Genomic DNA, 57079 nt, shown 5'->3' on the forward strand with positions numbered 1-57079 from the left:
GCCCGCCCGCCAGCTTCCTTGCTGATTAATTTGTTTTTGGTTGGCTGAGGGGCAAAAATTGTCTGGTTTGCCACGACGCATCCTCCATAAATTTGAAGTTGTTGTTTCTTGGATGTGTTATTGCAGAGAGTGTGCCAATCTTCTTTCTTGTATTTTAATAAATTTTAAGTTATTGATAATTATAATAAATAAAATAATAAATATTTTTGCGAGATACAATGAATAGAATTTTTACATGTAAAATATATCTAAATGGATATGAAAGTATTAAAAAAGATATGTGATCTATATGTGGTTTTTATTGAAAGATCACATAGGAGAAAAAATTATGATGATGCAACGATTTTTGAAAGTTGACCTGTTTCATTTAAGCTAAATTGATCAAAATCATGGGCTAAATAGAAATTGCCTTGATAAAATTCACGAACTTCCTCAGTAATCGCTTGTTGTCCAAGACTATCCTGATGTCTTGGACTAAAGTGCGTCACGATTAGATTGCTTAGGCCTTGTTGCTGAGCGAATTCTGCAACCATTTTTGCTGAACTATGCATTGGGCCTGAACCGACTTTATCTAAAGCGGCTTGCGTGTAGGTGCTTTCGTGAATCAAAAGTTGAGCATCTTCGCAAGCCTGTGCCAATAATTCAGGACGGTCATTATCGCCGCCGACGATGGCATGTGCGCGTTGTATCTGTAACTGGGTAAAATCGGCTGCTTTTAAAGTTTGTCCATTAAATTGAATGTCCAGACCTTGTTGTAAATCGCCCCAAGCTTTGCCTTTTGGTACGCCGAGTTGAATTAAAGCCTGCGTATCTAATTTTTTTTGAGTGTATTGCACAATCATACTAAATGCGAAACTGGGTACACGATGACTGAGTGGGTGAGCTTGAATTGAAAGATTATCCGTCAGTTGCTGTATCTGGGTCGCGTCATTGACATCAATAAAGTGGAGTGGGTAAGGTAAATGTAAATCGGTCAGTTGTGCAGTTATTTCAATCCATTGCTGAATTTCTTTGGGTGCAATAATGGTTAAAGGGGCAGTTCGTGCATTCATGCCTGCACTTGCCAATAAACCGATGAGCCCATAACAATGATCGCCATGGACATGAGTAATACAGATCGCAACTAAGTTCTGTAATGAAAGCTTAGCCTGTTGAATACGATGCTGTGTACCTTCACCTGCATCAACCAATATCCAGTCTTTATTCTTGCTGTTACGAACCACCAAAGCAGAAACGTTGCGTGTGAGTGTAGGCACACCAGAAGATGTACCTAAAAAAGTAAAATGAAGCATATTGTTGGAATTTTTCACTGAAATACGTATTGTATATTATAGGCCTTTATAAAATATTATAAAAATTATGGCATTTGAAATGAGTATAATTAACGGTTGTTACTATCTACACTCTATATTTTGATTTACATGAAATCGTGAACATAATATTTTGTATTACCCATCCACAAATGTAGGATTACTGCGTAAAAACTCTCTTTAACTTACTGAGCCCTAAGATAAATATAAGATTTAATAGATATGAATAAGATAACTCAATTTTTTGCAATTTTTGCTCTCGTCCTCTACTTAAGTTCGATATTTCTGCCATTTACAGACGACTTTTTAGGGGGGACTATGTTTTTGGCAGCAATGCTCACACAATTTACAATTGTTTATATACCTGTAACTTTTCCTGTTTGGGCAAATGTTACCTTTATTTATGCACTGTTGGTATTAAAAAAAGATAAATCAAAAGCTTTAGGTCTTTCAGTTGGTACGATGGTACTTATGATTTTTGGGGTGTTTTTTGGATTTTATGGTGAAGGGGTAGGTTGGGGGGCAGTAACATGGTTTTTATCTGGAATGATGCTATTGGCAGGTACATTAATTCAGAATTATGGCTATAAAAACTTAATAACGTTTTCTGCTCTAAGTTTATTTGTGTTGATTATATATTCAGCATATGCCTTGGGTGAAGAACAGAAGAAGTATGCAACATCAAATTTATGGCATGATATTTCAAATGGTGTTTTATTATCAAATAATGTAAGTCAGAATAACAGAAGTAAAAAAGAAGTTCCTCCATTAAATAAAGTGGAATCTAATAATTATAATCGAGTGAATTTTGGTGATAAGAGGGTAGTTAAAAAATACAATTTTACTATTTCTGAAAATGATCTCATTGAGATAGATGATTATGATGTGAATTATCATTTGAAAAAGGATAATGGGAATTTAAAATATTGGCAGGATTCATGTAAATTAATAGGTGAAAAAGTATTGCCTTTTCAAAAGCCATTATTTTATTTAAAAGATGGATACTATTGGAGGCAATATTCTTATCATTATTCAATAGATAGTCAATTCTCAGTAGGTGTTAAGAGTGATAAAAAACCTAATTATATTTACTCGATCAAAAATGAAGATCGAAAATATTCTCATATTTCTTTGAAAAGTATGAAAGATAATTCTGTTTTATATGAGCAAAAGTTGTTGTCAAATGAAACAGTTTTGAAATGTCAATATGAACCAGCAGCTTATGCAAATGAAATAAATTCTATTTTTTTATCAATGTCAAAAAGTTTGGACGATGATGATCATCTACATCTAAAATTTGAAGATGAGCAATGGAAAACAGATATCTTGAGTCAAAGTTGTGATTTTCAGACTTTAACCCAAGACAATGTATATCAATGGGAGGATAAAAGAATAGACTTTCAAGAACTTGATTTAGTTCATTTGAAAACATTATGTTCTGATCATTATTTGGCATTTATTCATTTAACTAAAGATGATTATTATTATAAAGAGTTAGGTTTATCTAGTAGAGTGCAGTTAAAAATATTCAGGAAAAATGATTTTACTCCTCTAGGTTGTAGTCATTTTTTATTTGATATTGGTCGTGATTTATTGAAAGGTTATTACGAAGGAAAAGTTCATATTAAAAATGTACATGTACATCCCATACCTTATAATTGTGCTATAGCAAAGATTGAGTTGGATAATGGAATGGTTTTTAATCAAGATGAGAGATATTGAAAATGAATAAAAAAACCATCGTTATCGGCTTTGTGGGTTCCACCTTAGATCAAGGAAAACGTCCTGAACGTTGGCAGCGTTGGCGTCCAACGCTGAGTCTACTCATGCATGAAGATTTCATCGTGGATGAGCTAGTTTTATTGCATGATCGACAACACCGTAACTTGGTCGATTTTATTCGAGAAGATGCAGCCGAAGTTTCTCCTCAAACCACAGTTTCAGGATATAAAATTAGTATCCGTGACCCTTGGGATTTTGCTGAAGTCTATGGTGCGCTCTATGACTTTGTAAAAACGTACCCATTTGATACTGAAAAAAATAACTATCTTTTGCATATCACGACAGGTACACATGTTGGTCAAATCTGCTGGTATCTTCTGGTTGATTCCAATTATTTACCTGCCAAGCTGATTCAAAGTGCGCCAAATCAACAAAAAACACCAGAAGGTGAATATCGCATCATTGATCTGGATTTGTCTCGCTATGATGTTCTCAAGCAGCGTTTTGAAGATGAACAACAACAAAACTGGCAACAGCTGAAAGCCAATATTTCAACGTATAACCATGAATTCAATCAACTCATTACCGAGGTTGAGTTGGTGGCAACACGCTCGAGTGCTCCGATTTTGATTATGGGAGCAACAGGGGTTGGAAAATCACACTTAGCTAAACAAATCTTTCAATTAAAGAAAGATAAGTTTCATTTGAATGGCCCCTTTATTGATATCAACTGTGCGACCTTACGTGGTGACAGTGCCATGTCGAGTTTGTTTGGTCATATCAAAGGAGCATTTACAGGTGCAGCGGCTTCGCGGACAGGTCTATTAAAAAGTGCCGATCAGGGTATTTTGTTTTTGGATGAAATTGGGGAGCTTGGGCTTGATGAGCAAGCGATGCTGCTCAAGGCGCTTGAGGATAAATCCTTTTTTCCTGTCGGAAGTGACAAAGAGGTTCAGGCAGATTTCCAACTGATTGCAGGGACAAATCGAGATCTAAGAACTGAAGTGCAGGCAGGTCGTTTCCGAGAGGATTTATGGGCGCGATTGAATACATGGACTTTCTTTTTACCCAATCTTAAAGATCGAATTGAAGATATTGCTCCGAATATTGAATTTGAGTTGCAACGCTTCGCGGCAAATCAGCAACGCCAATTACGCTTTCAACGTGATGCACTCGATGTGTATTTGAAATTTGCCAAGTCTAAAGAAGCATCATGGCAAGGCAATTTTCGTGATTTAACTGCTAGTGTGACGCGGTTAGCGACATTATCCAGTGGTGAGCTGATCCGTTCAGAAACAGTCGAAAAAGAGATTCAGCGTTTAAAGCAGTTGTGGTCGATTCAAACCACACAAAGTGAATTTAAGGAAAAGGATGTTTTACTCAAGTATTTAGATCAAGCGCAGTTGAGCGAGATCGATGAGTTTGATCAGATTCAACTGCGTGGGGTGCTGCAAGTCTGTGAAAATGCCAAGTCGATGGCGGATGCTGGGCGTCAATTGTTTGCAGCTTCACGCCAACAGCGTAATACCACCAATGACAGTGACCGAGTCAAAAAGTATTTGGCTCGGTTTGGCTTAAGTTGGGGGGATTTTCAGTAATCATTCAACTGGATGATCTTTCTTTATTTGGGGTTGGTTAGGTAGAAATTCTAAGTTCCAGAGCTTTTCGGCATGCCGGCCAATCCACCAGAATGACACAGCTAACAAGATAAAGAAAATGGCTTTGTGCATGCCATTCCAAAAGAACTCAAAATACTTGGTGTAGAGGTTAATAAATAAGAAGGTGATACCAAAACCACGTGAGGTGGCATCATCGTGTTTTAAACCATAGACAATCGCGATGATGGCAATAAACGCGAATAGAACACCCCAATGCAACAGCTCATATTGTTTAACGCTATACCAACTACTTAAGTCTCCATAATTGCCAAAGATTGAGAGAATCCATAAGGCAATAAATAGATACAGAAGGCCCATGACATAAGTTGAATGTGCAAAGTCTTTAAAATGCGTATAGCGTTTAAACAGCAAACTTAATCCAATCAGTGCGCCGCCAAACAAGACAAAGCGTAAAGGAAAGTTCATGCCAAGATAATAAGCACCCCAGCCAGACATATAGCCTGTTTCCGTCCCAAACCATGAGCCGAGCGAAAGCAGCGAGAACACCCAGATCAGTTTAGAGGGGAACCAGAAGGCAAGTGCTGCATAAATGATGGTGGAAAGTAGGAACAATAAAGAGAAATGTCCACTACCAGTATCAATCGCTTGTCCGAAATAAGCCACAGAGGCTGCTGTGGAAAGAACACCAGCAAAAATAATGGCTTCATTGCTAAATTGATGCAGCGGTTTAGTTTTGCGTCGTCTGTAAGCAAAGCCATAAAAGGCTGCTGCAACCACAGCAAAAATCAAACAAGGAATAATTTTTGAATCAATAAAGATTTTTTCAATCAATTCCATCAAGAATTTATCGGCGGTAATTGCAGCAATGGCAATTACGGCACAAATCATTGAAATCCAGAATGAGTATTTTGCTAAACGTTCCCACTCAAAAGGTCGAATCGAAAAACTTTGATTTAAATCATTGGCAACATCGGGCGTAATCGTGCCTTGTTGTTGCCATTGCTCAATGGTTTGCTTTAAAAAAAGTCCCTGTTTTTTATTTAATTTCATTATGAAAGAACCCGAATGTCTGTACATCTATACTGATATAACAGACATTGGATTCAAAACACGTATATTTTTCTTAGTAATTTGTTGTTAAGTCTACAGTTTTAAAAAGCGAGCAATGACTTGTCTGAGCTGTTTTAAATAACCTGTAAAGAAATGATTGGCGCCTGGCAAAATCGTGATCGGATGCTTTTGTGGTTTTGCCCACGCAATCATATCTGAGAGTAAGGTAATATCATCTTGCTCACCATGAACAAAGAGAATGTCGCCGTCAATTGCAGGGGTTTTATAATGACGTAAATCAACCACCGAGCCTGTAGGTAAGCCACATAACACCAACTGTTTAGGACGTAATTCATCGCTGAGTTGTGCTTGGCATTTTGCCAGTACATGTGAACCAAAGCTAAAACCACCTGCATAGAAGGTTAAACCTGCATGCTTCTCACGGGCATATTCAATCACAGCCATAATGTCATCAGTCTCGCCGTGCCCTTGGTCATGTGCGCCTTCACTACCAGCTAAGCCACGGAAGCTAGGGCGGTAAACCACGCACCCCATCTCATTAAAAATCTGAGCCAGTAAAACAGGGACTTTATGATGCGGTGTGCCACCTTGTAAAGGATGTGGATGGCAGACGACAGCAAAACCTGTTATTTCACCTTGGGGTTGATCAACAAACATTTCGATTTGACCAACAGGACCTTGGATGAATAATTGCTCAGACATAAGATACGCAATGGATAATGGAAGAATCCACTATTTTACCGATAAAACTGAACGAGAACACGAATTGGCATTAAAAATTATCAACTGTTATAGTTTCACCAAGATAAATTTATTTTTGATTGATTATGCTTGCTTTAATTTCTCCTGCTAAAACACTTGATTACACCACAGCATTACCTACAGATACGCATACTCAGCCACGTTTATTGGCGCAATCTCAACAGTTGATTGATGTGTGTCGTAAACTTTCGGCAACTGAAATCGCATCCTTGATGACAGTAAGCGAGAAAATCGCCAATTTAAATGTAGAGCGTTTTCGTGACTGGAATGCTGATTTTGATTTTTCCAATGCACGTCAAGCCTTGTTTGCATTTAAAGGCGATGTGTATACCGGTTTAGATGCTTATCACTTAAAAGACCAAGATGTTGATTTTGCCCAACAGCATTTACGCATGTTGTCTGGTTTATACGGTTTATTACGTCCGTTGGATTTGATGATGCCATACCGTTTGGAAATGGGTACTAAACTAAAGAATACGCGTGGTCATAATCTATATGAATTCTGGGGTAGTATTATCACCGATCAAATTAACCAAGATTTAGCTGAAATTGATGCGAAAGTATTAGTAAATTTGGCTTCTGACGAATATTATAAATCTGTGAATGAAAAGAACATTCAGGCAGAAATTATTAAACCTGTATTCTTGGATCAGAAGAACGGAAAATATAAAGTCATTAGTTTCTATGCGAAAAAAGCGCGTGGATTGATGGCGAGATACTTGATTGAAAATAAATTAAGCCAAGTAGAACAATTAAAAGCATTTGATAGTGAAGGGTATTACTTTGATGCTGAAAGTTCATCGAATAAAGAATTGGTCTTTAAGCGAGATGAACAGCACGCAGCTTAGTTTTGCCCTAGGCAGGGTGGGATGTTAACCAAAGAATATTTATTAAAACACGCAATATCGTCTGATCAAGTTCAAGTTAAAGGACATTTGACTGAACCTCGGAGTTATGGGGTATATGCACTGCCTTTAGATCGAGATGGTACTCGACGTTTTCGTTTTGGCAATCATCCCGTACGTCAGCAGGAACTGAAACATGAGTTTGGTTCCTGCACTTTGTATCAGCTTTTTCTTGAGCGCAAAGATGCTGAATCATTGGCAAAGTGGCTGAATAAAGAAATCCAATGAGGCTTAGCAATGCCGCAATATTTAACTTCATTAGAAAAATCGTGGTTTGAGCTGCATCAGTATTATCATTTTTCTGAACCGCAGAAAGTTTTTAATAAGTTGATTGCTGCCTACAGTGAAAGGCAGCGAGCTTATCATACGCTGCAGCATTTGTATGAATGTTTGGTTTTGTTTGAATCGATTCGAGTTAATTTAAATGATGCACATGCAGTTGCATTGGCGCTCTGGTTTCATGATGCGGTTTATGATCCGCAATCAAAAGATAATGAGTTAAAAAGTGCTGAATTATTTGAGCAGTATTTGATTCAAGATCTATCAATTGATATCGTTCAAAAGATAAAGCGATGGATTCTTGCCACACAAAAGCATGAAGCAACGAATGAACTAGACTTACAGTTTTTACTGGATATTGATTTGGCGATTCTAGCTGCTTCACCAAAGCGATTCGAGGAATACGAGCAACAGATTCAAAAAGAGTATGCGTGGGTTGATCTTGATGTTTATTTGATTAAAAGAAAACAAGTTCTAGCGCATTTTTATCAGACAGAAACGCTGTATCAAACGGAATATTTTCAACAGAATTTCGAGCAAAGGGCGAAAGGGAATTTGAGGGGAATATTAGATGGAAAATAGTTTAAACATTCCTAAGTTCCCTAACACTAATGCTAGGGTAGCATTAGCAAAGCGGTTGAACTTACCTTATCACGATAATATGCAAGATTGGGAATATGAAGTTGCTGACGCAGTTCACATAGATGATTTTTTGAATGCTTACGATCTAAACGATATTACAGAAGATGAGCGATTTCTGTTGATTGAAATGCTTTTTCAGTCTTTTGAAGAAGTGAATGATTTAGAGAAAGACTTTCGTTGGCATCGGACACTATCTCTTGTTGAAAATAATCTTGATTTGCACACCCAAACAGTTCTTTATTGGGCAAATGGCGTAGAGCCATTTGAGGATAATTGGAGAATAACGCCTTTTATTAGAAAGCTGAGAGATCAATATCATTTGAAAGAATAAAACTCCATTACGGATAAGATTTTATCCCTTTATGATGATACTTTTTCCCTTGATAGAATAAATAAGATGAGTAATTATCATCTATCATTAGTTTTATTGAATAGTCACATAATTTATAAAACAGTGTATGCTCAAGATCAGTTTCAATAGGCCATATTACACCTTTACCAAGAATATCCATAATATCATTCTTATAAATATCTAGATCCTCTTTGTTTTCCCACCACATTATAATTTCGGTAAGCGTTTCAAAAGGAGTTTCCCAAAAGAACTCTTCAGCGCCATATTCGAGCTGAACGGGAATGATTTCATATGTTGGTTCTAAAATAAAATCTGTCATAAACCATCTCTTTTCTTAATTTTATTGTAGCTGTATTCGTCTATAATTTTATGATAACGCTTATTTAAAAATAATTTGTATGAGTGTAATGGGCAAACTATGTTCGCCCAAAACATGCTGAGTTTATTTACTTAAAGAAATAACCAGTTTCTGGTGAGCTGGCATTCGCCATACGCTTACGTGGCATACGACCTGCTAAAAATGCTTCACGACCTGCTTCAACCGCTTTCTTCATTGCAGAAGCCATTAAAATTGGATTTTGCGCAGCCGCAATCGCTGTATTCATTAATACGCCGTCGCAACCCAATTCCATTGCAATGGCAGCATCACTGGCTGTACCGACACCTGCATCTACTAAAACAGGGACTTTGGCATTTTCTTTGATGATTGAAATAGTATGTGGGTTCAAAATACCGAGACCAGAACCAATTAGGCTACCTAAAGGCATGATGGCAACACAACCCATACTTTCAAGTTCTTGAGCAACAATAGGGTCATCTGAGGTGTAGACCATGATTTCAAAGCCATCATCAATCAAGGTTTGCGCTGCTTTAAGCGTTGCAGTGACATTTGGGTATAAAGTTTTTTCATCACCAAGGACTTCTAACTTCACCAAATTGTGACCATCAAGCAGTTCACGGGCTAGCATACAAGTCCGAATCGCGCTATCTGCATCAAAGCAACCTGCGGTATTTGGCAGAATTGTGTATTTCTCAGGTGGAATCACAGAAAGCAGATTTGGTTGATCGGCATGTTGACCAATATTTACACGACGAATTGCAACAGTGACAATTTCTGCACCACTTGCTTGAATGGCTAAATCGGTTTCATTTAAATCTTTGTATTTACCAGTTCCAACCAATAAACGTGATTGAAACGTCCGTGAACCAATAATTAAAGGGGAATCTTGCATGGGTTTACTCCATTTTTAGCCGATTAGCCGCCACCAACAGCTTGAATAATTTCAATACGATCTTCAGGAGCAATTGTCGTTTGCTCAAGTCTACTTTTCGGAATAATCTGTTGGTTCTTCTCTACAGCGAAGCGTTTGCCTTCAAGTTCTAAGCTTTGAATCAATTGCTGTAGGTTTTCGCAAGGCGTGTCTGTTGACTCGCCATTTAAATAGATGTGCATGATCAATCCTTATTTCGCATGCTTGATTGCATGCCATGCGAGTAACAGCCAGCCCGCTATCATAAACGCACCGCCAATCGGTGTAATCGCACCTAAAATGCGAGGTAGGCCGAGTGCCATAATGTATAACGAACCGCAGAAAAAGATGATACCAATTTGGATCAAAATAAAAGGAATTTTTATTGGGAATGTTGCTGTGGTTTTATGCAGGACGCCTAAGATAAGCAATCCAATCGCATGATAGAAAAAGTATTGAGTTGCTGTACCCCACCAAGCGAGTTGTTCTAGGGTTGCAAAAGATTTGAGTCCATGAGCACCAAAAGCACCCAACATAACTGCAAGCGCAAGATTAAGCGCCGAGATAGCTATCCACATAATGATAATGGAACTGGAAATTTGATGAACAAAGTTAACATATTCGGGTGCTTAAACAAAGCCAGATAAAACAAAAGGGCATTAAAGCCCTTGTGTTTAATTCGATTTTAGCTTGCTGACATGGCAGTTTTGATTTTTTCCATTGCATTCTTTTCAAGCTGTCGAATACGTTCTGCTGAAACGTTATATTCTGCGGCCAATTCATGCAAAGTCGATTTATCATCATCTAACCAGCGGCGTTGCAAGATATTACGAGATCGATCATCAAGCTGTTCCATTGCCTCGTGTAAGGCAGAACTACTTTGCTCTTCATAATCTTCTTCTTCAATCAGCCGAGCTGGGTCGTAGCGATTATCTTCAAGATAAAGTGCAGGAGCTGTATGTGGGGTATCGTCATCATCATCACCTTGAGCTTCAAAAGCAGCATCATAAGCGGTTAGGCGACCTTCCATTTCGAGCACTTGCTCTGGTGTGACATTCAAATCATTGGCAATTGATTTCGCTTCTTCCAATGTGAGTCGTTTGCTTGATTTTTTAAGACTACGTAAGTTAAAGAATAATTTACGTTGTGCTTTGGTCGTTGCGATTTTGACAATACGCCAGTTACGAATCACATATTCATGTATTTCGGCTTTAATCCAGTGCACTGCAAAAGAAACTAAGCGAACACCCATATTTGGATCGAAGCGTTTGACCGCTTTCATTAATCCAAGGTTACCTTCTTGAATAAGATCGCCTTGTGGCAATCCGTAACCTGCATAGCTACGTGCAATATGTACGACAAAACGTAGGTGTGACATTACCAATAGTTTGGCAGCATCAAGATCTTGGTCATAATAATAACGCTCAGCAAGTTCTTTTTCTTGCTCGGCCGTTAGAATTGGAATTTGATTGACAGTACTGATATATGCACCAAGATTTACACCTGGCGCAGACAATGACAGGGGCATCAATTGATTGCTGCTGTCAGTAGTCATGGAGTCTCCTTATAGGATGGTATTTAAGTCAACAATTTCATCTTAATGCGAATGTTCTTCATCACTAAGGAAATTTGAGTATAAAAATGTAAAGTTATCTAGTTTATCGTTAGCTAGAGTTTATCAAAGAATTACATAGATTCAATTAAATAGTGAAACTCATTCTCTGAAATTTTTTGTGTCTGGCATTGAAGTTGCTGGATTTGGCAATATCGTGTTACATCAATTTCACTATGTGGATCAGATGATTTTAATAAATACTGTTTAAATCCTTCAGCTTTTTTTAGAGCACGTTTCAACATCAATAGAGGCATTGGACAAGGCTGCCCAAGTGCATCAATCACTTCAGGAGAGGTGGATATTTGGGTCATAAAGTTTTAACAAATGGAGTTCGATATGATTTTAACAAATTTATATGTTGATTACAGAGGATTTACTATGAATTATTCGGGAAGTTATATTAATTTGTTTTTCTTTTTTGAGCTTTTAATCTTAAAAATGGTTATGAATGCTTTTAAACCTAATAACTAGCTCAATAGCTTTGAATGCAAATTAATCGCCTTGATTTTCTTTTCTGATTAATTTTATCTAAAATTGTTTCTCGTTTTATGGCAATAAAGCAGTGCATTTTTACACTAAAAAAAGCACTTAAAAACTGCTAAATTATTGAAAAAAACAGATAGAAACATTGGAAATAACTCAAAATAAATCTATTAATTATCATGAACCCATGTTAAGCTCGATGCGTTTTAGGATGTATGCTATACGATAAGATCGTTAAAAAAACCTATAACAAATGGATGTAACCGGAAATTGTTGATAGTTTTACAGAATGATTACAAGCTTTGAAATTATAAAAATTTTAAAACCTTGTTGGCTCTGCTGTTTGCAACACCGGAAGGTCCTTATCTTTCAATATCTGAGGATTGACTTATGACAGCTCGTGAACAAGGCGTAGTAAAGTGGTTTAATGACACTAAAGGCTTTGGTTTTATTCAACGTAATGGTGGTGATGACGTATTTGTTCATTTCCGCGCAATTATGGGTGACGGTCACCGTTCTTTACGTGACGGCCAACGCGTTGAATTCAGCGTAGTTCAAGGACAAAAAGGTTTCCAAGCTGAAAACGTTCAGCCTTTAGACTAATTTGTTGCTTTAACGCAATATAAAAACGCCCCAATGTTATTTGGGGCGTTTTTGTTTATAATGGCCACTTTCTTTTGATCATTGATGGTTCGAGAGCATATATGACATCTGGTTTTGAAACCTTAAATTTACATCCGCAGTTGAAGAAAGCAATTGATGCTTTGGGTTTTACACAAATGACCCCAATTCAACAAAAGGTTTTGAAATATACATTAGCAGGGCATGATGCCATTGGTCGAGCGCAAACTGGTACAGGTAAAACAGCAGCCTTTTTGATTAGTGTGATCAATGATCTATTAAATAATCCGCTACAAGAACAACGTTTTCGTGGTGAACCACGTGCGCTGATTCTGGCTCCTACACGTGAGTTAGCACTACAGATTGAGAGTGATGCACAAGCTTTAACAAAATTTTCAAACTTACATCTTGTCACTCTACTTGGTGGTGTGGATTTTGATAAGCAAAAGAAAATGTTAGATAGTAATTTTGTTGATATTATCGTTGCAACGCCTGGTCGTTTAATTGATTTTGTCGAGCAAAAAGAAGTTTGGTTGGATAAGATCGAATTCCTTGTGATTGATGAAGCCGATCGTTTATTAGATATGGGTTTTATTCCATCGGTAAAACGGATTGTGCGTTATTCACCCTTCAAAGAACAACGTCAAACTTTAATGTTTTCTGCAACTTTTAGCTATGATGTACTTAATCTTGCTCGTCAGTGGCTATTTGAACCTGTAACGGTTGAGATTGAGCCTGAGCAAAAGACCAATAATGATGTGGAGCAGCGTATTTATGTGGTTGCGAAACAAGATAAGTATAAATTATTGCAAGAAATTTTGCGTGATGAACCAATTGATAAAGTTATGATTTTCGCAAATCGTCGAGATCAGGTTCGTCGTTTATATGATCATTTAAAGCGTGATGGTTATAAAGTCGGTATGTTGTCTGGTGAAATCGCTCAGGATAAACGCTTGAAGATGCTCGACCAGTTCAAACAAGGTAAGCATAATATTATGATCGCAACAGACGTTGCTGGTCGTGGTATTCACGTTGACGGCGTATCGCATGTGGTGAATTTTACTTTACCAGAGCAGTCTGATGATTATGTACATCGCATTGGTCGTACAGGTCGTGCTGGTGCTCAAGGTGTTAGTATTAGTTTCTTATCGGAAGATGATGCTTTCTATTTACCAGAAATTGAAAAAGCAATTGGTAAAAAGTTACCTTTAACGCGTTTAGATGGATATTGTTAAGCCTAAACAAGATTTTCTGAGATTCAGATAAAATAAAAAAAGACTAAATTTTTTCTTAATTTAGTCTTTTTTTATTTTGAAAGGCTTTCATTTGCTAAATTACACAAAAGATTCATGATTTTTTCGGAAATCCAGTGATTAGTTGCTGAATTGAAGTAAATCAACATGTAGAATATGCCGCATTACCTGGGAGGATATTATGGCACTCATCTCAATGCGCCAGCTCTTGGATCACGCTGCAGAACATAACTACGGCGTACCAGCGTTTAACGTAAACAATTTAGAACAAATGCGTGCAATTATGCTCGCTGCTGATGCAACGAATTCACCTGTTATTGTGCAAGCTTCGGCAGGTGCACGTAAATATGCAGGTGCACCTTTCTTACGTCATTTGATTTTGGCAGCTATTGAAGAATGGCCACATATTCCTGTGGTAATGCACCAAGATCACGGGACGAGCCCTGATGTTTGTCAACGTTCAATTCAATTGGGCTTTAGCTCAGTGATGATGGATGGTTCATTGGGTGCTGATGGTAAGACTCCGACATCATATGACTATAATGTTGATGTTACTCGTCGTGTTGTCGCAATGGCGCATGCGTGTGGTGTTTCAGTTGAAGGTGAGATTGGTTGCTTAGGTAGCCTTGAAACTGGTATGGCTGGTGAAGAAGATGGTGTTGGTGCTGAAGGTGTGCTGGATCATTCTCAATTACTCACTTCTGTTGAAGAAGCAACTCAATTTGTCGCTGATACGAATGTAGATGCTTTGGCAATTGCTGTTGGTACTTCACATGGTGCGTATAAGTTTACTCGTCCACCTACAGGCGATATCTTGGCAATTGATCGTATTAAAGAAATTCATGCTGCGTTACCAAATACGCATCTTGTAATGCATGGTTCAAGCTCTGTACCACAAGAGTGGTTGGCTGTGATTAACCAGTATGGTGGTGATATTAAGGAAACTTACGGTGTTCCTGTTGAGCAGCTCGTGGAAGCAATCAAACATGGCGTACGTAAGATTAATATTGATACCGATTTACGTTTGGCATCTACAGGTGCGATGCGTCGTATGATGGCTGAAAAACCAAGCGAATTTGACCCGCGTAAATTCTTTGGTGAAACAGTTGAAGCGATGAAGCAAATCTGTGTAGATCGTTATAATTCATTCGGCACATCAGGTAATGCAGATAAGATCCGCCCAATTTCTTTAGAGAAAATGGTTGATCGTTACAAATAATTGATTTGTAATCTAAAATAGCGGCAATTGCCGCTATTTTTATTTTGAATATATTTAAAATAAAACTGCCGGCGATCGCCGGCAGTTTTAACTTGGATTATTTCGGTGCTTTCGTGTCTAGATTTGCATCCTTAATTTCAACATAAGCATTAGCCCGAAGTTCACGCATCCAACCATCTACTTCAGTATCAAACAAACGCTCACCTAAAATTTGACGAGCCATACGTTCTTGCACTTCTTTGGTCATATCTTGTTGGCGAGTATCAGTCACTTGTAAAATGTGCCAACCAAATTGACTCTGGAAAGGCTTACTGATTTGCCCAACTGGTGTTTCTTTCATGACTTGTTCAAACTCAGGCACCATAACACCAGGACTTACCCATCCTAAACTGCCACCATCACGTGCTGAACCAGTATCATTTGAATAGGTTGCAGCGAGGGTTGCAAAATCTTCGCCTGCCTTTGCACGGTTATAAAGACTATCAATCATTTGTTTCGCACGATCTAAGCTGACAACTTCAGATGGTTGAATCAAAATATGTCGAGTTTTATATTGTGAAACAAGTGCTTTTTGATCATTTTGTTTGCGTTCTAAAAGTTTTAAAACATGAACGCCATCGCGGACATTGATCAGTTCTGTGGTCTGACCAGTTTGTAATGGTGTTATACGTGCTGCAAGTTCAGTAGGAATATCTGATAGTGCTCTGAATCCCATATCAGCACCATCAACCTTGATTGCACTGGTTGCAAGCTTGGCACTAATCGCTTTAGGATCATCACTAGTCGCAAGTGCTTGTTTGACTTCTTGTGCAACTTTTTTAACTTCTTCGCTATTTTCACCAGAAATACGCATGTGAATCACATGGACTTGTGTGCCAAGTGCAGCTTGTCCTTCTGGTGAATTTAAAAAGTTTTCAACATCATGATCACTGATTTTAATACGAGACATGACTTGTTGTTGGCGTAAACGACCAATTGCTAAATCTTCAGCAATCCTATTACGTAAATTTTCATAAGTATCTGGTGCAATCGCATCCAATTTTTGTTGGAATGCTTCTAGTGTATTAGCACCTGATTGATTTGCAATTTTTAAGACAGCAGCATTTAAACTTTTTTCATCAGCTTTGATGCCAAAACGTTTGACCTGTTCTAATTGGGCCTGACGGATAATGAGCTGATCAAGCACTTGCATTTGTAAATATTGTTGGGGCGGCACAGTTTTATTTTGTGCTTTTAACTGATGTTCTGTTTCTGCAATCCCTTGTTCTAAATCACTTTTAAGAATGACACTACTATCAACTATTGCAACAACCTCATCCGTAGGTTGCGCAAAGCTTTGGATTGATGAAGAAATGAGTGTAGCGAGAACAGTCGCTTTAAAGATATGTTGGAAAGATTTTATCTTCATTAACGTTGTGTCCAAGATTGATTAATTTTGTTGAAACCTAAAACTCTATTTTCAAGAAGAGAGGCGAGCTTATTGTTGAGTGCACCTAAACCCTTAAGTGTTACCTCAGCCATAACAGCACGTTTTCTATGAACATCTGGTGAGTTTGGATCATCTAAATCATTGTAGTAAGATCTGCCATAAACTGAAATTGCCCAGCAGCAAGATTCATAATTCACACCAAGTAAGTATTCTCGCATTAAACTATTATCTAAGTCATATTGAGCGTGACCCATAATACGCCAATTATCTTTTATTGGTTGTATAAACGATGCAACAGCTTGGTCGTATGAACTTTGACGATCTGGAATATTGTTACGATAGAAATAACCTACATTGTATAAGTTGCCTTTTTCTCCAGCATAGTAGGCTTGGAAATCACGTTGAGCATTGTCGCCATTTGACATCCATGCAGAATTTGCAGCTATGGTAAAGTTTTGATTCAATTGACTTGAAACACTTACAATTGGACCAGTACGGCGCTGTGTATCGAACTCATCTGGTTGTTGATTTAATGTTACACGTCGATCACTAAAATAATAGCTTTGCCCAATACTTGCTTTAACACGTTCTAAACCCTCTGTATCTAATAGACTATAAGTTACACCTAATGACAAGAAGTTATTGTCATCTAAGCGGTCGTGTCCATAGAATCGATACGGGTTGAAAAGTTGATCGTAATTAATTGATGCTGTGGTGGAATCAAAGTTAGGATGATCATCTTGTTTTTTATAAGGAGAATAGGCATAAAACGCACGAGGTGAAATACTCTGCAAATATTTACCTTCTTTTTCAAAAGTAACGCCTGTAGCAAAACTAAATTGTGGTACGGTAACAGATTTTTCTAAATCATCCGATATAGAAAGACCGCGACCTTCTTTAGAATCTTGATCATAAAAAGTATTAATGCTTCTGACAGATATTTCTGGAATAGCATAAAACCAAGATGGGGTCAGGTAGTTATAGCGAACGGCAAATTGGTTATAAATACGTGTACCACTTGACTCTAACGCAGAGCCATCAGTGATTGATTTCTTAAAATAAGCAGTGTCATTATTAAACTCATATTGAAAGCCTTGAGGATTCCCGCCTACATAATTTAATAAAAACTGTGGAAGTCGTGCATAAGGCTTGTCTGCATCTTTGATACTTTGATCTAGCGTTTGAAAGTCTTCAACCTTTAATTGAGCCTTAAGTCCAGGAATACCATTGCGATAATTAAGTTCCCATGCGCGACGTAAGTTAAGATCTGTTCGCGTGTTTGGGTTGTTATTGAAGTCTGCGAAGTAATCTTTATCGGAAGCGTAGTTGTACTCTAAGTTGGTTGACCATTGGTTATTGATTTTCCAATCATGAAGAAAATGCAAATCACTTCGATCTTTATCTTCGTAATGGTTGTCGTTTGGTAAATATCCACCCCAAATGCGTCCAGAACCAAAATTTTCAGTCATATAACGGAATTCGGCATCTAATTTTGCGCCGCGTTTGCTCATATAACTTGGTGTGAGTGTAAGATCATAATTTGGTGCAAGATTAAGGTATACAGGTGCCGTCAGTTGAACGCCCCCTTCGTTACTATAACCAAAATTTGGACTTAATAAACCAGTGGTACGACGGTCATCAATTGGAAAGTTGAAATATGGCACGGCTAAAACAGGCACGTCTTTTACATACAGTTTTGTTCCGCGAGTTACGCCACGACCAGTTGCTTGGTCAAGTTCAATTTGTTTAGCTTGGATTTTCCAAGCCGGTTTTTGTTCAGGAGGGCAAGCGGTATAACTTGCATCTTTCAATACAACTAAATTTTCATTCTGTCGTTTAATCTGGCTTGCATGTCCGTGGGCATGTTGCTGTTCAGAAATATAAAAACTATTGTTCAAATCACCTGTTTGGGTTTTTAAATTATAATTTATTGCGTCACTTTGAGTAAGTAGGCCTGATTGAGCAAGCTGTACTCGACCTTGAGCGGAGGCGTGCGTCTGGGTTGAATCAATTGTAACTTGATCTGCACGAATTGTGCGACCTTCTTGATCAATCACGACATTGCCTTGTAGAACAGAATCGCCAGTTGGGTTGTAATGTCCATAATCAGCGGTAATCACGGATGTCGTTGTGTTGGAATTGCTTGCCTTTGTTTCGGGATTAATTGGTGTGACCCATGTTCCCTGACAAAAAGAAGAGCTTAAATAACGATTGTCTCGTAATTGTGCTTCTGGTGCAGATTTGTCGACATAATATTGCTGAAAAAATTTTTCACCAGGATAACTGTCTTGATCTTGGTTTTTTTGGATAGTGGCTTTCAGCTGTTTATTGTCAAGCGTAGAGACAGCATCAGCTGGAGCTGCGAAACCTGATTGGATCGAGCCGCCACACAAGAGTGTCAAAATAGCTGTTGCTAAAGGATTAAATTTAAACTGATGTTTCATTGTCTCATTAACCAGTACGCTAATTCACAATTAATTATTGTCGCATCATAGAGAAAAAGTTGATAAGTGGCTACACTTAAGCTTTCAAAATCTCAGCTAGTTTTAGATTTTATTGCAAATGAATACACAACGTGAACAATTGATACAAACTTGGCTCCAAGCCACTCTCCAATCTGATCAATTCGAGATCAATTATTTGGCTGGAGATGCAAGCTTTCGCCGTTATGCGCGAATTAAGTTACAAAACAAAACATATATGCTGATGGATGCACCGCCTGAAAAAGAAGATTGTGTACCATTTGTAAGTATTGATGAGTTTTTTGACAAAAATGGTGTGCGTGTTCCGCATATCGTTGCTAAAGACCTGACTTTGGGGTTGTTACTATTGGAAGATTTTGGTGATGTTGTACTTTCAACGTTACTAACAGATGAAACTGTTGACCAATACTATGCACAAAGCTTTGAACAGCTGATTGAATTACAACAAATCGACGGTCTTGAACAACTACCCGCATACTCTTATGAAAAATTAATGACAGAGATGCGTTTGCTGACAGAGTGGATGTTGCCTTCATTAGATATTCAGCCTACAGAGCAGCAGTTAGAAACAATTGAACAAGCTTTTGACTTTTTAGCTGTTGAGGCGACGCATCAGCCACAAGTGATTGTGCATCGTGATTTTCATAGTCGTAACTTGATGAAAATAGAAAATGAGCAAGCATTAGGAGTGATCGACTTCCAAGATGCCGTCATTGGTGCAGATACCTATGATCTGATCTCGATTACACGTGATGCTTATGTACAGTGGAATGCTGAGCGTGTCTACGAATGGTTTGAGGTGTTCTATAACTTATTACCAGCTGTAGCGAAAGAAAACCGTAGTTTCGAGCAATTCAAGCGAGATGCAGATTTGATGGCGATTCAACGCCATCTCAAAATTTTAGGTATCTTTGTTCGTCTGTTTGAGCGTGATGGTAAATCAGGTTACTTAAAAGATTTACCACGAGTAATGTGGTATTTGCTTGAAGAAAGCCAAGGTTACGATGAATTGAATGACTTTATGCAGTTTATTCGTGATGTGGTCATGCCTAAATTTATTGCGAAATATGGCGATTATGAGGTTGCAGCATAATGAAAGCGATGATTCTTGCTGCAGGGCTAGGGAATCGCATGCGTCCTCTAACCTTACATACACCAAAACCTTTACTTGAAGTGGGTGGTAAACCACTAATTGTTTGGCATATTGAAAAGTTGCAAAAGATTGGTGTTACAGAGATTGTCATTAATACCGCTTGGTTGGGTGAAAAACTGGCAACTACTTTAGGGGATGGCTCTAAATTCGGTGTGACGATTTTGTGGTCTCATGAAGGAGAAGGGCTTGAAACCGCAGGTGGTATTATCAATGCTTTACCATTACTGGGTGTTGAACCTTTTATTTTGGTGAATGGTGATGTTTGGACCACGATGGATTTTTCGTCATTGTTAAATGTCCATTTGGGAGATAAGCAAGCACACTTAGTATTGGTTGAAAATCCACCGCAGCACCAGAAAGGTGATTTTATCTTGTCTAATGATTTGGCTTATACTTTTGAGCAGGAACAAATAGGTGAAGCCTTAACTTATAGTGGTCTTGCAGTATTAGCCCCGCAGATGTTTAATGGTTTGGAAAATGGTAAAAGACCTCTAGCGCCATTGTTAAAGCAAGCGATGCAACAACAACAAGTGTCAGCTGAAAAATTACAAGGGATTTGGGTGGATGTTGGCACACCTGAACGTTTGGAGCAGCTAGATCAACAAATTAAGCAAGATAAGTTTTCGTAATATCTTATTGTCTTATTTACCTTAAATTTGTCTAAGGAAAGACAAAAAACTGAATAGATTGTGCAGTTTATCATGTTTGAAAATGTTTAACTGCATAATCGTTCAACAAGTCCTACTGTGCCTTGCATCAGAAATCGGTATACTGCACGGCAAGTTTATCGAGATGTCGCACTGTTATGCATCCTTTTTTTCAAGAATTAAAGCAAGGTAGTCAAGCGTTAGGTTTAAACCTAAGTGAGGAAGCGCTAACACTCTTATTGAAATATCAAGATGCTCTCGTGCTATGGAATAAAGCATATAACCTGACAGCGATTCGTGACCCGAAAGAAATGCTCGTTAAACATTTATTAGATAGCTTAAGTATTTTAAATGATTTGCCACAAGGACGTTTATTAGATGTTGGCACGGGTGGTGGAATGCCGGGCATGATCATTGCATTGTGTCAGCCAGAGCGTTCGTGTGTATTGCTAGATTCAAATGGAAAAAAAATTCGTTTTCTTAAGCAATTTATTGCCGATTTAAAATTGGATAATGTAATTGCAGTTCAAACACGTGTAGAAAATGAAGACAGTATTGATGAACTAGGTCAATTCGATGTGATTACTAGTCGTGCATTTGCGTCATTAACTGATTTTGTTGATGCAGCACAACCTTATATGCATAAGCAAAGTATTATTGCTGCAATGAAAGGTTTGATTCCTGCTGATGAAATGGAACAAATGAAAGATCAGTATTCATGCAAAGTAATAGAGCTGCGCGTACCACGATTAGATGAACAACGTCATTTACTTTTACTTCAACGAATTCAATAAAAAATATTAAGGGTAATCATGGCTCAAATTATTGCGATTGCAAACCAAAAAGGTGGCGTGGGAAAAACCACAACAGCCGTTAATCTTGCCGCTTCTTTGGCGATTTTGAAGAAACGTGTCTTATTGGTTGATATGGATTCTCAAGGTAATGCCACCATGGGATCTGGTGTTCAGAAGAATGATCTTCTGTATTCAATTACGGATGTTTTACTTGGAGAGGTGCCAATTGAAACAGCAATTCAGAAAGCTGAGGTTGGTTATAAAGTTTTAGGTGCAAATCGTGAACTTGCTGGCGTTGAGCTAGCAATTGCCGAGCAAGAAGGGCGAGAGTTTATTCTCAAAAATGCGTTACAAGAAGTAGATTCAGCATTTGATTATATTATTGTAGATTGTGCACCAAGCCTAAGTTTGATTACTGTGAATGCTTTGGCTGCGGTCAATGGTGTAATTATTCCGATGCAGTGTGAATATTATGCTTTGGAAGGTTTGGCAGATTTGACACAAACAATTGATCGTATACAAAAAGCCCTGAATCCAAACTTGGAAATTGTAGGGGTGTTACGTACGATGTATGATGCTCGTAATGCTTTAACCCGTGATGTGTCTGCTGAGTTAGAGCAATATTTTGGTAAAAAGTTATACGAAACGGTGATCCCTCGGAATATTCGCTTGGCTGAAGCGCCAGCACATGGCTTACCAGTGATTTATTTCGAAAAAAGCTCAAAAGGTGCAGTTGCATATTTGAATTTAGCTGCAGAAATATTGAAGAAAAGTAAAGTGAAAAAAGGAAGTGCTGTATGAGCATCAAAAAACGCGGATTGGCTAAAGGTCGTGGTTTAGATGCACTATTGGGTTCAATTCAAAAAGAGAAATTGCAACTTGAAGCACAGGCTTTGGATCATGGTCAACTCAAGCAAATTGATGTCAATTTACTGAAACGTGGCGAATATCAGCCACGCCGTTTTATTCAGGAACAAGATTTACAAGAACTTGCTTCATCGATTGAGAAGCATGGCGTAATGCAACCGATTGTGATTCGTCCAGTGGATGATGAACAACACCCCTACGAAATTATTGCGGGTGAGCGTCGTTGGCGTGCTGCCCAATTAGCAGGTTTGACTGAAATTCCGGCAATTGTACGTGACTTAAATGACCAAGTCGCAATTGCATTGGCGTTAATTGAAAACATTCAGCGACAAGATCTCAATCCAATTGATCAAGCTGTAGCTTTACAGCGTTTCCATGATGAATTTGGTTTAAGTCATCAAGAAATCGCGGATACAGTAGGTAAGGCTCGTACTACGGTGAGTAACTTATTGCGGTTATTAAGTTTGGCTGATCCAATTAAAGACTTAATGCAACAAGGTCAACTTGATATGGGACATGCTCGCGCCATTCTGACCCTAAAAGCAAAAGAGCAAATGGATGTTGCTAAAATCGTAATTGAAAAAGCATTGTCAGTGCGTCAGACTGAACAGTTAGTACGTGAGTGGAGTGAACCAAAGCCTGAAAAGGAAAAGGTGCAGGTTTCTCCTGATATTGAACAATTGACTCAGAAACTATCGGAACGTTTTGGAGCAAATGTGAAAATTGACCATAACCAAAAAGGTAAAGGAAAAATGGTCATTCATTATCACTCATTGGATGAGTTGGATGGGATTTTAAATATTTGTTTACCTAACTAATATTTAAGGTGCGTCCTTTTATATTTTAAATATTATTGGGGAATAATATGTGGGAACTTGTGAAAGCGGGTGGTTGGTTAATGCTACCGCTTATTCTCTCATCAATTTTTACGGTTGCTATTACAATTGAGCGATATATTCGCTTAAGACGGTCACAAGTTTTACCTCAAGCATTACTGGTTCAAGGCTCAAATGTAGACAATGTTATTTCACATTTAGAGCAAGATGACGTTGTAAAAAGTCCGTTAGGTCGTATTTTAAAAGCTGGTTATGACCATCAAGATCAAGGTGAGCAGTTTGCACGTGCACAAATGGAAGCAACAGCTTCCCAAGAAATTAGCTATCTAGAAAAAAATATTAACTTTTTAGGTACATTGAGCGCGATTGCACCCTTGCTTGGTTTGTTAGGAACAGTACTTGGTATTATTGAATCGTTTTTAGTGATTGATATCGGTTCTGCTGGAAATGCAAGTATGATGATGCCTGGTATCTCTAAAGCATTGATTACGACAGCTGTAGGTATGCTGATTGCGATTCCGGCAATGATTGCTTATCGTTATTTTCAACGTGTGGTACATGAATATATTGCTGAGTTAGAACAACAATCAACATTATTTCATGCTGCACTTTTCTACAAAAAAGTACCTCATGTGCAAGAACATCGCCGTGCAAGCTGAGCATAGGTGACATTATGAAATTTAAACGCTCTCAAGTTGAAGATATTCATATCAATTTGACGCCAATGATTGACTGTATGTTATTCATATTGGTGTTTTTATTGTTATCTACGACATTTAGTCAACAAAGCCGTATAAATCTTACTTTACCAGATGCTCAAGGTGTCCCACCTAAACAATTCGATCACAAAATTGAAATCATGGTAGACTCCACAGGACATTATTCTGTGAATGGTCAAGCATTATCTACTAAAGATAGTGCCGATCTGAGTACTGCGATTAAACAGGCTGCACAGGATCGTCGTGATTTTATGTTTATTATTGCAGCTGATGCAAAAGCAAAACATGAAGATGTGATTCGTGTAATGGATGTGGCAGGTCAACTCGGCTTTGTTAACGTGAATATTAGCACTAAAGTTCCAACTAGAGGTTTTACTGAGTGAATCAAGATTTTAAGGTTTATGTACGCCTATTGGGTTATTTAAAATCTTATTGGGGTGTTGCCTTATTTATATTACTTGGTTTTGGAATCAACGCAGCTACAGAAGTCTCCGTTGCTAAGTTGCTCAAATATATTATTGATGCAATCCAAAATGGTAGTCGTGCAAATTTAGATTGGTTCCCTGCCTTAATTGTCTTACTTATGTTTTTCCGTGGCCTTGGTTTGTTCTTAGGTGGATACTTTTCAGCAGTTATTTCACGTAGTTTGGTATTTAGTATTCGTCAAGAAGTTTATGCTAAATTACTGCGCTTACCTGCCCAATATTATTTAGATAATAGTGCGGGTCATATCAGTGCGAAATTGATGTATAACGTCGAACAACTCACAGCAGCATCATCTGAATCTCTACAAACATTAGTTAAAGATGGTTTAATTGTTATTGGTTTGTTGAGTTATTTACTCTATACAAACTGGCGTTTGACTCTATGTATCGTTGTTTTTATGCCATTTATTGGACTGTTGGTTCGTGTGGCATCTAAAAAAATGCGCAAATTATCGATTCAAGTGCAAAACACGATGGGCGATGTTAACCATGTGGTACAAGAAACGATTAATGGAAACTCGGTGGTTAAGAGTTTTACGGGTGAGGTTTTTGAGCAGCAACGTTTTTACAAATCTTCCGAGGAAAATCTTCGTCGTGGCCTAAAAATGGTTGTGGTGCAGAATATTAACAGTCCGATTATACAATTACTATTGTCTATGGCAATGGCAATTATTTTATGGTTAGCGCTTCGCCCACAGGTTTTAGGTGACACCTCAGCAGGAGAGTTTGTTTCCTACATTACTGCGGCAGGTCTGATCTCTAAACCAGTGAAGAATTTAACGGATATTAATGAAAAACTTCAGCGTGGTTTGGCGGCAGCACATTCGGTATTTGAACTACTAGATATGCCAGAAGAAGAAAATAATGGTCAGCTTAAGCCGGTTTTGAAAGGCAATATTAAATTTGATCATGCTAATCTGCGTTATACAGATGGTACGCATGCAATTAAGGACTTTTGTCTAGATATTAAAGCAGGTCAGACCATTGCTTTGGTTGGTCGATCTGGTGCAGGGAAAACCTCATTAGTAAATATGCTGCCGCGTTTTCAAGAATTAAGTGAAGGGCAAATTTATTTTGATGATATTCCTGTACAAGAGATAGAACTTTCTTATCTCCGCTCACAAATTGCGACAGTCAATCAACAGGTTGTGCTATTCAATCGTTCAGTGCGTGACAATATTGCTTATGGTCAGCTTCAAGACTCAAGTGATGAACAGGTTATTGCAGCTGCAAAATCTGCTTTTGCGCATGACTTTATTATGAATTTGCCACAGGGTTACGACACAATACTTGGTGCACAAGGTTTGAATCTTTCAGGCGGTCAGCGTCAACGTATTGCGATTGCTAGAGCAATTTTAAAAGATTCTCCGATCTTAATTCTAGATGAAGCAACCAGTGCACTTGATAATGAGTCTGAGTATTTCATCCAACAAGCTTTTGATGAAGCGATGCAAGGCCGTACGACGATAGTGATTGCGCACCGTTTATCTACAGTTGAAAATGCAGATCTTATTGTGGTAATGGACAAAGGACAAATTATCGAGCAGGGTACACATACTGAGTTGCTAGATAAACATGGTGTGTATTATCAATTGCATCAACGTAATTTTGAGGAAAATTAATAATGTCTATTGCGCAACACGTACAAGATGCTTGGAATAAAAAAGCGTCGTGGTTGATCGTGTTGCGTCCTTTATCATTATTGTATCGCTTAATTTTTGAATTAAATAAAACCTTATATACGATTGGTTTTAAGAAAAAATACACAGCTCCAATTCCTGTGATGATTATTGGTAATATCACGGTTGGAGGAAGTGGTAAAACACCTTTATTAATTCAGCTCGTTAAATATTTACAGCAACATGGTATTCGTGTTGGTGTGATTAGTCGAGGTTATGGTGGTAAAGGACCTTTTCCAGTTTTGGTGAATGCTTTGTCTGAACCAGATATTGCTGGTGATGAGCCGTGCCTAATCGTTCAATCTACTCATGTACCCATGGCGGTTGGGCCAAATCGTCAAGCATCAATTGAATTATTATTGAAATCTGAAAAACTCGATTTAATTATTAGCGATGATGGTTTGCAGCATTGGGCATTAGCACGTCAAATTGAATGGATTGTTTTAGATCAAAATCGTGGTTTGGGGAATGAAAAGTTGCTGCCTGAAGGGTATCTACGTGAGCCTAAATCACGCTTAAATAGAAGTACGGTCATTGAACATACTAAAATTGCTCAATCACAAAGGAATATGCATTTAGCGATTGGTCGGCCATATCTGTTAAATTTAAATACTAATCTAAATGTATTTGATCCAAATCAGGATTTTAATGTGGTTGTTGGTATTGGCTTCCCACAACGATTTTATCAAACTTTAAATCAATTGAATGTGAAGCAATATCAAACACATGAGTTTGCTGATCATCATGATTATCATATCGATGATCTCACCTTCAATAATCAAGATGCAATTATTACCACAGAAAAAGATGCGGTAAAGTTTAAGGTTCTATTGAAACAATACCCAGAATTTAATATTCCGATTTGGGTTGTTCCTGTTGAAGCGGTTTTATCTGCAGACTGTTATGATTTATTGAAACAACAATTGCAACAAGTCGGTATCCAATTTTCTTAGAGTTCTAACATGAAACATATTGTCATTCCTGCTCGTTTTGCGAGTTCGCGTTTACCTGCAAAACCACTTTTGCTTATTCATGGTCGTCCAATGATTTTACGTGTCGTAGATCAAGCCAAGAAAGTTGCAGGTTTTGATGATTTATGTGTTGCGACTGATGATGATCGTATTGCTGAAGTATGTCGTGCGGAAGGAATTGATGTGGTTTTAACCAGCACCGATCATCCGTCAGGCACAGATCGTTTGAGTGAAGTTGCTCGTCTAAAAGGCTGGGCAGAAAACGATATTATTGTCAATGTACAGGGTGATGAACCATTACTTCCTGCTCAATTGGTTCAACAAGTTACTCAGCTTTTAGTTGATCAACCGCATTGCTCAATGTCTACTCTATGCGAGCCTATTCATGCATTGGATGAATTTCAGCGTGATAGTATCGTCAAAGTCGTGATGAGTAATCGTAAAGAAGCATTATATTTTAGTCGAGCAACTATTCCTTATGATCGTGATGGTGCAAAATTACAGCAGCCAAAGCTGCATGATCGTGCTTTTCGTCATCTGGGTTTATATGCATATCGTGTGAAATTGTTGCAAGAATATGTGACATGGGAACAAGGCAATCTTGAAAAATTAGAAAGTCTTGAACAATTACGCGTATTAGAAAATGGTCATCGTATTGCGATCGATATTGCTGAAGCCAATCTGCCTCCGGGTGTAGATACACAAGCTGATCTAGAGCGGTTAAATGCGCTACCAGTAAGTTTATTTGAATAATTATGATGAGTATGCAGTCAACAACCGTTTATCCTTGGCACAAGCAGACATGGGCGTTGTTGACAACGCGTTTTCCCGATATAGGTCATGGTTTACTTTTTTATGGTAAACATGGCTGTGCGAAACATCAATTTACTGAGCGTTTTGTGGCATGGGTCTTATGTTTAAATAAACAAGCCGAACAAGCTTGTGGTGAATGTACAAGTTGTCTTTGGTTGAAGTCTAATACACACCCTCGCTATGTTCATATCACCACAGATGAAGAAAATAAAAAGCAAAATGCTAAGATAAAAATCGAAAAGATTCGTGATTTATTGCCATTTGTTCAGCAGACTGGTGATGGATGGCGAGTCGTTGTGATTGAGCCAGCGGAGGCTTTGAATATAGCATCTGCAAATGCATTGCTAAAGACTTTAGAGGAACCTGGGGAAAGGGTTATTCTGATTCTATTGGCTGATCATTATTTGAAATTACCAGCAACGATTCGAAGCCGTTTGCAGCATTTCGCTTTAGACCGTCTAGATACCCTAGATGCGCAAAACTTTATTCAGCAGCAAATACCGAATATTTCAGCTGAACACATTGATTTGTTGCTTAATCTGGCAAATGGCATGCCATTGACTGCCGTTGAAATTAATCAGAGCGATTGGTTGCATAAAAGAGATTTATTCTTGAAAGATTGGTTTAAGTTGGTCGCAGAAAAGAATATGCCTTTAAGTTATTCAAGCAAGTGGTCGAAAGAGTTGAGTTTCTCTGAATTTATGACAATGTTTGAATATTTATTAGCTGATTTAGTCGCTATAAAATTAAATCAATCTTTGAGAAATAAAGACTTAGATTTAACACAGCTTGCGCAGCTTTATGACTTGGAAAGCTTATTTCAAATTTATTCTGACCTGCAACAGAAAAAATTGATGGTTGAGCAAAATGTACAAACACAATTGGTACTAGATCAGTTGTTTATTCAATTGATGCATGTGGTTTAGATAGGGTATTAAAGTCTTTTATGTTGATTGAATGCTTGATTTTTGTAATATCCAAAAAGCATTTGCTTTCGTTATGGTGATCACTTCTGAAATCGTGATTCATCGAACGCTATATTTGTTTAAATAAAACCCATTTTTGTTTGTTTTCGAACAGTTTTCCTCAAACATTATTTGTTGTTTGTCGGATTGTTTCCTATAATCAAAATAGCAGTAATTATAGTTTTTTAAATTGACGGTAGAAAATATTGAATTTGAGAAGCATCTAAATATGCTTAAAAATTTATTCATGCTATGAAAATATAGATATTTCAAATTATTTGTATTTGACAGGGGAATGTTATGCAACCACAAATGATGGGCGGAATTATACAAGTCAATATTCCTGATAAAGCAACTTTGCAATCGAGTTATATGCCTTTTGTGCAAGGTGGCGGTCTATTTGTTTCCACTAAACAAGCTGTAAAAATGGGACAGGAAGTTTTTGTTTTAGCGACTTTGCCAGAGCAGTCACAAAAAATCCCATTAACGGGTAAGGTGATTTGGATTTCGCATAAACAAACACATTTTAAACCACAAGGTTTTGCAATTCAGCTTGCTGGTGAAAAAGGTGTGTATTACAAAAATGAAGCTGAGAAATTATTGGCTGGTTCAAAAGCTATGGATCGCCCAAGTTTTACAATGTAAGTGATAGGAAATAAGCGTGTTTGTTGATACCCATTGTCATTTAACGATGTTAGATCTGAGTCCCTATAATGGGGATCTAGATCAGGCGCTTGAGCAAGCTCGTCTTGCAGGTGTTTCAAAATTTATGGGAATTTCAGTTGATCTTGACGATCATATTAAATTAGCTGAAATAGCTTCTCGCCATAATGATGTGGGTTATTCTGTAGGTGTTCATCCATGCGAGGATGATCATATTATGGCGCGGGCAACAACAGACTACCTTGTAGAGCTAGCTCAGTCTGATAAGGTATGGGCATTAGGGGAAACAGGTTTAGATTATTATCACAGTACAGATTTTATTGCAGAACAGAAACGATGTTTTGCACGTCATATTCATGCATCAAAAATTGTAAAAAAACCTGTGGTTGTGCATACACGGTCGGCTAAACACGATACCGTCGATATTATAAAAGCAGAGCAGTCCACACATGGTATTTTGCATTGTTTCACAGAAGATTGGGAAACAGCTAAGGCTGTTTTAGATTGTGGTTACTATATTTCTTTTTCTGGTATTGTTTCATTCAAAAATGCACAAGAATTACGTGATGTAGCTAAACAAGTGCCGCTTGATCGGTTGTTAATTGAAACGGATAGCCCATATTTAGCACCTATGCCTTATCGGGGTAAAACGAATGAGCCTAAATATGTGCCTTATGTTGCAAAGGCGTTAGCGGATGTATATCAGAAATCAGTTGAAGAAATAGGTATGATTACCACACAGAATTTTGAGAATCTTCTTCATTTGAAGTAAACGGTTTAGTTGTATTAGCAAAGAGAGTTATCACGTGAAAATGGACCGCCAAGCTCAGTTTAGAGCACGAGAAGCCTTAATTTTTCAGATCGCTGAGCAACTCCTATTAGAAAATGGTGAAGCAGGCATGACTTTGGACGCTTTAGCGGCGGAATTAGATCTTGCTAAAGGCACATTGTATAAGCACTTTCAGAGCAAAGATGAATTGTATATGTTGCTGATTATTCGTAATGAACGAATGCTGCTTGAAATGATTCAGGATACAGAGAAAGCTTTCCCTGAGCATTTAGCTTTTTTCATGCTGCATCATTTACATCATCCAGAACGTACTGCTTTATTTCATCAAATTGAAGAACGCCTCTCTACAACGGGTCAAGGTATTCAGTTATTATTTAGTGAATTGTATAAAGTTCGTCGTCAACGTTTACGTATTATCATTCGTATGACAGAAAGTTATTTATTAGATATAAATAGCACGATGACAACGCGTGATTATTTGGCTTCGATTTGGTCTCTGACTTATGGCGCAGCAGTTATTCTGAATTCGAGCTTTTATCAGCGTTATTTAGGTTCACGTGATAGCTTGCGTGTGGCTTATATTGATCAAGCTTTAGGTTTGCCAAAACAAATTGAATATTTAGCGAATGGCTGATAAATAAAATGAAATCACCACATAGATTACAACAAGGTTTTACCCTCATTGAGATCATGGTGGTGATTGTAATCATGACGATTATGACATCTTTGGTTGTTCTGAATATTGGTGGTGTAGACCAGCGTCGAGCGATGCAAGCCAGAGAAATGTTTATACTTGATTTAAAAAAGATTAATAAAGAATCAACGGATCAAGCTAAAGTTTTTGCCTTAAATACTCAAAATGCGACTGACGTTGCACCATTTCGCTATAATTTGTTTGAATATCATGATCAGAGCCATGAACAAATTCAGCAAGCAGATCGGACTTGGCAGCCATACAAAGAGTTTAAACTTCGAGAGCTACCGACTAACGTTTCTTTTAGCATTGAAACTTTAAATGCTGAAGAATATCGAAAAGCGAGAAATGAGGACTTATTAGGTGGTAAAGCACCGCAACTCATATGGTTTGGCAATGGTGAAGTTAAGCCTGCCCGTATTCAATTTTATTATGAACAGCAGCCAATTGGACATGAGTTTGAAATAGATCATTTGGGTAAAATAAATGAAGAAGATTAAAGCATTTACCCTATTGGAAGTGATGGTTGCATTAGCAATATTTGCTGTCGCTGCAATTGCATTAACAAAAATTGCCATGCAATATACACAGTCTACATCGAGTGCGATTTTACGAACAAAAGCACAGTTCGTTGCAATGAATGAGGTTGCAATGATGGAAATGAATCAAGAATGGTTAGATGGAACGCAATCGAAACAGGTGACTTCTCAAGGCGAGACTTGGCAGATTGATAAAAAAGCACAGGCTACGATTAGTCCAAAAATACAACGTATCGAATTACAAGTAAGTTTATTTAATACTGAGCAAGGTAAAGTTGAAGCGGGCATCACCAATATGGTGTTTTTTAATTATCCAGCAAAAGCTAAAACATGATGAAAATTAAAAAGGGTTTTACCCTTGTTGAATTGCTGGTTGCAATTGCTATTTTTGCCGTACTTTCAATGCTTGGTTGGAAAGTTTTTGATTATTTATTAAAAGTCAAAGATCGTAATGCAGAACATGAAACACATTTATTTGCGTTACAAGATGCCTATCAGCAGATTCTAAGAGATAGTCTCCAAATTATTCCATTAACGGCAAATGATGGTCGACAATTACAAGCCGCTTTGGTGCTAAATGATCGTGGTTTTATGTTTAGCAAAGCAGGAGTGTCCGATCCGTTGAAACAAGGTTTGTCACCTTATGAGCGTATTGAATATCGCTATGATTCAACACAGAAAAAAGTTTATCGACTCAAATATTCAAATCTAAATATTCCAAATCGAGTACAACCCATCTCAAGTACCTTATTAGAAAATGTAGATCAATTTAAAGTAATCGTCATGAATCCACAGGAACTGACACAATGGCCTGAAAATATTGGTGATCCTAATAATATTAATGAGTTAAAAAAATTACCATTAGGCATAAAAATACAGCTTAGTGTTGCAGGCACGGATTACGAGTGGATTTATAGTCTACTGAATGCAAATCAATTGTTGGGAAATAACTCACCACCATGAAAAACTATTCATCTCAGCGTGGCGTAGCTTTATTAACGATTTTAGTCATGGTTGCTTTAGCAACGATTTTGGCTGCAACAATTGCAAAACGACAAACCAATACTGCTGAAAATACGGGCTATTTGATGCGTCAGGATCAATCGTTATTGTACGCAAAAAGTGCAGAAGCTTTTTTTTCAGAGTTACTCATTCAAGATAGCGATAACGGTAGTAGCATTGATCATTTACAGGAAAACTGGGCAAAACCGATGCCGCCATTTCCTGTAGAAGATGGATCAGTCTCAGGAAAACTACTAGATGAGTCAGGAAAGTTTAATCTAAATAATTTGGTTAAGGCTGATGGCAATCAAGTTGATGATTCTGCTCGACGTTGGTTTGAAAAGTTATTGCAACGCGTAGGTCTGCCTGCTGAACTCAGTCAAGCTGTGATCGATTGGCAAGACACAAATGATGAAGTGACTGGCGCAATGGGTGCGGAGAGTAGCTATTACCAAGGACTAGATCCTGCATATTTAACGCCGAATACCAAGTTTCATAGTATAGAAGAATTAAAACTTGTACGAGGTTTTGAAGGCAAAAACTACGATTTGATCAAACCTTATGTTACGGCATTACCTGAACAGACTAAGGTGAATATGAATACAGCACCTGCATTGCTATTAGCCAGTATTGATCCTAAAGTAGATGTCAAAGCTATTGAACAACAATTGAAAGTCAAGGAAACTGAGTTAACACATTTTAATAATGTAGATGATTTATGGAAATTAAGTGCTTTTTCTGGGATAGATGAACAGAGTAAAACGGATGCTGCATCTTTATTAGATAGTAAATCAAATTATTTTACGGCTCAAATTGAAGTGGTCCTAAGTGAGCGTAAGCGCCAATTTACGAGCTTAATGATGAGAAAAGATAAACAAGTGATTGTGTATTCAAGAAGTCTTGCACCATTCTAGTCTTTGTATAGATTGGATTATTGAATAGTCACAAGGCTTAAAATCAATCCCACCGATGATTTTTTTGCTTTATAATAAAATTTGTTTGCAGATATAGATCAGCTTGGTGCATGTTAATTCGTAAATTATTTAAGTTTGAAAATGCTCATATTGTACGTAATTGTACATCAGATCGCTGTAAGCGTTCGATTCACGGGCATAGTTATAAGGTTGAATTACTGTTAAAAGCCTCAAGATTAGATCATGGGCAAATGGTCTATGATTTTGGTTTATTAAAAGGTGTGATTAAAGAGCTTTTTGACAGTTTTGATCACGCAATTTGTTATTGGCAAAAAGATGATCCTGAATATATTCAAGCGTGTAAAACTTTTAGTGCACGTTGGGTTGCCTTGCCAGTTTCACCATCGGCTGAACAGTTTTCAAGGATTTTCTTTTATCTAGCGCAACAGGTGCTCGCTTCAACCACAACACAGAATGGTGAGGGTGATGTCGAGGTCTATTCAGTGATCGTGCATGAAACTGATACAGGTTACGCTCAAAGTTTTTTAGAAGATATTGAAAATGAGCAAATGGGTTTACTTAGCCTAGACCAAATTATTTTTTCAGAGCAAGTACAAATCGAGTGGAGCGATCCTCAAATGTATGAAAATCTGAAAAATGGAATTAAATTCCAAAATCCAAATGTAGAGTTACAAGTTAACATTTAAGTCAGCAAGATTTAAATGTTGGAATCGTTATTTCAAGGAATGTTGATGCAATTTACTGAACAACAGCAGGAAAAACTTAATAAAGTTCAGTTGGATGAGTCATGGAAAATCTCTTTATCAGAATTTCTACTCAGTCAAAAAATGGATCATTTAAGAGAGTTCCTACAGCAACAGATCCTTGCTCAGAAAACAATTTATCCGCCTAGCAAGCAAATTTTCAATGCTTTGAATACAACCCCGTTACAGGATGTAAAGGTCGTGATATTGGGTCAAGATCCATATCATGGCCCTAATCAAGCCAATGGTCTAAGCTTTTCTGTACAAAGAGGGGTTGCATTACCACCATCTTTGCGTAATATTTTTCATGAATTACATACTGATCTCACAGTGCCGATTTCCCGTCATGGGGATTTAAGTAAATGGGCTGCTCAAGGGGTATTGCTGTTGAACAGTGTACTCACTGTTGAGGCAGGACAGCCAACTTCTCATCAAAAACAAGGCTGGGAAGAATTTACTGATACTGTAATTGATGTGTTAAATGAACAGCGTGAGCATGTTGTGTTTATCTTATGGGGTGCTTATGCACAACGTAAAGGACAGCGCATTGATCGAAATAAACATCTTGTGTTAACGGCGGCTCATCCATCACCACTTGCTGCAAACAGAGGTGGTTTTTTTGGCTGTAAAGTATTTTCTAAAACAAATCATTATTTGAAACAACATGGCATTGAGCCAATAGACTGGCAACTGGACGCATAATGACTTCTCCCGATTTAAATAGTTATCACCCAGATTTAATTATCGAAAACGCTAAAAATGGTTGGCGTATTGTTCGTTTAAACCGACCAAAATCTTTGCATGCACTTGATGAGTCAATTGTGAGTGCTTTATTGAAAGTATTTGAATATTTTCATGAAGACGACAGTGTTAAAGCAATTTGGTTTGATTCAACTACACCGAAAGCATTTTGCGCGGGTGGTGATGTTCGTAAACTCCGTCAACTTGTTATTAATAATGAAGTAGATACGGCAAATAAGTTCTTTGAACAAGAATATGCGCTTGATTTATTGCTTCATAACTATGCTAAGCCAATTGTGGTTTGGGGTGAAGGTTATGTCATGGGTGGTGGTTTAGGACTATTCATGGCCGCACCATTCCGTCTAGTTACACCTTATTCACGTCTTGCAATGCCTGAAATCAATATTGGTCTCTATCCTGATGTAGGAGGAAGTCGTTTCCTTGCTGATCGTGGTCAAATTGGGCTGTTTACAGGTTTAACAGGTTCAATCATGACTTCTGCTGGTGCTTTTAGCATTGGTTGGGCAACTCATATTTGTGAAGCACAGCGAGATAATGTTCTTCAAAAAGTTTTGAATGTGGATTGGAATCATTATCCTGCGGGTGCTTTCCGTGCAATCGATGATACTTTAAATAGTCTACATCGCCCTGTAGCATCAGGTCCGTTACAAAATTCAATCGATGTGATTCATAGCGTATGTCGTGGTCAAAGTTTTGAATATGACTATCAAGCGATTATTGGTTTGAGTGATGCAAGTAGTGATTGGTTGCGTCAGGCAAGTGAGAATCTGCAAAAAGGTTCTCCAAGTACTGCTGCGATTACATGGTTGCTATGGCAATGGGGTAAGCAAGGACATGCTTGGGATGAAGTTTTTGCATTAGAATCACAAATCTCTGATTGGAAAATCCGCCATCCAGATTTTGTTGAGGGTGTCCGTGCACGTTTAGTTGATAAAGACCTATCACCAGAATGGAAAGCAGCGGAAAAGATTACATTAAAAGATATTTTATCTGATTGTGCTCCGGTAACTACAATTGATAGTTGGAATGCTTTATTAAGACAATATGGTGTTATTGCTTAAAATCGATGAGTATTGACGTCACAATTTCAGAAAACTTTAACGATGAATATTGGATGCAGCTTGCTTATGAGCAAGCTGCACTAGCTGCTTCGCAGGGAGAAATTCCTGTAGGAGCGGTGATAGTGAGTCAAAAGAAAGTTATTGGTGCTGGTTATAATGCGCCAATTAAACAATCTGATCCTACCGCTCACGCTGAAATTCAAGCTTTACGTGCAGCCTGTCAATCATTGAATAATTATCGTTTACCAGATGATGCCATATTATATGTGACGCTTGAACCTTGTACGATGTGTGTTGGCGCACTCATTCATGCTCGTATCAAAAAAGTAGTGTTTGCTACAACAGAGCCTAAGGCTGGTTCGTTGGTCAGTGCTCGACAATTGTTAGAAAATGGCTATTACAATCATAAATTCGTATTTGAACAAGGTTGTATGCAAGCTGAATGTTCATTGCAATTAAGTGAATTTTTTAAACAAAGACGAGAAGAAAAAAAGAAAATTAGGCTATTAAAAACGTCCTTAAATGATTAAAAATGTCTCATTAGTTGTGGCAAACTATGCCTCCGAAGATTTTAGCTAAATCAAAAAGGCAAAGTTATGCGTAACGCGATCACCATACAAAAAGAATTCAACGCACCAATTTCTGAAGTTTTTGAGCTGTTGTCAAAGCATGCAACCTACAATAAAGCATTTGCGCCATTACAAGTTGTACGTGTAAAAGACTCAGTAGATCCACAACGCCCAGATGGTGTTGGTTCTATTCGTCGCATGGGTTTTGGACCAGTAAAACCTCTTCAAGAAGAAATTACTTTGTTAGAAGAGAACAAGCGTATTGAATACAAATTGATTAATAATCCATTGGTGAAACATCATTTAGGGCAAATCGATTTTCGAGAAATTACCCCATATATCACCTTGGTTACTTATAAGATTGAATTTACAGCAAAAGCGCCTTTTGTAAGTAAATTAGTTCTTGCACAACTCAAAGCAGCGATTACACTAGGTTTTTCAAAATTAGCGAAGTCAGTTGCTTCATAAGAGACGGGAATGACAGTTCATATTATTACGATTGATGGTCCTAGTGGTTCTGGTAAAGGGACCTTGGCAGCCAAAATAGCTGCTTATTATGGGTTTAATCTTTTAGACTCTGGTGCTTTATATCGTTTACTTGGGCTGTCATTATTTCAACGTGGATTACTTGATCAAATCGAATCTAATTTAAGTCAATGCGTTGAATATGCGACGAACTTAGATATTGAATTTAAAACGACTGAGGCTGCGACCCTTGTTTTACTAGAAGGTGTAGATGTCACTAATACCATTCGTACTGAACAGGTCGGAGAATACGCCTCTAAAGTTGCAACTGTTCCTGAATTAAGAAAAGCATTATTCGCACGCCAACGTGCATTTATTCAAGCTCCTGGTTTGGTAGCTGATGGACGAGATATGGCAACATCAATTTTTCCAGAAGCTCAAGCCAAAATATACTTAACAGCATCGGCTGAATCTCGTGCAGAGCGTAGAGTAAAACAGTTGCAGGGTATGGGTCTTGATGCTAAAATAAGCGACATTTTATCTAACATACAGGCTAGAGATAAAAGAGATATGGAGCGAACTGTTGCTCCGCTCAAGCCAGCGGAAGACGCGTATATCATTGATAGTTCTACAATAGGCATCAATGAAGTGTTTCAGCTAATGGTGGACTATATCGATAGCCGTATTCAATAGATAAACCCTTTTATTTTCAGTTGAAGCATTGCTTGATCAGATTTTTTGGACAATGTAACAACTTAACTAAACCGGCCTTGTCTGATCCAAGACCGCGGACTTTATCAGGTATATCATGACCGAATCTTTTGCAGCCCTCTTTGAAGAAAGTGAATTAAACCTCAACGTTGAAAAGGGTGCAGTCATCCAAGGTACTGTTGTTAGTATCGATTCTGACTGGGTTACTGTTGACACTGGCCTTAAATCTGAAGGCGTAGTTGACCGTGCTGAATTTTTAAATGAACAACGTGAACTTGAAGTTCAAGTTGGCGATACTGTTGATGTAGTTGTTGAAGCGCTTGACAACGGTATGGGTCAAACAGTTTTATCACGTGAAAAAGCGAAACGTGCTGAAACTTGGACTAAACTTGAGAAAATCTTTGAAGACGGCGAAATCGTTACTGGTGTTATCTCTGGTAAGGTTAAAGGCGGTTTCACTGTTGACATCGGTCCTGTACGTGCATTCTTACCAGGTTCTTTAGTTGACACTCGTCCTATCCGTGACACAACTCACCTTGAAGGTAAAGAGTTAGAGTTCAAAGTAATCAAACTTGATGCTAAACGTAACAACGTTGTTGTATCTCGTCGTGCAGTTATGGAAGCTGAATCTTCAGCTGACCGTGAAGCATTGCTTGCTCAACTTGAAGAAGGTCAAACAGTTACTGGTACTATCAAGAACCTTACTGATTACGGCGCGTTCGTTGACCTTGGCGGTATTGATGGTCTTCTACATATCACAGATATGGCTTGGAAGCGTATCAAGCACCCTTCAGAAGTTGTTGAAGTTGGTCAAGAAGTTACTGTTAAAGTACTTAAGTTTGACCGCGAGCGTAACCGCGTATCTTTAGGTCTTAAGCAATTAGGTGAAGATCCATGGTTAGCGATCATGAGCCGTTACCCTAAAGGTTCTATCGTTAAAGCACGTGTAACTAACTTAACTGACTACGGTTGCTTCGCTGAAATCGCTGAAGGCGTTGAAGGCTTAGTACACGTTTCAGAAATGGACCACACAAACAAAAACATCCACCCATCTAAAGTTGTTCAGATCGGTGACGAAGTTGATGTTATGGTTCTTGAAGTTGACGAAGAACGTCGTCGTATTTCATTGGGTATCAAACAAACTCGTGCTAACCCATGGGAAGAGTTTGCTAAAGCAAATGAAAAAGGCGAAAAAGTTTCTGGTACGATCAAGTCAATCACTGATTTCGGTATCTTCATCGGTTTATCTGGTGGTATCGATGGTTTAGTACATTTATCTGACATTTCTTGGAACGAACAAGGCGAAGAAGCTATCCGTCGTTACAAGAAAGGTGACACAGTTGAAGCAGTTATCTTATCTGTAGACGCTGAAGGTAACCGTATCAGCCTTGGTATCAAGCAATTAAACAGCGATCCATTCAATGATTTCTTAGCTGCTAACGAACGCGGTGCTTTAGTTAAAGGTACTGTGACTGCTGTTGATGCTAAAGGTGCTACAGTTAAATTAGCTGATGACATCGAAGCAACGCTTAAAGCTTCTGAAATCAACCGTGACCGCGTTGAAGATGCGACTAAGTTCTTAGAAGTTGGTCAAGAAGTTGAAGCGAAGATCATCAACGTTGATCGTAAATCTCGCTCTATCAACTTGTCTATCAAAGCGAAAGACGAAGCTGAAGAGAAAGAAGCTGTAAACAATGCTCGTCAAGCAGCAGCAGCTCAAGTTTCAGAAGCTAATGGTCCTAAGACTATTGGTGATTTGATTAAAGCTCAAATGAAGTAATTTGTTAAAAGGTACATTTCTTGTAACAGAGATGTACCTTTTTATACAAAAATACTGCAAACGGTAGCGTAGTATCGATGTACTGCGCTACCGTTTTGTATTTAAACAGGTTATTATTAAAATATTGAAAAGTAGCAATAATTAAAGAGGTCATCGATGACTACTGAAGCACTTAACAAATCTGATTTGATTGAACGGATTGCCCTTAAAAACCCTCATTTGGCAGAACCGTTGGTTGAAGATGCCGTTAAAATTATGATTGATCAAATGATTGAAGCACTTTCGAGTGGCGATCGTATTGAGATTCGTGGTTTTGGCAGTTTTGCATTACATCATCGTGAGCCACGTTTAGGGCGTAATCCTAAAACTGGTAAATCAGTTGATGTTGCAGCAAAAGCTGTCCCGCATTTCAAACCAGGTAAAGCACTTCGTGATGCAGTAAACGAGACTGTTGATTAATAAAAATTGAGGTGTTTATGCGTTATATCTTAATTGCATTACTTGTTGCTCTATTTGGTTATTCGCTTGCCCTAGTTTTACAGAATCCAGCAGAATTAGAAGTAAACCTATTGTTTACTCAAGTTCCTGCGATGCGTTTAGGTTTATTGCTTTTATTGACTTTGGCATTAGGTGTCGTGGTCGGTTTACTGTTAGGTGTTCAAGTATTTCGTGTTTTCCAAACGAATTGGGAAATTAAACGATTACGTAAAGATATTGACCACCTTAGAAAAGAGCAGATCCAGCTTGCTCAGCAAGCAGCCGCAGAAGCTGCTGCAAGCGTAAGACATGAAAAAACTGTTTTAGATGTTTATCCGAATGATAATATCTAATAGCTGAATTGCTATTTAGTATTGAAAGGGCTATTTCACAATTGAAGTAGCCCTTTTAGTTTGTAATTAAAAAATACTTAATTAATTTTAATTTCATTTTTCAAGTTCAATTCAAGCTGATCCATAAATTGATTAAAAGCATTAAAACTTTTTTCTACTACGATCAATGCAGTTTCATTCATTTCTCGTGTTATAGGCATATTTTCAAAAACGTTTTCTTCATTGCCTATAGTATGTCCAGTTTCTTGCCTTAAATGAGTTTCACTACAGAACTTTAATTCTAAATCAGTAGTTTTGGTAATTTCATTCAATACATTAAAAACTACATTTCCTGTAGACTCCATGACTTCAATCGCTACATATCTTATAAGTGCCGTCTGATTCGAGACCAAGCCTATTAATTCGTAAGATAGTTTACGGCTAGGTGACATGTCATCACACCAGATAAATCTAAGGGTGTTGGTAAGTTCTTGTTTATTGTTGAGATCGAGCGTTTCTAGGTCATGCAGATACCAAGGCCAATGATTAGCATCTTCTTTACAATGAACATTGATTGCCTCTTCATATTCATTCTGTGGAAAATTAAAGGGCAGTACATATTTATTTAAATCCGCAAAGCTCATTATAAAGTGAGCAAGATTAGGCAAGAATTTTAAGCGTAGTTGTATGGGTATTTCTTGATTTTTCAGAATCTTAAAAAATGATGGTGACTAAATTGATGCCTTTTTATGCCTATTGCAGTTTTAATCGTTTTCATTTTTAACCTTATTCGTTTTTAATTTATTTTAAGATTAAAATTTAATCAAATTTTACTATTTGGTATGTTTTAGTTTTGTTGTTGCAACTTAAATGTGAGAAGTAAAAATGTGTTAAATGAAATTTTACACTTAAATTAAAACCTATTTATAATAGCGACTTTGAATCAACTGGGAAGAAACGCTCTTGAGTATCATTGTTGCACTAGATGCAAAAAGCGAATATGACGCTTTAACGATTGTGGATCAGCTTGATCCTGCTTTATGTCGTGTCAAAGTGGGCAAGGAACTTTTTACTCATGAAGGTCCAAGTGTTGTTAAAACTTTACAAGATAAAGGCTTTGAAGTTTTTCTTGATTTAAAATTTCATGATATTCCGAATACAACTGCTCAAGCTGTTTGTGCTGCGGCAGATCTAGGTGTGTGGATGGTCAATGTTCATGCTTCTGGCGGTCGAAAAATGATGGAAACTTGTGTTGAAAGACTCAAAGCAGGAAATTATCAAACACAACTTATTGCAGTTACTGTGTTAACTTCTATGGGGCGTGAAGATCTACGTGATATTGGTTTAGACATCGAGCCAGTAGAGCATGTCAAACGTTTAGCTAAATTGACTCAAGAAAGTGGTTTGGATGGGGTAGTTTGCTCAGCACAAGAAGCTAAGATTCTTCGTGAAATGTTGAATGCTGATTTTGCATTAGTTACCCCAGGCATTCGTCCAGAAGGTTCAAATGCAGATGACCAAAAACGTATCGTTACGCCTAAACAAGCTATGCTTGATGGTTCGACGCATTTAGTGATTGGTCGCCCTATTACAAAGGCTGAACGACCAACAGAAATGTTGAAGTCAATTTTGGCGTCTATCTAAGTTTATTGAGTTTATAAATACCTTAGAATTTGAGATTTAAGAATAGACTGATTAATAAAGGCGCTAGAAGCGATAAAATTAATCCGCTCATCATGGCATGTGGTACGTAGTGCGTGCCACATGACTGTTTAACCATTGCAAGGGTGACATCCATTGAGGTTGCTCCAGCACTCGAAATCGCTGAACGTGGAAAACGCCAGCCTAGACAATACATAAGAAGAATGGCGAAAATTTCTCTGAAGAGGTCGGTTAATAAGGCAATGCCACCAAGTCGTGCTGAATGTAATTCAGTGAATAGAATGCCAGACATTGAGTACCATCCATATCCCTGAGCTAAAGCCATTATTTCATTTAAGTTAAAGTGATTAGATAAGATTAAATAATTCACGATTGCTGCTAAGCATGAACCTACAAAGGCTGCAGCGGGAACCAATAGTACTTTCCAACTTAACCAACTACGATCAAATTGCGTAAAAGCAAGCTCAACGCCAATCAAAAAGATAAATATGAGTAATAAATACCAACTATTAAATGCAATTTGTAGGTTAAATTGAGTGACTAGTATTCCAAGTAAAATCCCCAACCCTAATGCTAGAAATGCTTTAGCGATATTCTTGAGTGCATTGATAAAGAGGTGTAATGAAATTTTTCCTTGTACACTTTGACGATCAATCAGTTTGTAGGTAATTAGACAGATAAAGAAAGAACCGACTGATGTAGTAAATGCAATCAATAATGCAGGTGGTAATATTGCTGCCGGATCTGAGATATGATTCAAAGCCTGTGTCAGTTCAAATGCAACACTTATTAATAATAAATAAGAAAAATAGGGTAAAATCTTAAAAACAAATTGTTTAATTTGCTGTGATAGTTTTGGGGCGAGAAAATAGCCTAAGCTTATTGCGATAAAAATTTGGAAGATAAGAACAAAAGATTGCATAAAAAAAGCAGGTTACGAATAACCTACTTATTATGAAGAATTATTGGTTAAGCTGCATTGTTTTTTGCATTTGTTCCTGTATGAATAAAATTATAGTCAGCGACATTTACTTTACGTGTTTCTAACCAATATTTCCAAGTATATGTTGGCCATAATGAGAAGTTTTTACCATCAGCTGCTTGATACCAACTACTGCATCCACCTGCTTGCCAAACTGTTCCTTTGAGTTGTTCCTGCACACGATCATTAAATTGATCTTGTACCTCTTGTTTAATCTCAACAGCTTGAGAACCTGTCTTATCTACGGTTTGAATCAATTGCAAAATATAATTCACTTGAGATTCAATCATAAAAATAACAGAGTTATGACCTAAAATCGTATTTGGACCTAAGAGTTGGAATAGGTTGGGGAAGTTTTTCGTACTAACACCATAGTAGCTTTCTGCACCATCTTTCCAAGCTTGCTTAAGTTCGATTCCATTGCGACCAACACAATCGAAATGCTTTAAGTAAATACGTGGGTCAGTAATGAATCCTGTACCATAAATCAAACAGTCAATTTGGCGTTCTTTACCGTCTTTGGTAATAATGCCGTTAGCTGTAATTTCCTGAACGCCATCAGTAATTAATTCAACATTTTTACGGTTGAACGTTGGGAAGTACTTATTTGAAATCAAAATACGCTTACAACCCATAACGAAGTCTGGTGTAAGTTTTTTAGCGAGTTCTTTGTCTTTTACTTGAAAGCGAATAAATGCTTCTGCAAGCTTTTGACCATATTTCATGATCTGTGGTTGTACGATAGGTACTACACGTGATTCGTTGGTCCAATACAAACGAGTACGATGAATTTGACGATAAATATTTGAAGCTTTAAATAAAGATTTGCTTAATTGTGAATATTTACGTTCATCACGTGGAATGACCCATGCTGCGGTACGTTGGAATACATAAAGCTGTTTCACTTCTTGTGCAATCTCGGGGATATATTGAATTGCACTACCACCAGTACCAATAGAAGCAACAGATTTGCCTTCTAAGCTGTATTGATGATCCCATTGTGAAGAATGGAAGACTTTACCTTTAAATTTTTCAATTCCTTTTAAGTGAGGAATTTGCGGAACGTGTAGGGGGCCTGAAGCAAAAATAACAAACTGAGCTTCAATGGATGGTTGATCTTTAAAATCTAATAACCAAACATTACGATTTTCGTCAAACTCAGCATGAGTAACTTCATGATTGAATTTGCAATAATCTTTTAATTTATACTGCTGAGTAATATCTTGAATATATTCAAAAATTTCATCAGCTTCAGCGTAACGTTTTGACCAATCTGTTTTGGGAGCAAACGAAAGTGAATACATATGTGATTGAACATCACAGGCTGCCCCTGGGTATTGATTTTCACGCCATGTGCCACCAACGTCATTGGTTTTTTCTAAAATTACAAAATCATTCATTTGACTTTGTAATAGTCGAATAGACATTGCTAAACCACCAAAACCTGCACCAATAATTGCAACTTTAGTTTTTTGAATAGCATTTTGGGATACATCACGCATAGTCCACGCCCTACACATCTAAATTTTATGCAAGTTTAAAGGTTTTGTAGAGATTAAATATGATTGTATAGACGCAAAACTTGATCATTTCGGCAATTCATTTATTTGTATTTTTATAGTACAACGTTAAAGTTTTGGGAATTGCATTCGGAATTATGAAGAGATCTATCCTCGGATTGATGTATTTAATTCAAGGCATGCGTCATGTGGGCATTGATGTTGATGCTCGTTTAGCAGACATGGGAATACAAGCCGAAGCTTTAGATCCGAGTTCAATTATTCCAGATGAAATTGAATGGGATATTTTACAGTATATTAGTCAAGATATTTCTCCTGAACAAGGCTTAGTCATTGGTCAACATTATGCGCTTGCAGGGTATGGCCCATTCTTGATGCTGCTTGTTACAAGCGATACTTTACATAAAGCTCTGTTAAATGGTGTGCGATTTCAGCAATTGACACACCTATTTGGTTCATTACAGCTAAATATTAAAAAAGATTACATTCATTTGCATTATCAACCAATTGATTTAAATACGCATTTAGGATTATTTCGTGCTCAATGTGAAATCTCAGGAACTTATAAGTTCTTACAAGATATCTTTAAAATGATGGGGCTTGAAATCCCTAATATTTGTATTGAATTACCTTTTAAAACACCTAAAGAATTAGAGTTAATAGGGGCTTATCAAGACTATTATGGTCTAGATGTAAAATTTGAATGTCAGCATGCCTCTTTTATTCTAGAAAATACTGATATTTTAAATATAAAAATACCATCTGCTGATGCTCTTACTTACCGTGTTTATGAAGATAAATGCTTGCAAGACTTAGAAAAATTGGAAAGAAGCACTCAGGAAAAGCTGACGATTGTTGAATATGTGGAAGGGTATTTAGAGATGCAGAATGGCGTCATGCCCACCATGTTTGAAACAGCCTGTGCTTTAAATATCCCAGAGAGAACCTTGAGGCATAAATTGCAGCAAATGCAAACAAGTTATAAGGAAATACGCGAAAGGCTGATTAAGCAGAAAGCATTAAAGTTTATTGAAAATAGTGCGTATTCAATTGAGCAAGTTGCGGAAATGTTAGGTTATTCTGAACCTGCTGCATTTAATCATGCGTTTAAACGATGGTTTGGTCAAAGTCCAAGACAATATAATCGTAATCATTAAAATGATTAAAAAATGGTACATTATGATGTTTAAACTCCATGATAATTAAGCCTAAAATCTAATGCCTTTGGACTTAATGTTCGATATAATTTTCACCAATTAAAATTGTAATAACACCTTATGTTAAATTCTAAACCAGACTCACATAGCACTTCATTTATGCCGATCTCACCTGCGGAGCGTTATGCTCAAGCAATCGAATCAGGTCAATTCATGCCAGATGAAGCTCAAGCTCAGGCAGTGCAAGAGTTAGATCGAGTATGGAAAGAGTTGCTTACTCGTTATAAAGCCTCAAAGAAAGCGTTTAGACGTTTCCGTCGTCAAACCTATCCAAAAGGGGTATATATGTGGGGTGGCGTAGGGCGTGGGAAAACATGGTTGATGGATCAATTTTATGAATCAGTTCCATTTCGCCGCAAAACACGCATGCATTTTCACCATTTTATGCAACATGTCCATAAAGAGTTGAATAAGCTTTCTGGCCAACGTAATCCTTTGGATTCTGTTGCGGATCAAATTTATAAAAATGCGGTTGTTATTTGTTTTGATGAATTCTTTGTATCGAATGTCACTGATGCAATGATTTTAAGTGATTTGTTCCAGAAGCTATTTGAACGTGGAATTACCCTTATTGCGACTTCTAACATTGCACCAGAAGGTCTCTATAAAAATGGTATTCATCGTGATCGTTTTATGCCAACAATTGAATTGGTTCAGAAAAACTGTACGGTTCTGAATGTAGATGCTGGTGTTGATTATCGTTTGCGTGTTTTAAAGCAGGCTCAATTATTCAAGCATCCATTGAGTAATGATGCTCAATCATGGATGTATGAGCGTTTTCAAGCGCTGACACACACCCAAACGCTCTCTAATACACCTATTATGATTAACAATCGTATTGTAGAAACGCTTGGGCATACAGAAGATGTATTGTGGTGTGAATTCTCTGAGTTATGTTTTAAACCACGTAGTCCAGCTGACTTCATTGAAATTGCTAATATTTACAATACGGTACTGGTAAGTAACGTGCCGCATTTAACTGATTTTCTCTCAGAAGGAACCCGTCGCTTTATTTATTTAGTGGATGAGTTTTATGATCGTGGCGTGAAATTACTTTTAACCTCAGAAGATTCAATTATTGATCTTTATGAAGGTGAGAAATTAGCATTTGAAATTGAACGAACACGTTCACGTTTATTAGAAATGCAATCCGATGATTATCTGCATTCAGAGCATCGTCAAATTCAAGTTTCAAAAACTTCATAAATTATAAAGGCATTCTCAGGAATGCCTTTTTTATAAATTTATATAGAGAAAGCTTTATTCTTAATTGAATTTTGTTATAACTAAATGAGTTTTAAAAAGTGAGTATGTCACAGAATAGGAGTAGCTAGATCCAAACTTGGTTTTGGTGTTTATAAAAATTATATTTGTCAATACTTAAACTAAGAAAATGCTTACTATTTAGCAATGTGATATTACTATTCAGGCTAGTATAAATCGGTATACTAGGTTTCTTGTTATAAAAAGTTAGCATCATCAGGAAAGACAATGACTGTACGTATTCAACAAGGCAAGCTAGCGATTGCTAAAGAACTTTACGATTTCATCGAAAATGAAGCTTTACCAGGCTCTGGTTTAGACAGTGAAACTTACTGGAAAAATTTCGAGCAAGTCGTTGTCGATCTTAGCCCAAAGAATAAAGCACTATTAGCTAAGCGTGATGAAATTCAAGCTAAGATTGATGAATGGCATCGTAATAATGAATTTGAGTTAAATGCGTATAAAGCATTTTTAACTGAGATTGGTTACTTAGTACCAGAAGTTGCTGATTTCCAAGTCACGACTGAAAATGTAGACGAAGAAATTGCATTATTAGCTGGCCCTCAGCTTGTTGTGCCAGTACGTAACGCACGCTATTGCTTAAATGCTGCGAATGCACGTTGGGGTTCATTATACGATGCACTTTACGGTACAGATGTAATTTCTGAAGAAAATGGTGCAGAGAAAGGTAAAGGCTATAACCCAGTGCGTGGCGATAAGGTAATTGCTTTCGCTAAAGATTTCCTTAATCAAACATTCCCACTTGCTCAAGGCTCTCATGCCGATGCAACTAAGTATGCAGTTGATCACAATCGTTTAGTTGTGACTTTAAAGGATGGTTCAACAACCTCTTTGGCTCATGAAGCTCAATTTGTTGGCTTTAATGGCGATGCTGCAAACCCAACTGAAATCGTTTTATTAAATAATGGTTTGCACGTTATTATCGATATCGATGCAAATAGCCCAATTGGTAAAACTGATGCGGCTGGTGTTAAAGATTTAACTTTAGAAGCTGCTATTACAACGATTCAGGATTTAGAAGACTCTGTTGCAGCTGTTGATGCAGAAGAAAAAGTTGAAGGCTATCGTAACTGGTTAGGTTTAATGAAGGGTGACTTGCAAGAGTCAATCGAGAAAAATGGTAAAACCATTACTCGTGCATTAAACAAAGATCGTACAGTTCAGAACTTAATTGGCGGTACTACAACGCTACATGGTCGTTCATTAATGCTTCTTCGTAACGTTGGTCATTTAATGACTAACCCAGCGATCCTTGTAGAAGGCCAAGAAGTATTTGAAGGTATTATGGATGCATTAGTTACTCCATTACTTACAATTGCAGATATTCGTGGCGAAAACGAAAATAAGAACTCTCGTAAAGGTTCTATGTATATCGTTAAACCAAAAATGCATGGTCCAGAAGAAGTGGCATTTGCAGTTGAGTTATTTGAGCGTGCAGAACAAGCACTCGGTTTACCTGCAAAAACTCTCAAAATTGGTATCATGGATGAAGAACGTCGTACTTCAGTTAATTTGAAAAACTGTATCGCTGCTGCAAAAGACCGTACTATTTTCATTAATACTGGTTTCATGGATCGTACGGGTGATGAAATCCATACGTCTATGGAAGCAGCGCCAATGGTACGTAAAGAAGCTGTTAAAGCTCAGAAATGGATTGCTTCTTACGAAAATCGTAACGTTGCAATTGGTTTGGCTTGTGGTTTACAAGGTAAAGCGCAAATTGGTAAAGGCATGTGGCCAAAACCAGATAGTATGAAAGATATGTTGGCGACTAAGACAGCTCATCCAAATGCGGGTGCTTCTTGTGCATGGGTTCCATCACCTACAGGTGCTGTACTTCACGCAATGCATTATCATCAAATCAATGTAAAAGCACGTCAAGACGAATTGGCTGCTGAAGATATGTTGACTTTAGATGATTTGTTAACGCCTCCTTTTGCACCAGAAACAAACTGGACTGCTGAAGAGTTGAATAACGAACTTGAAAATAACTGTCAAGGTATCTTGGGTTATGTTGTACGTTGGGTTGATCTAGGTGTAGGTTGTTCTAAAGTTCCAGACATCAACAACGTTGGTTTAATGGAAGATCGTGCAACTTTACGTATTTCTTCTCAGCATGTTGCAAACTGGTTGCGTCACGGTATCGTAACGAAAGAACAAGTTGAAGAAGTGCTTAAACGTATGGCTGTGATTGTTGATCAGCAAAATGCCAATGATCCACTTTATACACCGATGGCACCAAATTTTGATGGTATCGCATTCCAAGCTGCTGCTGATTTGATCTTCAAAGGTGCTGAGCAACCATCTGGTTATACAGAGCCATTGTTACACGCTGCACGTTTAAAACTTAAAGGCTATACAGGTGATTAAGATCACTGGTTAGACTAATAAGAGGTATCTATGTTATAGATGCCTCTTTTTTTATAAATAGAGAGAAAAAATGTATTTTTGGAATACCAATAAATTAATAGATGATTTAAAAAATGAACGTTTAGCTGATAGAGATTACAAAAACTATTATTTGGTGAGTGCATCTGTAACTTGTTTGATGATGTTTGCTATGCGTTTTTCACCTGTTGTTGATGTCGTACCAAGCATTATTGATATAGTCATCAGTTTAATGATGCTCATCATAGGTATGAATCTTTGTTTTACAGCAAATGGTGGGAATGACGGAAACCAGTTTCTTAATCGTTTAATTTGTATTTTTTTACCGATTGGCGTGAAACTGCTTTTAGCCTATTTGTTGTTTTTTCTTTTAATAGTTATTGGTTTCATTTTTGCTGCAAGGTTTATTGATGCGAATCAAATTCCAGAGCTAATTAAACCTTATCAGAGTTGGGTAACATTATTCCTTTCGATATTTATGCAAATCATGATGTATTGGCGTTTTTGCGTAGCTTTTAAAAAAATTAATGACTAAATATAGATAGATTTCACGATGTGTGCTAACTACAAACCAATAACATTAGAGCAATTAAAGCAACTAGAGCTTCCGCTTGTTCCTTTTGACTATACTGATGAGGTGTATCCAAGTTATAAAACACCATTATTATTTAAATCTGAACATGGATTGGAGTGGCGAGAAGTATTATTTGGTTTAGTGCCGAAATGGGCCGAGGATATTAACAGCTCTAAGCGTGCTTATAATGCTAGACATGAGACCATTTTTGAGAAACCAAGCTTTCAGGAGGCAGCTTATAAATGCAAGTTCGGTGTAATTCCAGTCACTGAGTTTTATGAAAGTAAATATATTGAAAATAAACCTCAACGATGGGGTGTACGGCGTAAAGATGGCAGAGCCTTTTTTATTGCTGCACTTTATGAAATTTGTAAAATCAATAATCAAATTATTCGTTCAGCAGCGATGCTCACAATGGACGCGGTCGACCATCCGATGATGAAAGAATTTCATGAACCTGGTGATATAAAAAGATCAATTGTCATCATTCCACATGATCGTCTTGATGATTGGCTCAGTTTAAAACAACCACATCAAATGATTCAATTTATGCAAGGGTTTCCAGTCGAAGAGTTTGAATGTTCACATGTACCTAAGGCAAAAATAGCAAAACAAACACCTCAGTTAAATATGTTTGATCTTTTCTAAATAAAAAAGGTTTCTAACAAGAAACCTTTTTATATATTTTATTAATCAACGAGCAAGATTTTTAAACATATGTTTTAAAATTTCCATCGTCTTTTCGATTTGCAACGGCGTTAATCCATCAAATGATTGTTCTAATATTACAGAGGTTAGATCATTAATTTTAGTGATCATTTCTGTACCCTTATCAGTAAGATAAACGCGGGTAATACGACCATCTTCTTTACATGAATAAGTTTCAATATATCCCTCATCTTTAAGGCGATATACGATCTTGGTGGTTGTAGACATTTTAGAAATCACCATGTCTGAAAGTTCAGACACGCTTGCATGTGGTTTGACATTCAATGCAATTAAAATACGACGGCGAGAGTTGTCTAAACCATACTTCTTAAGTACGTTATCGATATTTTGAACGTACTGTGCATTTACTTGAGAAATCCAGAAATAAGGAAAGTCTTCTAAGTTAAAAGTTTCTGATGTAGGTAAAAAACGCGCATATTTTTTAGGCATTAAGTTATTTCCTATGCTTGTTACACAGAGTTGTTAGATGCAACTCCTAGATTCCATGAAATGTCTACAATTTATACGCTAGAAAAATGATTAAATCTAATTTTTCTAACATTCCATTTATAACAAATCTTCCTAAAAATGGTTGTATAACCATCTTTGCTTAGGATAGGGGTATCATCATGTAAACTACATAAAACTGTTATTAATGATGGTCTTACCTATCCATCTTACCCCAATTGTATTTCTACAGTGTTGCATTGTAGCTTATTTGTAGAACAAATGTATTGTAGAAAATAAATACAAATTATGACGTGACTTTTTTCTAAAAGATTCTGTCTAAAATGTCATATAGTTTTAAAATTATTACATTTGTAAAATAAAATAATCGAAAAAATAAATTAAATACATATATTTGAATTTAACATTTGGTTAAAAATTAAAATTCATAGTGCTGCTAAAAAAGTTGAATAAATACATTCTTTATCACATTTAATCACTATTAGTTAACTAATTTGCTTAAAAAGAATACAAATGTAGTTTTATTATTTAATTTTATATTGTTAAAAAATAATTCATTGTAAAAAATTTCTACCTAGTTATAACATCTATGGTTTGTGTAAGTAATTGTAAATTAAAAAGGCACATCTAAATAGGATTACAAATTTAGATGCGCAAAAGGGTAAAGCTGTGAGTCTAGGGATTACATTCTCAATTCTTTTTCTAATACGGGCCATAATTTCTGATGTGATTTTTTGAACATCAGCATATGTCCAATTTGTTTGTAACCATATTGTTGTGGTTTCAATTCAATCAAGTTGGTTTTAGCATTAGGATAAAGTCTGAGTAAATCTTTAACATTTGCCTGTGTTGCGATTTCATCATCACTTGCCCAAATTGATGTAATCGGACAAACAATCTCTTGATGATAATCATCAAAAATACTTTTACCAATTGCATTCATGACATAACCAGGTTGACTGCAAAATTCAGCCCATTGTTTTGCTACATTTTTAGGTAAATTTTCACCCATACCAATAAATTGTGTTGCGCCGTATCCTTTAATAGCACTGGATACTGGAAAAATGACATTAAACATTAATGGAGCAAGAAGTTTAGTTTTTCCTTTTAAGCCTTTTACATGACCCGTTGAACCAGCGATTGCGACAACTTTAGCAACTTTTTGATGGTTAGGATTGATTCCAAGTAATTGACCACCGGCACTATGTCCCAAAATAATCACTTGTTTAGCTTGAGCGCGATTCAAGAGCGTTTCGATGGCTGCTGGGATATCTAACAAACCCCAATCATTGATACTGGCATTCGAATCTTTAAGTGCCCCATGTAAAGATTGACCTATTCCTCTAAAGTCAAAACTTAAGACCTTATAGCCTTGTTGATTTAACCATTCAGCAAATGAGTGATAAAAACCTTTGGTAATACCTGTTGCTGGACAAATTAGAATCGGAAACGGTTTAGTGGCATCGCTTGCTGGATAATACTGTGCTGCAAGCTGGTAACCATCTTTACAACTGATCCAAAATGATTCAAATGTAGTCATTTGAGAAATACTCTTGTCTGGACATATTTCCAGTTTATACAAGTTCTAAAAAGAAACCCGTTTAAAAAATGACTTAAAAGTCAAATTTTATGTAATATAGCTCTTTTGGGAAAAACCATTTGGGGAAAAGGGAATGTTAATTTTAACAAGTGCAACCAAATTGGCGATCATTTTTAGTGGAATATTTCTTTGGGTAGGGATGCTAACTGGCGTTTGGAAGTATTATCAAATTAGAAATACAGAGCTTGCACGCGCACATTATTATGTCGATATTGCACATCGCAGTAGTTTGCTTTATGCCGCTGCGAGTTTAATCTTGGCTGCATTAAGTTATTTTACAAGTTTATCGGACAGTTTGAGTCTATTTTGCGTTGTGGCGAATTTATTCTTTTTCTCAATGTCGATTTTGGTTTATATCATTCATGGAATGCTAAAAGATACAACAAATCAGTTTAAGCAACCGCATAAGTTGGGGCAGTGGTCGATTCCAAGATGGTGTATGACATTTTTAATGTTGAATTTAATAATAGTCGAATTAGGTGCTACAGCAGTATTATTATTAGGAACAATCTTAAAATTTACCAGTTAGAAAAATGGATGATTACTCATCCATTTCTTTTGTTAAAAATTCTTTTGGCGTTCAGCACTTATCTGTCGAAACTTTCGATCAATAATCCCCCACGTACAAAAGGCTAAAGACACGATTAAAGCGTATGCAAAATATTCAGGTTTTAAGTTACCCTTAATAGTGCCTTGCAATAACAGCGTCGCCATTAAAGCGAGTGTCGTAATTGCATATACGATGGAATCATTGGTCTTTAGAGTGTCAATGAAGACTTGCTTGTTGAAATGTAATGAGAACATCTCCATCCCTCCTTGAGTAGTGATGACAAAACCTAATCGTTTTTGTCAGAATTAATATTAAAGTTGTACTTTGATTTTTTCAGTATTTCAATAGCTAATTTGACTATTTTTTAAATAAATTTATGAATGTATTGATTTCTATGTAGATTGAATATTTTTTGGGTGTATTAAGGTTATTTTTATTATGAATAGTGGTGTGGGTTTTTTACAATTTGAAAAAGTTGCTGAAAAGATGCCTTTGTGATTCAGATCAAATACAGTGTGAATAATAAGAGTAGAGGTAGATAAAAATAAGATAAAAAATAATTTGTCGTAAACAAAAAATGTAAGTTGGATAAAAGAACATTTTTTGTATAGCTAAAATTATGTTTGGGTAAAACATCATTTTAACGACAAATCATTTTAATTTTGAGAAGCAGTATTGCTAGAGAATCGATCTACAGCAATTGCGATAACGAGTACAACCAATGAAGGCAATAACCAAGCAAGGTTCTGTTCATTCAACGGTAAATTATTAATGAATTGAGGGAGTTGTTCAGAGAATCCAGCCGCTTTGAGTGCTTCGATAATGCCAAAAAGAAAAGCAACAGCAGTAACAGAGCTCACGACAGTTGAAGGTTTATTCCAATATTTCCAGAAGAAACTCATCATAATCACAACAATCGCTGGTGGATAAATTGCACTTAACACTGGAACAGAGAACGCAATTAGTTTTGTTAAACCTAAATTAGAAATTAATAATGAAAATCCAATTAAGATAAAAACTAATAATTTATACGGTAACCCTGTTAATTCAGTGAAGTATTCTGCACATGCACAGGTAAGACCAATTGCAGTTACCATACAGGCTAGAAAAATCAAACCAGCTAAAAACAACGAACCTAGATCACCGAAAGCGTGTTGTACATAAGCATGCAGAATCACAGCACCATTCACCGCATTCGCCGCAACTTCATGGCTACCTAATCCAAGTTTAAATAGGCTTATATATACTAGCGTTAAACCTACGCCAGCAATTAAACTCGCGATAATCGCATATTTGGTGATCAGCTTTGAATCTGTTACTCCGCGAGACTGAATCGCTTGAATAATCACAATACCGAACACTAAGGCACCCAAAGTATCCATAGTTAAATAGCCGTTTACGAAGCCTTCAGAAACTGGGCTAGTCACATACTTATGGATTGGTGGAGAAATATAGCCAGTAGGGATAAGGATTGCTGCAATACCAAGAACCGCTAGAGCAGCAATTTTTAAAGGAGCTAAGAAGTGACCTACTGTATCTAACAATTTATTCGGATAAAGCGAAATCGCAGTGACAAGTGTAAAATAAATAACACTATAAATCAGTAGACTGCTATTTGAGGTACCAAAATAAGGAGCAAATCCTATTTCATAAGAAACAGTTGCAGTACGTGGTGTAGCAAATAATGGCCCAACAGACAAATAACAAACAATCGTGAGGAGTAGGCTAAAAAAGCGTCCAAGTGGTGAGCTGATAATTTCAATAGAGCCTTGCATACGAGACAAAGCCATAATGGTAATTACAGGTAGACCGACTGCGGTAATTAAGAATCCAAAAGCAGCGAGCCAAACATGCTCACCTGCTTGTTGTGCAACAATAGGGGGGAAAATAATATTGCCTGCACCGATGAAGAGTGCAAAGGTCATGAAACCGAGAGCAATAATATCTCCTGTACGAAGATGGTTCATAAAAGGGAGGTATAAAATAAAAGTGCGAATTCTAGAACAAATTTGTAGTCATTTGAAACTAATTTTATGTGAAATTTGGTTTATTTTTGTCTAATAAGAACTGATTAAAATCATATAATTAGCATTGGTAAACTTAATCTATTGAAAAGATTTTAAAAGTAAAAAATATAGTCCTTTATACTTTTTTACTATGATGCTGATTGAAATTAAATGTAAAATAATAGCAACCGTTCAATCTTAAAACGATTGAAGATTTCTGTACGACAGCGTACAACTGTTGAAATACGAGATGCAGTACAAAAATGAATCTGCATGTTGCATTAACCTATATTTAAATAAGGAAAATCTCGAATGAGAGCTTCTACTGTGACGATTAAATCTGAGCAAGATATTGAGAAATTACGTATCTCAGGACGTTTAGCGGCACAAGTATTAGAAATGATTGATGATTATATTAAGCCCGGCGTTTCAACTGAATATTTAGACGATATTTGCAACGACTATATCGTAAATACTTTGCAGGTGATTCCAGCCAATGTGGGCTATCACGGTTTTACCAAGACGACATGTATCTCAGTCAATGAAGAAGTGTGTCATGCAATTCCTTCCGCAAAGAAAATTTTGCAAGAAGGCGATATATTAAATATCGATGTTGCTGTAATCAAAGATGGTTATTTTGGGGATACCAGCCGCATGTATTTTGTGGGTGAGCCGAGTCCAGAAGCCAAGAAACTGGTGGAAACGACTTATGAAGCCATGCTTGCAGGGATTCATACCGTAAAACCTGGTGCGACACTCGGTGATATTGGTCATGCAATTCAATCCGTTGCGCAACGTGAAGGTTATAGTATCGTCCGAGAATATTGCGGTCATGGTATTGGTCGTATCTATCATGAACAGCCGAATATTTTGCATTATGGTCAAAAAGGACAGGGCATGACCTTGAAAAAGGGTATGGTATTTACGATTGAACCGATGGTGAATGCTGGCAAACGACATGTGAAAGAACTGAATGATGGATGGACTGTGGTGACACAAGATAAGTCCTTATCAGCGCAATGGGAACATATGGTTGTTGTTACTGATGATGGTTTTGAGTTGTTAACGCCTTGGCCAAATGGAACAGGACACTATCCAAAGGTGTAATGTATTTGAAAAAGAGCTTGAATGATTCAAGCTCTTTTTTTATTCGGTGATTCTGTTAATTGTTCTACTAAATAATCGATAAAAACTCGTACAGCGGGTAATAGACCTCTACGTGACGGATAAACGGCATGGAAAATACCATGTGGGGCAGTCCATTCAGGTAAAACTTTGACCAATTGCCCTGATTTTGTGAAATCTTGTGCAATACTATCTGGTAATAAAGCAATTCCACAGTTTTGACTTGCCAACTCCGCGAGCATCAACAAATTTGAACCCATAATGACAGGATTTACTTTAATTTTCTTTTGTTGATTTTCAGGTCCAAATAATAAAAAGTGTTGATCTAAATGTTCTTCGGACATACTGATAATACGATGCTCAGATAGTTGTTCTGGCGTTGTTAAATGACCGAATTCATTTAAATAAGCTTGACTAGCAAATAGACGTTGTTCAATTGCTGTAAACTGACGCAAAACTAAATTAGGGTCATCGTCTAGCTTAGAGCGAACACGTAAGGCGAGATCAACGCCTTCGTTGATTACATCA

At 37.2% G+C, this 57079-nt stretch carries 63 protein-coding genes (1 of these 63 cut by a window edge); 44 read left to right on the top strand and 19 right to left on the bottom strand.

The window, feature by feature from the left end; translation table 11 throughout:
• Positions 1-326 precede the first annotated feature (326 nt).
• Positions 327-1292, bottom strand: coding sequence for a ribonuclease Z (locus AAV96_RS07180; protein WP_046738822.1), 966 nt, complete (start codon positions 1290-1292; stop codon positions 327-329).
• Positions 1293-1628: 336 nt separating this feature from the next.
• Between AAV96_RS07180 and AAV96_RS07185 the strand changes: the two genes are divergently transcribed.
• Both AAV96_RS07185 and rtcR read left to right on the top strand, forming a co-directional pair.
• Entirely contained in the window at positions 1629-3032 is a 1404-nt protein-coding gene (locus AAV96_RS07185; protein WP_046738823.1) for a hypothetical protein, read from the top strand.
• Between the two features lie 2 nt (positions 3033-3034).
• On the top strand, positions 3035-4630 hold the full coding sequence (gene rtcR, locus AAV96_RS07190) for an RNA repair transcriptional activator RtcR (protein ID WP_046738824.1): 1596 nt from the start codon (positions 3035-3037) through the stop codon (positions 4628-4630).
• Here the strand turns inward: rtcR and AAV96_RS07195 are convergent, their stop codons facing one another.
• Positions 4631-5701, bottom strand: a complete 1071-nt coding sequence (locus AAV96_RS07195; protein WP_046738825.1) for a DUF2157 domain-containing protein — start codon at positions 5699-5701, stop codon at positions 4631-4633.
• A gap of 93 nt (positions 5702-5794) precedes the next feature.
• A complete protein-coding gene (locus AAV96_RS07200; protein ID WP_046738826.1) occupies positions 5795-6424 on the bottom strand; it encodes an alpha/beta hydrolase in 630 nt (209 codons plus the stop codon).
• 125 nt (positions 6425-6549) lie between these two features.
• Between AAV96_RS07200 and yaaA the strand changes: the two genes are divergently transcribed.
• Genes yaaA through AAV96_RS07220 form a run of 4 tightly spaced genes read left to right on the top strand, consistent with a single transcriptional unit; the run spans position 6550 to position 8641 of the window.
• Entirely contained in the window at positions 6550-7332 is a 783-nt protein-coding gene (gene yaaA, locus AAV96_RS07205) for a peroxide stress protein YaaA (RefSeq protein WP_046738827.1), read from the top strand.
• 21 nt (positions 7333-7353) lie between these two features.
• Positions 7354-7617 (top strand): hypothetical protein, encoded by a 264-nt coding sequence (locus AAV96_RS07210; RefSeq protein ID WP_046738828.1) that lies wholly within the window; start codon positions 7354-7356, stop codon positions 7615-7617.
• Between the two features lie 9 nt (positions 7618-7626).
• On the top strand, positions 7627-8250 hold the full coding sequence (locus tag AAV96_RS07215) for a metal-dependent hydrolase (protein ID WP_046738829.1): 624 nt from the start codon (positions 7627-7629) through the stop codon (positions 8248-8250).
• Complete coding sequence (locus tag AAV96_RS07220) at positions 8240-8641, top strand: hypothetical protein (protein ID WP_046738830.1); 402 nt, start codon at positions 8240-8242, stop codon at positions 8639-8641. Before AAV96_RS07215 ends, AAV96_RS07220 begins: the two co-directional genes overlap by 11 nt.
• Before the next feature lie 7 nt (positions 8642-8648).
• Here AAV96_RS07220 and AAV96_RS07225 read toward each other — a convergent pair whose 3' ends face one another.
• The 6 genes from AAV96_RS07225 to AAV96_RS07250 form a co-directional block, all read right to left on the bottom strand.
• Positions 8649-8981: a hypothetical protein gene (locus AAV96_RS07225; RefSeq protein WP_046738831.1), complete on the bottom strand. Its 333-nt coding sequence runs from the start codon at positions 8979-8981 to the stop codon at positions 8649-8651.
• A 127-nt stretch (positions 8982-9108) separates the two neighbouring features.
• On the bottom strand, positions 9109-9894 hold the full coding sequence (locus AAV96_RS07230) for a thiazole synthase (RefSeq protein ID WP_004639328.1): 786 nt from the start codon (positions 9892-9894) through the stop codon (positions 9109-9111).
• 23 nt (positions 9895-9917) lie between these two features.
• The gene (gene thiS / locus AAV96_RS07235) at positions 9918-10115 is read right to left on the bottom strand and encodes a sulfur carrier protein ThiS (protein ID WP_005216503.1); all 198 of its coding nucleotides are present in this window, start codon (positions 10113-10115) and stop codon (positions 9918-9920) included.
• 9 nt (positions 10116-10124) lie between these two features.
• Positions 10125-10490 (bottom strand): DUF423 domain-containing protein, encoded by a 366-nt coding sequence (locus tag AAV96_RS07240; protein ID WP_046738832.1) that lies wholly within the window; start codon positions 10488-10490, stop codon positions 10125-10127.
• Positions 10491-10597: 107 nt separating this feature from the next.
• Positions 10598-11467 (bottom strand): RNA polymerase sigma factor RpoH, encoded by an 870-nt coding sequence (gene rpoH, locus AAV96_RS07245; RefSeq protein WP_004662417.1) that lies wholly within the window; start codon positions 11465-11467, stop codon positions 10598-10600.
• Between the two features lie 131 nt (positions 11468-11598).
• A complete protein-coding gene (locus AAV96_RS07250) occupies positions 11599-11838 on the bottom strand; it encodes a sulfurtransferase TusA family protein (protein ID WP_046738833.1) in 240 nt (79 codons plus the stop codon).
• Positions 11839-12400: 562 nt separating this feature from the next.
• On the opposite strand from AAV96_RS07250, the gene AAV96_RS07255 reads away from it, so the two are divergent.
• The 3 genes from AAV96_RS07255 to fba all read left to right on the top strand — a co-directional run bounded on the left by AAV96_RS07255 (position 12401) and on the right by fba (position 15103).
• Positions 12401-12613 (top strand): cold-shock protein, encoded by a 213-nt coding sequence (locus AAV96_RS07255; RefSeq protein WP_004653893.1) that lies wholly within the window; start codon positions 12401-12403, stop codon positions 12611-12613.
• Positions 12614-12714: 101 nt separating this feature from the next.
• The gene (gene rhlB, locus AAV96_RS07260) at positions 12715-13866 is read left to right on the top strand and encodes an ATP-dependent RNA helicase RhlB (RefSeq protein WP_046738834.1); all 1152 of its coding nucleotides are present in this window, start codon (positions 12715-12717) and stop codon (positions 13864-13866) included.
• Positions 13867-14065: 199 nt separating this feature from the next.
• Entirely contained in the window at positions 14066-15103 is a 1038-nt protein-coding gene (gene fba, locus AAV96_RS07265; RefSeq protein WP_004662410.1) for a class II fructose-bisphosphate aldolase, read from the top strand.
• A 97-nt stretch (positions 15104-15200) separates the two neighbouring features.
• On the opposite strand, the gene AAV96_RS07270 is transcribed toward fba, so the two are convergent.
• Together AAV96_RS07270 and AAV96_RS07275 are read right to left on the bottom strand one after the other, a co-directional pair.
• Positions 15201-16511: a peptidylprolyl isomerase gene (locus AAV96_RS07270; protein WP_046738835.1), complete on the bottom strand. Its 1311-nt coding sequence runs from the start codon at positions 16509-16511 to the stop codon at positions 15201-15203.
• Complete coding sequence (locus AAV96_RS07275; protein ID WP_046738836.1) at positions 16511-18976, bottom strand: LPS-assembly protein LptD; 2466 nt, start codon at positions 18974-18976, stop codon at positions 16511-16513. Before AAV96_RS07275 ends, AAV96_RS07270 begins: the two co-directional genes overlap by 1 nt.
• Positions 18977-19094: 118 nt before the next feature.
• Here AAV96_RS07275 and AAV96_RS07280 point away from each other — a divergent pair, with 118 nt between their 5' ends.
• From AAV96_RS07280 to AAV96_RS07410, 27 genes are all read left to right on the top strand, one after another.
• The gene (locus tag AAV96_RS07280; protein ID WP_046738837.1) at positions 19095-20108 is read left to right on the top strand and encodes an aminoglycoside phosphotransferase family protein; all 1014 of its coding nucleotides are present in this window, start codon (positions 19095-19097) and stop codon (positions 20106-20108) included.
• Positions 20108-20797 carry an N-acetylmuramate alpha-1-phosphate uridylyltransferase MurU gene (murU, locus tag AAV96_RS07285; protein ID WP_046738838.1) on the top strand — a complete coding sequence of 230 codons (690 nt, stop codon included), beginning with the start codon at positions 20108-20110 and terminating at the stop codon, positions 20795-20797. The genes AAV96_RS07280 and murU overlap by 1 nt, the downstream gene beginning before the upstream one ends.
• A 176-nt stretch (positions 20798-20973) precedes the next feature.
• The gene (gene rsmG, locus AAV96_RS07290) at positions 20974-21609 is read left to right on the top strand and encodes a 16S rRNA (guanine(527)-N(7))-methyltransferase RsmG (protein WP_046738839.1); all 636 of its coding nucleotides are present in this window, start codon (positions 20974-20976) and stop codon (positions 21607-21609) included.
• A gap of 18 nt (positions 21610-21627) precedes the next feature.
• Positions 21628-22410 (top strand): ParA family protein, encoded by a 783-nt coding sequence (locus AAV96_RS07295; RefSeq protein ID WP_004662399.1) that lies wholly within the window; start codon positions 21628-21630, stop codon positions 22408-22410.
• Positions 22407-23294 (top strand): ParB/RepB/Spo0J family partition protein, encoded by an 888-nt coding sequence (locus AAV96_RS07300; protein ID WP_004662397.1) that lies wholly within the window; start codon positions 22407-22409, stop codon positions 23292-23294. The genes AAV96_RS07295 and AAV96_RS07300 overlap by 4 nt, the downstream gene beginning before the upstream one ends.
• A 47-nt stretch (positions 23295-23341) precedes the next feature.
• Complete coding sequence (locus AAV96_RS07305) at positions 23342-23971, top strand: MotA/TolQ/ExbB proton channel family protein (protein ID WP_004662396.1); 630 nt, start codon at positions 23342-23344, stop codon at positions 23969-23971.
• Positions 23972-23985: 14 nt separating this feature from the next.
• Entirely contained in the window at positions 23986-24414 is a 429-nt protein-coding gene (locus AAV96_RS07310; RefSeq protein WP_005159883.1) for an ExbD/TolR family protein, read from the top strand.
• Positions 24411-26138 (top strand): lipid A export permease/ATP-binding protein MsbA, encoded by a 1728-nt coding sequence (gene msbA / locus AAV96_RS07315; protein WP_046738840.1) that lies wholly within the window; start codon positions 24411-24413, stop codon positions 26136-26138. Before AAV96_RS07310 ends, msbA begins: the two co-directional genes overlap by 4 nt.
• 2 nt (positions 26139-26140) lie before the next feature.
• Entirely contained in the window at positions 26141-27148 is a 1008-nt protein-coding gene (gene lpxK, locus AAV96_RS07320; protein WP_046738841.1) for a tetraacyldisaccharide 4'-kinase, read from the top strand.
• Positions 27149-27157: 9 nt separating this feature from the next.
• Positions 27158-27919 (top strand): 3-deoxy-manno-octulosonate cytidylyltransferase, encoded by a 762-nt coding sequence (gene kdsB / locus AAV96_RS07325; protein WP_046738842.1) that lies wholly within the window; start codon positions 27158-27160, stop codon positions 27917-27919.
• Positions 27920-27921: 2 nt separating this feature from the next.
• Positions 27922-28905, top strand: coding sequence for a DNA polymerase III subunit delta' (locus tag AAV96_RS07330; RefSeq protein WP_046738843.1), 984 nt, complete (start codon positions 27922-27924; stop codon positions 28903-28905).
• A 339-nt stretch (positions 28906-29244) separates the two neighbouring features.
• On the top strand, positions 29245-29589 hold the full coding sequence (locus tag AAV96_RS07335; RefSeq protein ID WP_004662384.1) for a PilZ domain-containing protein: 345 nt from the start codon (positions 29245-29247) through the stop codon (positions 29587-29589).
• Between the two features lie 16 nt (positions 29590-29605).
• Positions 29606-30379 (top strand): TatD family hydrolase, encoded by a 774-nt coding sequence (locus AAV96_RS07340; protein ID WP_004662382.1) that lies wholly within the window; start codon positions 29606-29608, stop codon positions 30377-30379.
• Positions 30380-30419: 40 nt separating this feature from the next.
• Positions 30420-31031, top strand: a complete 612-nt coding sequence (locus AAV96_RS07345; RefSeq protein WP_034601445.1) for a TetR/AcrR family transcriptional regulator — start codon at positions 30420-30422, stop codon at positions 31029-31031.
• Between the two features lie 8 nt (positions 31032-31039).
• Complete coding sequence (locus tag AAV96_RS07350) at positions 31040-31591, top strand: prepilin-type N-terminal cleavage/methylation domain-containing protein (RefSeq protein ID WP_046738844.1); 552 nt, start codon at positions 31040-31042, stop codon at positions 31589-31591.
• A complete protein-coding gene (gene gspI / locus AAV96_RS07355; RefSeq protein WP_004662377.1) occupies positions 31578-31964 on the top strand; it encodes a type II secretion system minor pseudopilin GspI in 387 nt (128 codons plus the stop codon). Before AAV96_RS07350 ends, gspI begins: the two co-directional genes overlap by 14 nt.
• Positions 31964-32593 (top strand): type II secretion system minor pseudopilin GspJ, encoded by a 630-nt coding sequence (gene gspJ / locus AAV96_RS07360; protein ID WP_042862502.1) that lies wholly within the window; start codon positions 31964-31966, stop codon positions 32591-32593. The genes gspI and gspJ overlap by 1 nt, the downstream gene beginning before the upstream one ends.
• Positions 32590-33546 (top strand): type II secretion system minor pseudopilin GspK, encoded by a 957-nt coding sequence (gene gspK, locus AAV96_RS07365; protein WP_046738845.1) that lies wholly within the window; start codon positions 32590-32592, stop codon positions 33544-33546. Before gspJ ends, gspK begins: the two co-directional genes overlap by 4 nt.
• Before the next feature lie 110 nt (positions 33547-33656).
• Entirely contained in the window at positions 33657-34253 is a 597-nt protein-coding gene (locus AAV96_RS07370; RefSeq protein ID WP_046738846.1) for a 6-pyruvoyl trahydropterin synthase family protein, read from the top strand.
• A gap of 45 nt (positions 34254-34298) precedes the next feature.
• On the top strand, positions 34299-35012 hold the full coding sequence (gene ung / locus AAV96_RS07375; RefSeq protein WP_046738869.1) for a uracil-DNA glycosylase: 714 nt from the start codon (positions 34299-34301) through the stop codon (positions 35010-35012).
• Positions 35009-36133 carry an enoyl-CoA hydratase/isomerase family protein gene (locus AAV96_RS07380; protein ID WP_171066588.1) on the top strand — a complete coding sequence of 375 codons (1125 nt, stop codon included), beginning with the start codon at positions 35009-35011 and terminating at the stop codon, positions 36131-36133. Before ung ends, AAV96_RS07380 begins: the two co-directional genes overlap by 4 nt.
• A 5-nt stretch (positions 36134-36138) precedes the next feature.
• Positions 36139-36663, top strand: coding sequence for a tRNA adenosine(34) deaminase TadA (gene tadA / locus AAV96_RS07385; protein WP_046738847.1), 525 nt, complete (start codon positions 36139-36141; stop codon positions 36661-36663).
• 66 nt (positions 36664-36729) lie between these two features.
• Entirely contained in the window at positions 36730-37170 is a 441-nt protein-coding gene (locus AAV96_RS07390) for an SRPBCC family protein (protein ID WP_046738848.1), read from the top strand.
• A gap of 9 nt (positions 37171-37179) precedes the next feature.
• Positions 37180-37860 carry a (d)CMP kinase gene (cmk, locus tag AAV96_RS07395; RefSeq protein ID WP_046738849.1) on the top strand — a complete coding sequence of 227 codons (681 nt, stop codon included), beginning with the start codon at positions 37180-37182 and terminating at the stop codon, positions 37858-37860.
• Between the two features lie 115 nt (positions 37861-37975).
• Positions 37976-39658: a 30S ribosomal protein S1 gene (gene rpsA / locus AAV96_RS07400; RefSeq protein WP_005159935.1), complete on the top strand. Its 1683-nt coding sequence runs from the start codon at positions 37976-37978 to the stop codon at positions 39656-39658.
• A 156-nt stretch (positions 39659-39814) separates the two neighbouring features.
• Positions 39815-40117, top strand: a complete 303-nt coding sequence (locus tag AAV96_RS07405; protein ID WP_005216452.1) for an integration host factor subunit beta — start codon at positions 39815-39817, stop codon at positions 40115-40117.
• A gap of 17 nt (positions 40118-40134) precedes the next feature.
• Complete coding sequence (locus AAV96_RS07410; protein ID WP_046738850.1) at positions 40135-40488, top strand: lipopolysaccharide assembly protein LapA domain-containing protein; 354 nt, start codon at positions 40135-40137, stop codon at positions 40486-40488.
• A gap of 77 nt (positions 40489-40565) precedes the next feature.
• On the opposite strand, the gene AAV96_RS07415 is transcribed toward AAV96_RS07410, so the two are convergent.
• A complete protein-coding gene (locus AAV96_RS07415) occupies positions 40566-41111 on the bottom strand; it encodes a hypothetical protein (protein WP_046738851.1) in 546 nt (181 codons plus the stop codon).
• 319 nt (positions 41112-41430) lie between these two features.
• Here AAV96_RS07415 and pyrF point away from each other — a divergent pair, with 319 nt between their 5' ends.
• Entirely contained in the window at positions 41431-42111 is a 681-nt protein-coding gene (gene pyrF / locus AAV96_RS07420; protein ID WP_005159948.1) for an orotidine-5'-phosphate decarboxylase, read from the top strand.
• Positions 42112-42133: 22 nt separating this feature from the next.
• Here pyrF and AAV96_RS07425 read toward each other — a convergent pair whose 3' ends face one another.
• Both AAV96_RS07425 and AAV96_RS07430 read right to left on the bottom strand, forming a co-directional pair.
• On the bottom strand, positions 42134-43051 hold the full coding sequence (locus tag AAV96_RS07425) for a lysine exporter LysO family protein (RefSeq protein WP_046738852.1): 918 nt from the start codon (positions 43049-43051) through the stop codon (positions 42134-42136).
• Between the two features lie 47 nt (positions 43052-43098).
• Positions 43099-44613, bottom strand: a complete 1515-nt coding sequence (locus AAV96_RS07430; protein ID WP_046738853.1) for a flavin-containing monooxygenase — start codon at positions 44611-44613, stop codon at positions 43099-43101.
• Between the two features lie 155 nt (positions 44614-44768).
• Between AAV96_RS07430 and AAV96_RS07435 the strand changes: the two genes are divergently transcribed.
• The 5 genes from AAV96_RS07435 to AAV96_RS07455 all read left to right on the top strand — a co-directional run bounded on the left by AAV96_RS07435 (position 44769) and on the right by AAV96_RS07455 (position 50742).
• Positions 44769-45788, top strand: coding sequence for an AraC family transcriptional regulator (locus AAV96_RS07435; protein ID WP_046738854.1), 1020 nt, complete (start codon positions 44769-44771; stop codon positions 45786-45788).
• A gap of 120 nt (positions 45789-45908) precedes the next feature.
• Complete coding sequence (gene zapE / locus AAV96_RS07440; RefSeq protein ID WP_046738855.1) at positions 45909-47054, top strand: cell division protein ZapE; 1146 nt, start codon at positions 45909-45911, stop codon at positions 47052-47054.
• A 285-nt stretch (positions 47055-47339) separates the two neighbouring features.
• Positions 47340-49502, top strand: a complete 2163-nt coding sequence (locus tag AAV96_RS07445) for a malate synthase G (protein WP_005216435.1) — start codon at positions 47340-47342, stop codon at positions 49500-49502.
• Between the two features lie 70 nt (positions 49503-49572).
• On the top strand, positions 49573-50055 hold the full coding sequence (locus tag AAV96_RS07450; RefSeq protein ID WP_046738856.1) for a hypothetical protein: 483 nt from the start codon (positions 49573-49575) through the stop codon (positions 50053-50055).
• A gap of 18 nt (positions 50056-50073) precedes the next feature.
• Positions 50074-50742, top strand: coding sequence for an SOS response-associated peptidase (locus tag AAV96_RS07455; protein ID WP_046738857.1), 669 nt, complete (start codon positions 50074-50076; stop codon positions 50740-50742).
• Positions 50743-50787: 45 nt separating this feature from the next.
• Here AAV96_RS07455 and AAV96_RS07460 read toward each other — a convergent pair whose 3' ends face one another.
• Positions 50788-51252: a MarR family winged helix-turn-helix transcriptional regulator gene (locus tag AAV96_RS07460; RefSeq protein WP_004662340.1), complete on the bottom strand. Its 465-nt coding sequence runs from the start codon at positions 51250-51252 to the stop codon at positions 50788-50790.
• 700 nt (positions 51253-51952) lie between these two features.
• Positions 51953-52810, bottom strand: a complete 858-nt coding sequence (locus AAV96_RS07465; RefSeq protein WP_046738858.1) for an alpha/beta fold hydrolase — start codon at positions 52808-52810, stop codon at positions 51953-51955.
• 133 nt (positions 52811-52943) lie between these two features.
• Between AAV96_RS07465 and AAV96_RS07470 the strand changes: the two genes are divergently transcribed.
• Positions 52944-53399: a hypothetical protein gene (locus AAV96_RS07470; protein WP_005216430.1), complete on the top strand. Its 456-nt coding sequence runs from the start codon at positions 52944-52946 to the stop codon at positions 53397-53399.
• Positions 53400-53431: 32 nt separating this feature from the next.
• On the opposite strand, the gene AAV96_RS07475 is transcribed toward AAV96_RS07470, so the two are convergent.
• Together AAV96_RS07475 and brnQ are read right to left on the bottom strand one after the other, a co-directional pair.
• The gene (locus AAV96_RS07475) at positions 53432-53674 is read right to left on the bottom strand and encodes a hypothetical protein (RefSeq protein ID WP_005216429.1); all 243 of its coding nucleotides are present in this window, start codon (positions 53672-53674) and stop codon (positions 53432-53434) included.
• Positions 53675-54076: 402 nt separating this feature from the next.
• Positions 54077-55387, bottom strand: a complete 1311-nt coding sequence (gene brnQ, locus AAV96_RS07480; protein ID WP_046738859.1) for a branched-chain amino acid transport system II carrier protein — start codon at positions 55385-55387, stop codon at positions 54077-54079.
• A gap of 351 nt (positions 55388-55738) precedes the next feature.
• On the opposite strand from brnQ, the gene map reads away from it, so the two are divergent.
• Positions 55739-56533, top strand: a complete 795-nt coding sequence (gene map, locus AAV96_RS07485) for a type I methionyl aminopeptidase (RefSeq protein ID WP_046738860.1) — start codon at positions 55739-55741, stop codon at positions 56531-56533.
• 26 nt (positions 56534-56559) lie between these two features.
• Here map and AAV96_RS07490 read toward each other — a convergent pair whose 3' ends face one another.
• A protein-coding gene (locus AAV96_RS07490; RefSeq protein WP_005216426.1) for a LysR family transcriptional regulator crosses the window boundary here: on the bottom strand, positions 56560-57079 show its 3' portion. It continues 398 nt past the right edge of the window; the window shows 520 of its 918 coding nt (coding positions 399-918); its start codon lies off the right edge, out of view; its stop codon occupies positions 56560-56562.

It is taken from the genome of Acinetobacter sp. AG1 (genome assembly GCF_001005525.1).
GTDB lineage: Bacteria > Pseudomonadota > Gammaproteobacteria > Pseudomonadales > Moraxellaceae > Acinetobacter > Acinetobacter modestus.

What these genes read in the sequence shown, in the direction of transcription:
- AAV96_RS07180 (WP_046738822.1), bottom strand. Translation starts at nt 1,292, where the DNA reads ATGCTTCATTTTACTTTTTTAGGTACATCTTCTGGTGTGCCTACACTC.
- AAV96_RS07185 (WP_046738823.1), top strand. Translation starts at nt 1,629, where the DNA reads ATGTTTTTGGCAGCAATGCTCACACAATTTACAATTGTTTATATACCT.
- rtcR (WP_046738824.1), top strand. Translation starts at nt 3,035, where the DNA reads ATGAATAAAAAAACCATCGTTATCGGCTTTGTGGGTTCCACCTTAGAT.
- AAV96_RS07195 (WP_046738825.1), bottom strand. Translation starts at nt 5,701, where the DNA reads ATGAAATTAAATAAAAAACAGGGACTTTTTTTAAAGCAAACCATTGAG.
- AAV96_RS07200 (WP_046738826.1), bottom strand. Translation starts at nt 6,424, where the DNA reads ATGTCTGAGCAATTATTCATCCAAGGTCCTGTTGGTCAAATCGAAATG.
- yaaA (WP_046738827.1), top strand. Translation starts at nt 6,550, where the DNA reads ATGCTTGCTTTAATTTCTCCTGCTAAAACACTTGATTACACCACAGCA.
- AAV96_RS07210 (WP_046738828.1), top strand. Translation starts at nt 7,354, where the DNA reads ATGTTAACCAAAGAATATTTATTAAAACACGCAATATCGTCTGATCAA.
- AAV96_RS07215 (WP_046738829.1), top strand. Translation starts at nt 7,627, where the DNA reads ATGCCGCAATATTTAACTTCATTAGAAAAATCGTGGTTTGAGCTGCAT.
- AAV96_RS07220 (WP_046738830.1), top strand. Translation starts at nt 8,240, where the DNA reads ATGGAAAATAGTTTAAACATTCCTAAGTTCCCTAACACTAATGCTAGG.
- AAV96_RS07225 (WP_046738831.1), bottom strand. Translation starts at nt 8,981, where the DNA reads ATGACAGATTTTATTTTAGAACCAACATATGAAATCATTCCCGTTCAG.
- AAV96_RS07230 (WP_004639328.1), bottom strand. Translation starts at nt 9,894, where the DNA reads ATGCAAGATTCCCCTTTAATTATTGGTTCACGGACGTTTCAATCACGT.
- thiS (WP_005216503.1), bottom strand. Translation starts at nt 10,115, where the DNA reads ATGCACATCTATTTAAATGGCGAGTCAACAGACACGCCTTGCGAAAAC.
- AAV96_RS07240 (WP_046738832.1), bottom strand. Translation starts at nt 10,490, where the DNA reads ATGTGGATAGCTATCTCGGCGCTTAATCTTGCGCTTGCAGTTATGTTG.
- rpoH (WP_004662417.1), bottom strand. Translation starts at nt 11,467, where the DNA reads ATGACTACTGACAGCAGCAATCAATTGATGCCCCTGTCATTGTCTGCG.
- AAV96_RS07250 (WP_046738833.1), bottom strand. Translation starts at nt 11,838, where the DNA reads ATGACCCAAATATCCACCTCTCCTGAAGTGATTGATGCACTTGGGCAG.
- AAV96_RS07255 (WP_004653893.1), top strand. Translation starts at nt 12,401, where the DNA reads ATGACAGCTCGTGAACAAGGCGTAGTAAAGTGGTTTAATGACACTAAA.
- rhlB (WP_046738834.1), top strand. Translation starts at nt 12,715, where the DNA reads ATGACATCTGGTTTTGAAACCTTAAATTTACATCCGCAGTTGAAGAAA.
- fba (WP_004662410.1), top strand. Translation starts at nt 14,066, where the DNA reads ATGGCACTCATCTCAATGCGCCAGCTCTTGGATCACGCTGCAGAACAT.
- AAV96_RS07270 (WP_046738835.1), bottom strand. Translation starts at nt 16,511, where the DNA reads ATGAAGATAAAATCTTTCCAACATATCTTTAAAGCGACTGTTCTCGCT.
- AAV96_RS07275 (WP_046738836.1), bottom strand. Translation starts at nt 18,976, where the DNA reads ATGAAACATCAGTTTAAATTTAATCCTTTAGCAACAGCTATTTTGACA.
- AAV96_RS07280 (WP_046738837.1), top strand. Translation starts at nt 19,095, where the DNA reads ATGAATACACAACGTGAACAATTGATACAAACTTGGCTCCAAGCCACT.
- murU (WP_046738838.1), top strand. Translation starts at nt 20,108, where the DNA reads ATGAAAGCGATGATTCTTGCTGCAGGGCTAGGGAATCGCATGCGTCCT.
- rsmG (WP_046738839.1), top strand. Translation starts at nt 20,974, where the DNA reads ATGCATCCTTTTTTTCAAGAATTAAAGCAAGGTAGTCAAGCGTTAGGT.
- AAV96_RS07295 (WP_004662399.1), top strand. Translation starts at nt 21,628, where the DNA reads ATGGCTCAAATTATTGCGATTGCAAACCAAAAAGGTGGCGTGGGAAAA.
- AAV96_RS07300 (WP_004662397.1), top strand. Translation starts at nt 22,407, where the DNA reads ATGAGCATCAAAAAACGCGGATTGGCTAAAGGTCGTGGTTTAGATGCA.
- AAV96_RS07305 (WP_004662396.1), top strand. Translation starts at nt 23,342, where the DNA reads ATGTGGGAACTTGTGAAAGCGGGTGGTTGGTTAATGCTACCGCTTATT.
- AAV96_RS07310 (WP_005159883.1), top strand. Translation starts at nt 23,986, where the DNA reads ATGAAATTTAAACGCTCTCAAGTTGAAGATATTCATATCAATTTGACG.
- lpxK (WP_046738841.1), top strand. Translation starts at nt 26,141, where the DNA reads ATGTCTATTGCGCAACACGTACAAGATGCTTGGAATAAAAAAGCGTCG.
- kdsB (WP_046738842.1), top strand. Translation starts at nt 27,158, where the DNA reads ATGAAACATATTGTCATTCCTGCTCGTTTTGCGAGTTCGCGTTTACCT.
- AAV96_RS07330 (WP_046738843.1), top strand. Translation starts at nt 27,922, where the DNA reads ATGATGAGTATGCAGTCAACAACCGTTTATCCTTGGCACAAGCAGACA.
- AAV96_RS07335 (WP_004662384.1), top strand. Translation starts at nt 29,245, where the DNA reads ATGCAACCACAAATGATGGGCGGAATTATACAAGTCAATATTCCTGAT.
- AAV96_RS07345 (WP_034601445.1), top strand. Translation starts at nt 30,420, where the DNA reads ATGGACCGCCAAGCTCAGTTTAGAGCACGAGAAGCCTTAATTTTTCAG.
- AAV96_RS07350 (WP_046738844.1), top strand. Translation starts at nt 31,040, where the DNA reads ATGAAATCACCACATAGATTACAACAAGGTTTTACCCTCATTGAGATC.
- gspI (WP_004662377.1), top strand. Translation starts at nt 31,578, where the DNA reads ATGAAGAAGATTAAAGCATTTACCCTATTGGAAGTGATGGTTGCATTA.
- gspJ (WP_042862502.1), top strand. Translation starts at nt 31,964, where the DNA reads ATGAAAATTAAAAAGGGTTTTACCCTTGTTGAATTGCTGGTTGCAATT.
- gspK (WP_046738845.1), top strand. Translation starts at nt 32,590, where the DNA reads ATGAAAAACTATTCATCTCAGCGTGGCGTAGCTTTATTAACGATTTTA.
- AAV96_RS07370 (WP_046738846.1), top strand. Translation starts at nt 33,657, where the DNA reads ATGTTAATTCGTAAATTATTTAAGTTTGAAAATGCTCATATTGTACGT.
- ung (WP_046738869.1), top strand. Translation starts at nt 34,299, where the DNA reads ATGCAATTTACTGAACAACAGCAGGAAAAACTTAATAAAGTTCAGTTG.
- tadA (WP_046738847.1), top strand. Translation starts at nt 36,139, where the DNA reads ATGAGTATTGACGTCACAATTTCAGAAAACTTTAACGATGAATATTGG.
- AAV96_RS07390 (WP_046738848.1), top strand. Translation starts at nt 36,730, where the DNA reads ATGCGTAACGCGATCACCATACAAAAAGAATTCAACGCACCAATTTCT.
- cmk (WP_046738849.1), top strand. Translation starts at nt 37,180, where the DNA reads ATGACAGTTCATATTATTACGATTGATGGTCCTAGTGGTTCTGGTAAA.
- rpsA (WP_005159935.1), top strand. Translation starts at nt 37,976, where the DNA reads ATGACCGAATCTTTTGCAGCCCTCTTTGAAGAAAGTGAATTAAACCTC.
- AAV96_RS07405 (WP_005216452.1), top strand. Translation starts at nt 39,815, where the DNA reads ATGACTACTGAAGCACTTAACAAATCTGATTTGATTGAACGGATTGCC.
- AAV96_RS07410 (WP_046738850.1), top strand. Translation starts at nt 40,135, where the DNA reads ATGCGTTATATCTTAATTGCATTACTTGTTGCTCTATTTGGTTATTCG.
- AAV96_RS07415 (WP_046738851.1), bottom strand. Translation starts at nt 41,111, where the DNA reads ATGAGCTTTGCGGATTTAAATAAATATGTACTGCCCTTTAATTTTCCA.
- AAV96_RS07425 (WP_046738852.1), bottom strand. Translation starts at nt 43,051, where the DNA reads ATGCAATCTTTTGTTCTTATCTTCCAAATTTTTATCGCAATAAGCTTA.
- AAV96_RS07430 (WP_046738853.1), bottom strand. Translation starts at nt 44,613, where the DNA reads ATGCGTGATGTATCCCAAAATGCTATTCAAAAAACTAAAGTTGCAATT.
- AAV96_RS07435 (WP_046738854.1), top strand. Translation starts at nt 44,769, where the DNA reads ATGAAGAGATCTATCCTCGGATTGATGTATTTAATTCAAGGCATGCGT.
- zapE (WP_046738855.1), top strand. Translation starts at nt 45,909, where the DNA reads ATGTTAAATTCTAAACCAGACTCACATAGCACTTCATTTATGCCGATC.
- AAV96_RS07445 (WP_005216435.1), top strand. Translation starts at nt 47,340, where the DNA reads ATGACTGTACGTATTCAACAAGGCAAGCTAGCGATTGCTAAAGAACTT.
- AAV96_RS07450 (WP_046738856.1), top strand. Translation starts at nt 49,573, where the DNA reads ATGTATTTTTGGAATACCAATAAATTAATAGATGATTTAAAAAATGAA.
- AAV96_RS07455 (WP_046738857.1), top strand. Translation starts at nt 50,074, where the DNA reads ATGTGTGCTAACTACAAACCAATAACATTAGAGCAATTAAAGCAACTA.
- AAV96_RS07460 (WP_004662340.1), bottom strand. Translation starts at nt 51,252, where the DNA reads ATGCCTAAAAAATATGCGCGTTTTTTACCTACATCAGAAACTTTTAAC.
- AAV96_RS07465 (WP_046738858.1), bottom strand. Translation starts at nt 52,810, where the DNA reads ATGACTACATTTGAATCATTTTGGATCAGTTGTAAAGATGGTTACCAG.
- AAV96_RS07470 (WP_005216430.1), top strand. Translation starts at nt 52,944, where the DNA reads ATGTTAATTTTAACAAGTGCAACCAAATTGGCGATCATTTTTAGTGGA.
- AAV96_RS07475 (WP_005216429.1), bottom strand. Translation starts at nt 53,674, where the DNA reads ATGTTCTCATTACATTTCAACAAGCAAGTCTTCATTGACACTCTAAAG.
- brnQ (WP_046738859.1), bottom strand. Translation starts at nt 55,387, where the DNA reads ATGAACCATCTTCGTACAGGAGATATTATTGCTCTCGGTTTCATGACC.
- map (WP_046738860.1), top strand. Translation starts at nt 55,739, where the DNA reads ATGAGAGCTTCTACTGTGACGATTAAATCTGAGCAAGATATTGAGAAA.